A 43,080-nucleotide genomic window follows, 5' to 3' on the forward strand; every position below is an offset into this window, starting at 1 on the left:
TGGGCAGCCTGTTCAAGTGAGGGGCTGCCCCGGCCGCAGCAAGCCTGCCATATTTTTGATCCCGTGTTTTGAGGACTGCGCGTCATGACCACCACCCGCAAATGGCTGCTGAAATCCCGCCCGTCCGGCGCGCTGCAGGACAGTGATTTCGATCTGGTGACCCTTCCCATTCCGATTGTGGGCGATGGCCAGTTTCTGGTGCGGATGACGCATTTCTCCTTTGATCCCACGCAGCGCGGCTGGCTGGGCGGCGATACCTATCTGCCCGCCGTGCCGATCGGCGGCGTGGTGCGTGCTGGCGGCATTGGCGAAGTCATCGCCAGCCACCATCCCGGTTTTGCCGCCGGCGATATGGTGCAGGGCACGTTCGGCTGGCAGGAACATGCGCTGAGTGATGGCACCACCGAAACCGGCCCGGTCACCAAGCTGCGCGCCGGCGTCACGCCCGAGCAAGCGCTGGGCGTGTTCGGCGTCACCGGCCTGACCGCCTGGTTTGGCCTGACCGAAATCGGCAAGCCAAACGCCGGTGACACGGTGCTGGTGTCCGGCGCTGCGGGCGCCACTGGCAGCGTGGTGGTGCAGATTGCCAAGGCGCTGGGCTGCAAAGTGATCGGCATTGCCGGCGGGCCAGAAAAATGCCGCTGGGTGATGGAACAGGCCGGCGCCGATGCCTGCATCGATTACCGCGCCGGCAATGTCGCGCGCCAGATCCGCGAACATGCCCGCAAGGGCGTGCAGGTGGTGTTTGAAAATGTCGGCGGCGAGATCCTGGACGCGGCGCTGGCCAATCTGGCGCTGGGCGCGCGCGTCGTGCTGTGCGGCGGCATTTCCAGCTATAATGATACCGCCGAAGATCGCTCACCGGGCCTGCGCAATTATATGAACCTCACCGTCATGCGCGGGCACATGCAAGGCTTCATCGTGCTCGATTTCGCCAAGCGCTACGGCGAAGGCGTCGCGGCCCTGTCCAAGCTGATGGCGCAAGGCAAGCTGAACACCGCCGAGGATATCCAGCACGGTTTCGAAAACTGCCCGGCCACGCTGCGGCGATTGTTTGAAGGCAAGAATTTCGGCAAGCAGTTGCTGGTGGTTTGATTTCAGGTCTGGCTTATCAAGATTTCACAAGGATAAATGAGCCTCCGGCGGGCAGGGCTGAGCCCTGCACCACTCTCGTTTTTGTTCGGTCCAAAGCTTTGAAACATGGCGGTGAACCAACAATTTGGTGGAGGGGGCACCCCCGTCCGATGCAGGCTGTAACGTCAGGCTGCGTGGACACATTCAAACGTCGAAATCGGTGGCGGCTTCGCGATATCTTTTGCCGAACGCCGCCTTTCCCTGGCGAACAATAGGAGCCCTTGGATGCGTCCCCTGATAGTCCCTTTCGTCTCCATCTGGCTGCTTGCAAGCGCCGCTCTCGCCGCTCAGCCTGCGCGGGACGCCGCAGCGGAGATCGCGCAAATCGTTGAGGCGCGGTACTTCGATCAGGCACGCGGCCGCGTCATTGCTGATAGCCTGCGGGCTTCCGCGTCGCGAGGCGACTTTGACCGGTACGTCCCTCCCAATGAACTCGCGGCAGCCATCACCCGCGTCCTCGAGCCTTTCGACCGTCACTTCCGCGTCAGCTATGCGCCCATACAGCCCGTCGCGGCGGGTGCCGCGCCCGCGCTGTCGCATGACGACGAACAAGCCTTGCTCGACCGTCGCGCCAACTATGGTTTCCGCCACGCCGAAATTCTGCCGGGTAACATCGGCTACCTCGACATGCGCCATTTCGCCCATATCGATTTCGCCGACGAAAACTCTCCCGCCAAGCGCGCCGCCGATGCCGCCTTGCAGATGCTCGCCGGCACCGATGCACTGATCGTTGATCTGCGCAGAAATGGCGGGGGCTCGCCAGCGATGGTCGGATACTTCGCGAGCGCCTTCACCCCGCCCGGGGCCGATATTTACAATGTCTTCCGCTCTCGCGGCGGTACGCAGAGCGAACGACCAGGCCGGCCGCATCCTGCGCCGCGCATCGACTTGCCACTTTACATCCTGGTCAGCGGCCGCACCGCGTCGGCAGCCGAAGCGCTCGCTTACACGCTGCAAGCCGCAAAGCGGGCGACGATCGTCGGCGAAGCCAGCTACGGCGGCGCCAACCCCGGCGGCGAGGAGCAGACGCCGAGCGGCTGGCTGGTGTTCGTGTCGACCGGCTCGCCAATCAACCCGATTACCAAGCAAAACTGGGAAGGGACCGGCGTGCGGCCGGACGCACCCGTCGCGGCAGCCGGGGCGCTTGGGCATGCCCGCCGGCTGGCGCTGGAAAGGCTCGTCGCTGCTCAGCCGTCGGGCATTGCGGCGCTCGACACGCGCTGGGCGTTGGAAAGCCTTATGGCCCCAGTTCAGCGCATCGACGTAACAGCCTATCTCGGGAGCTACAGTGGTGCCGCAGTTGGGGTTGCCGCTGACGGCACGCTCGAATGGCGTCGCGGCCGCCGCCCTGCTCTTGCGCTTCAGGCGCTCGGCGCGGACATCTTCGCTATCCGCGACGATCCCGCGATGCGAGTGACGTTCGAGCGCAACGCCAAGGGGCAGATCGTCACCGCCGAACTCAGCGCTTCCGACGGTTATGTGTCGTCTTGGCGCAAAGAGTAGCGGCGGCTGTATGTGCGGTAAAAGAGTGTCACATCCGAAAGGACTTGAGACATGCCACAAAACAGCTTCCCGTCTTTCTCGTCGAATACCTGCCCGTCCGCTTCCCACCCAATTCCAGTCATTCAGCTTGTTTTGTAAGTCAGCCGATTGCCGACTGTTCCGTAGTTTTTGAATTTGTCTACGCCGCCTGGCTTGCGAACAAAACAGGCCCATCAAAACTTTCGCGTTAAAACAAGCCGGGCATGTCGCGCTGGGCGGCGCTGGGGGTGCTGGCCAGCAGCGGCAGGCGGCCCAGGGATTGTTCGCGGGCATCGGCGCCGGCGCTGGCGATGGCCGAGCAGGCGCCGCCGGTCATGGCGCTGATGGCTGTGCTGATCGAGGTTTCGGTGCGGCCAAAGGGCTGGCTGAATTGATCTGCCGCCGCGCAGGTGCGGCCGCCGCGGCCCGGGAACAGCGGGGCCAGGCCGTTGAAATAATCGCCCTGCCGATTGGCGTTTTCCAGCGCGAAGGCGACAACGCGCAGCCGATCATCGCAGGCTGCCCGGTCAATGCCGATCTGCCCCACCGGCTTGCCGGCGGTGTTGCCGCCGACCAGCAGCGTGTTTTCGCGCAGGTAGGGCAGCATCGAATTGGGCACGGATTCGCTGGCCGACGCCGAGCTTTCGGTGGTGATGAAGGCGATTTTTGTCGGCGAGACGCTTTCGGGCGCGCTGCGGAACAGGCGGGTGGTATTGCTGGCGGATTTTGATGGGCGGAAGGTGGTGAAGCTGTAGACGTCGCTGGCTAGCCGGTTGCCGCCGAGCAGATCGCCCATCAATTCCGATGTGCGCACCAGGCCGCCGCTGTTGTAGCGCACATCGATGATGACCTGGCTGATGCCTTCGGCGCGGAAGCGGGCAAACGCCTCGCGCAGCGGCGCATCTGCACTGCTGATGAAGCTGCGCAGGTTGATATAGCCAAATTTGCCATTGGCACCTTCATCGAACACCAGGCTGCCAAAGCGCGGCGACAGGGCTGGAATGTTGAACTCGGCGCGGGTGATGGTGACGGTGCGCACGTCGCCGGTTCCCCGATTGCGCAATTCCAGGGTGCGGGTGACGCCGGCCGTGGTTGGCCCCAGCGCATCGGAAACGGCAGCGCTGCCGCCCCCTGAAAAAAGCGTTGTCACCGGCACCAGATTGGTGGGCGTGGTGCCGATGGCGAGGATTTCATCGCCGCGATCGATGCCGGCGGCAAAGGCTGGGCCGGTTTCAAAGGCATCGATGATGAAGGTGCGCCGGGCCGCGCTGTCATATTGCAGGCGGATGCCGAAGGCGGCGGTTTGGCCAGACGAGAAGAAGGCATTTTCTTCGGCGATGGACGTGATGTAGGTGAAGCCCTTGTCGCGACTTTTGGCCCGTGCCGTCGCGGTGAGGGCATCGATATAGGCCTGCACCGTGCTGAACGGCGCTGGATCCAGGCTGGCCGGCAAATCCTCGGGAAACAGGTAGTTCTCGCGGATTTGGGCTTCGGCCCACAATTGCCGTTCGCGCAGGCTGCATTGGTTGCTGGCAGTGGGTGTAGGGCTTGGGGTTGGCCCGCCGGCAGTTGGCGTGCTGCCGCCGCCGCCGCCGCAGGCGACAAGCGACAGGCAGAGGGCGCAAATCAGGGCGCGGGACGAAAGATCGGAACACAATTTCATGACGGGAGGGTCGCAGAAAAAGCCACTGCCTGTCCAGCGACGCTTTGCTGCAGGATCAGGCGCGGCGGCTGGGCGCAACGCAAAAAATATGCGGGCGGCTCGCCTTGACGATCCGGACCTGCCGACCCATATGCAGCATCGCTGGTGGCACTCGCGAAGGGTGAGTGCCAGCAGATCATATTCGTTCCAATTTCAAAGCAAAGAGGTAGAGCAATGGCATTTCGTCCGCTGCATGACCGCGTTCTCGTTCGCCGTATCGAGGCAGAAGCAAAGACCGCTGGTGGAATCATCATCCCCGACAGCGCCAAGGAAAAGCCACAGGAAGGCGAAGTCGTCTCTGTGGGCACTGGCACCCGCGCCGATGACGGCACCGTGACCGCCCTGGAAGTGAAGGCCGGCGACAAGATCCTGTTCGGCAAGTGGTCGGGCACCGAGGTCAAGCTGAACGGCGAAGACCTGCTGATCATGAAGGAAAGCGATATCCTGGGGATCATGGGCTAACAGCCTGAAATCCAGTGAATATCGTTTGTTCGGAACATTTTTTGAGGAGTTAGCCACATGGCTGCCAAAGACGTAAAATTCGGCCGCGATGCCCGTGAGCGCATCATCCGCGGCGTGGACATTCTTGCTGACGCCGTGAAGGTGACGCTGGGTCCCAAGGGCCGCAACGTGGTCATCGAAAAGAGCTTCGGCGCACCGCGCATCACCAAGGACGGCGTGACCGTTGCCAAGGAAATCGAACTGAAGGATCGGTTTGAAAACCTCGGCGCCCAGATGGTTCGCGAAGTTGCCAGCAAGACCAACGACGCTGCCGGTGACGGCACCACCACCGCCACCGTGCTGGCCCAGGCCATCGTGCGCGAAGGCATGAAGTCGGTTGCGGCCGGCATGAACCCGATGGACCTGAAGCGCGGCATCGATCTGGCTGTCACCAAGGTTGTTGCTGATCTCAAGGCGCGTTCGAAGCCGGTTGCCGGCTCGTCGGAAATCGCTCAGGTTGGCACCATCTCGGCCAACGGCGAAACCGAAATTGGCGACATGATCGCCAAGGCGATGGAAAAGGTCGGCAAGGAAGGCGTGATTACCGTCGAAGAAGCCAAGGGCATGGACAGCGAGCTGGACGTGGTTGAAGGCATGCAGTTCGACCGTGGCTATCTGAGTCCGTATTTCATCACCAACGCCGAAAAGATGCAGGTGGAACTCGAAAGCCCCTACATCCTGATCCACGAAAAGAAGCTGTCGAGCCTGCAGGCGATGTTGCCGGTGCTCGAAGCCGTGGTGCAGTCGGGCCGTCCGCTGCTGATCATTGCCGAAGACATCGAAGGCGAGGCCTTGGCCACCCTCGTGGTCAACAAGCTGCGCGGCGGCCTGAAGGTTGCTGCTGTCAAGGCCCCGGGCTTTGGCGATCGCCGCAAGGCCATGCTGGAAGATATCGCCACGCTGACCGCGGGTGAGATGATCAGCGAAGACCTGGGCATCAAGCTGGAAAATGTCACGCTGGCGATGCTGGGCCAGGCCAAGCGCGTCACCATCGACAAGGACAACACGATCATCGTTGATGGCGAAGGCTCGGCCGAATCCATCAAGGCGCGTGTGGACCAGATCCGTGCGCAGATCGAAGTGACCACCAGCGATTATGACCGGGAAAAGCTGCAAGAGCGTCTGGCCAAGCTGGCCGGCGGTGTTGCCGTGATCAAGGTTGGTGGCAGCACCGAAGTGGAAGTCAAGGAGCGCAAGGACCGTGTGGACGATGCGCTGCACGCCACCCGCGCTGCTGTCGAAGAAGGCATTGTGCCCGGCGGCGGCACGGCTCTGCTGTATGCCACCAAGGCGCTTGATGGCCTGAAGGGCTATAACGACGACCAGACCCGCGGCATCGACATCGTTCGCCGCGCGTTGCAGGCCCCGCTGCGCCAGATTGCCATCAACGCCGGTTTCGATGGCGGTGTGGTTGCTGGCAAGCTGCTGGAAGGTGAAGACCAGACCATCGGCTTCAATGCCCAGACCGAAGTCTATGAAAATCTCGTCGTGTCCGGCGTGATCGATCCGACCAAGGTTGTGCGCACGGCGCTGCAGGATGCGGCATCGGTGGCATCGCTGCTTATCACCACCGAAGCGGCTGTGACCGACCTGCCGAGCGACGACAAGGGTTCGCCCGGCGGCGGCATGGGCGGCATGGGCGGCATGGGCGGCATGGATTATTGAGATTGAGGCGGCCGCCGGCAGCAACCGCTGCCGGCGGACTCGCCGAAATCCGGCCGACATGAAAAAAGGGCGGGGAGCAATCCCCGCCCTTTTTTGCATGATCGACGACGCGGCTCCGCCGCGCACTTACTTCCTTACCTTCTTGAACACCCCAGCGGACTCGGCGGCTCCGCCGCCGGCCGCGCCCTTAACACCCGCTCACACCCCCCGAGGCCGCGCCGTCCAAACCGCCAGCATATTCACCAGCCCATAAGCCACCGTCCCCGCCGCCGCCGCTGCAAACACGCTGCCCATCGGCGCCGCATGGGCGGCCAGCCACGTCGCCCCGCCAGCCGTGATCGCAAGGCGGATGACCCCTGCCATCAGCGGCCCGCGCATCTGGCCCAGGCCCTGCGCAGCAAAATACAGCATCAGGCCCAGCCCGAAGAAACAGTAGAACGGGCTGGCGATCCGGAACCACAGATTGCCGGCGGCAAACACCTGGGGATCGCTGGTGAAGCGGTCCATCCACAGTTCCGGCACGATCAGCAGGAATGCACTGATCAACGCCGCGCCCAGAAAGCCGAGCAGCCCGGCCAGTTTGGTGACAGCCCAGGCGCGGTGATGCAGGCCGGCGCCGCTGGCCGCGCTGACCATCGTCAACACCCCGGTGCCAACCGCAAACAGCAGCGGGATCATCAGATTGTCGACGCGCGAGGCGATGCCATAGCCGGCCACCGCCTCCACGCCATATTGGCCGACCGATCCGGTGAGGGCGATCAGAGTCAGGCTGGACAGCACGGCGCCAAAGGCGGAAATCAGCCCGACACCCATGATGGCACGCACCGGCGCCGCGCGGGCCGGATGCCAGTGCAGGTGCAGGGGGCCGTCCCCGCGCCGCAGCCAGCGCACATAGATGATCAGCGAGCCGACATAATAAAGCAGCGTCGCAATGCCGGCGCCGGCAATGCCCAGTGCCGGCACCGGGCCCCAACCCAGGATCAGCACCGGTGACAGCGGTATCAGCAAGACAGCGCCGCCAATCGACACCATCGCTGGCAGTTTGACTTCGCCCGACGCGCGCAAGGCCGATCCGATCAGATTGACCATCCAGAAGATCACCGAGCCGCCGAACATCCAGCCTGAAAACGCCAATGCCTGAGACAGCGTGCCGCCGCGCGCGCCCAACGCGGCATAAAATAGCGGCCCACCCAGCAGGGCAGCGGCGGTGAATATGATGCCAAAGCCGACCGCGAGCAGCATGGCATGCCAGAGCAGTTCGTTGGCGAGCGCCTGGTTGCCGGCCCCCTTGGCGCGGGCGATCGACGCTGCCACGCCGCCGCCGATGCCGCCGCCGCTCATGGCGCCCATCAGCAGCACCATCGGCAGCACGAGCGCGACGGCCGCAATCGCTTCAGTGCCAAGCTGGCTGACCCAATAGGCCTCCAGCACCGCGACGAAATTTTGGGCAAGGATCACCACGATCACCGGCAGCGTCAGCCGCGCAAGCGTTGGCAGGATCGGCCCCGACAAGATCGCTGCAAAGCGGGGGTCGACGGCATTGCTGTTCATTATTGGTGCCTTGTGTTCGCGATGTGCACCATGCGGCGGCGCGGCTACTGTGGCAACCAAGTGCAATTGCCAGCCCGGTTCAGGGTTGCAGCCGCCAGTGTCTGGCGGCGTTCAGCGGGCTGGCTGCGGCTGCACTGCGGCTTTCGCTTGAGCTTGCGCTTGCGCCGCCGCGACATCGGCATTCGCCTTGTCGATCACGGTTTGCTCGTTGCCCGCCGGCGCAGCACTCTGTTTTGAGCAGGCTGCCAGCAGCAGGATGAAGAGGGCAGCAGTAGCGCGCATGCGCGTACCATAGCTCAGGTCGGCCGCGCCCGCCACACCGCTGCCATGTTGATCAACCCGAACATCACGCTGCCGGCGGCGGCTGCCAGATAGAGTTGATCGAGCGCTGCCGCCTGGCTAGCGAGCCATGCCGCGCCGCCAGCGGTAACCGCCAGCCGCACGATGCCGGCCAGCAGCGGCCCGCGCATGCGGCCAAAGCCCTGCGAGGCAAAATAGAGCATCAGGCCCAGCCCGAAAAAGCCGTAGCTGGGGCCGACTCGATGGAACCACAGGCTGCCCGCGGCATGCACGGCGGGATCGGCAGTGAACCAATCCATCCACAGGCCGGGCGCCGCCATCAGCACAAGGCCGATCACCATGCTGCCCGCAAAGGCCAGGCCCGCAGCCAGCCACGCCGTGCGCCAGGCGCGTGCATGCTGGCCGGCGCCCGATGCGGCGCCCACCATGGTGACAACACCGGTGCCCAGCCCGAACAGCAACGGCACCAACAGGCTGTCGACGCGCGAAGCCAGGCCATAGCCGGCCAGCGGTGCCGTGCCATACTGGCCGACCGACCCGGTGATGGCCACGATGGTCAGGCTGGCCAGCAAGGTGCCGACCGCCGAAACCAGCCCGACCCGCATGATGGCAGCGAACAAGGCGGGATCCAACGGATGCCGGGCCAGTTTGAGCGGCCCCCGATGGGAATGGGTTCCGGGCCGCAGCCACAGCAGGAAGGCGACCAGCGCGCCGGCATAGAAGATCAAGGTGGCCAGGCCTGCACCGGCCACGCCCATCGCCGGCAGCGGGCCAAAGCCAAAGATCAGCAGCGGCGACAGCGGCACCAGGACCGCCGCGCCAGCCAGGTTGATCTTGGCGGGAAGCTTGACTTCACCAGCCCCGCGCAAGGCCGCGCCGATCAGATTGACCAGCCAGACGATGGTGGCGCCGCCAAACACCCAGGCCGAAAAATCCAGTGCCGCTTGCAGTGTCTCGCCGCGCCCACCGAGAGCGGCATAGAGCATCGGGCCGGCAAGCTCGGCTGCGATGGTGAACAGCAGGCCAAAGCCGATGGCGATGACAATGGCGTGCCACAGCAGCGCATCGGCCCGGGCGTGATCGCCGGCCCCCTTGGCGCGCGCCACCGCCGCTGCCACGCCGCCGCCGATCCCGCCGTTGCTCATGGTGCCCATCAGCACGAACAGCGGCAGCACCAGTGCAACACCGGCCACGGCCTGGGTACCGAGCCGACTGACCCAATAGGCTTCGAGGATGGACACGAACAATTGCGCGGTAATCACCAGCAGCACCGGCGCTGTGAGCTTGGCCAGCGTTGGCAGGATCGGGCCGGACAGGATGGCGGCAAAGCGCGCATCGGGCGTGGGTTTGGCAGAAGCGTTCATTTCGTCATTCCTGCCATTACCTGTTGCATCATGCGCGTGCGCCAGACCCGCGGCAGCAGCAGCAGCGCCGCCTCCAGCCCCTTTGACAGCCAGCCGGGGCGGACGGTGCCGATGCGGCCCAACGCTGCCAATGCGCCGCGTGCCACCACATCGGGCGTTTGTGCCAGCCCCATCGTCATGCCGGCGCGTGCGGCAAAACCGCTGGTGATCGGGCCGGGGGCCACGGCCAGCACATCGATGCCGTGCGGCGCCAGTTCCAGCCGCAGCCCTTCGGCCAGCACCTGCACAAAGCCCTTGGTGGCGGCGTAGGCGGCGGCGCGCGGCACACCCTGAAAGCCGACGAGTGAGCTGAGCAGTATCAGGCCCGAGCGGCGGTTGGCCCGCCGCGCGCGCATCTGCCGGGCCAGCGCATGGGTGATGGCCACCACCGCCCGGCAATTGACATCGATCATCGCGAGTTCGGCCGCGACATCGCCATCGATGAAATTGCCTGATGTGCCAAAGCCCGCCGCCAGCACCGCCAGCCCGACATCATGTGCTGCCGCAATGGCCAGCACAGCCGCAACGCCATCGGGCTGGGCCAGATCGGCGGCGACGACCGCGCACTTGATGGCGTGGCGGTTGGCAAGATCGTCGGCGAGTTCGTTCAGCAGGGCAGCACGGCGGGCGACGAGAATGAGGTTGACGCCGGCTGCCGCCAATTCGACCGCGCAGGCCCGGCCGATGCCATCGGATGCACCGGTGACGAGCGCCCATGGCCCGTAATCACGGGCGACACGGGTGGTGAGACGCGGGGTGAGACGCGGGGTGAGACGCGGGGTAGGGAGCGGGCGGGTCATCATATACCTATCAATGATAGCCTATCGTTGATAGGTTGACAGCAACTGTCAATAGCGATTTTGGCAAGGCCCGTGACCGAAACTATTGTCCAACCCGCCGAACAACTCGCCCAAGAACCCGGGCAGACCCGCCGCGACCAGATTCTGGCGGTGGCCGGCGATCTGTTTTTGCGCCACGGCATCACGCACGTGACGACGCGCCAGATCGCGCAAGCGGTTGGGATCAGCCAGCCATCGCTTTATGCGCATTTCCGCACCCGCGAGAGCATTGCGGTGGAATTTTGCCAGCGGGTGTTCGTGGCGCTGGGCGAACGGCTGGCGGCGGCGGGAGCGGCAGACGGTGATCCACCGGCACGGTTCCGGCGCATGGGGCATGTCTATATCGAGTTCGGCTTGAACCAGGAGGCGGCGTACCGCGTTGCGTTCCTGATGGACATGCCCGAGCATAGTGCGGCCGATCGCGAGGCGGTGGTGGTGGCCGGCGTGGGGGCGTTTGCCGTGCTGCGCGCGTTGATTGCCGAAACGCACCCCGATCCCGACATGGTGGCACAATCTGCGTGGGCGGGGCTGCACGGGCTGGTGGCGCTGCTGCTGGCCCGGCGCGAATTTCCGTGGGCGGCGCGCGCGCAGCTGATTTCCCATCATGTTGAAGGCCAATGCGCTGCCGTTTATGGCCTGCCCGGGCGATAGTCGGGCTTGGCGGCGCGGTGGCGGCGTGCAACGATATTGCCATGGGCCTGTATTCCGAAACCATCTTTCCCTGGCTGCTCGACAAGGCGCTTGGGCATCCGAACATCATGGCGCGGCGCCGTGCACTGGTGAGCGGCGCAGTGGGGGAGGTGCTGGAAATCGGCTTTGGTTCCGGGGCTACCCTGCCGTTTTATGACCGCGCCAAGGTGTCCAGCCTGACCGTGGTGGAGCCATCGCAAGGCATGAATCGGCGCGCAGCGGCAGGGCTGGCGCAGTCGCCGGTGCCGATCAGATCCGTGCCGTGCGCCGGTGAGCAATTGCCGTTTGAAGGCGGCGTGTTTGATACGGTGGTCTGCTGCCTGACCCTGTGTTCGGTGCGCGATGTTGGCCAGGTGCTCGCCGAGGTGCGCCGTGTGCTGAAGGCTGGCGGGAAATTCCTGTTTCTGGAACATGTGCTCTCGGACGATCCGGACCGGCAGCGCTGGCAGCACCGGCTCAATCCGATTCAGAAAATTGTGGGCGTTGGCTGCAATCTGAACCGGCCATCGGCACATCTGGTGCAGGCGGCCGGATTTCAGCTGGAACCGCTGCCGGCGCAGGAGGTGGAATATGCCTTTGGCGCGCTCAAGACGCTGACGCCGCTGGTGATGGGCGCGGCGATCAGAGTTTAGGCGGGGTTGGTTCGGGCGCTGGTTCCGGGGCTGGTTCAGGCTCAGGCTCAGGCTCAGGCTCCCCGAACGGGTCTTCCTCGGCGAGCAATTTGCCATCGAGCAGTTGCAGCCGGCGGCGTTGCAGAAAGGCGGAGCGGGCAAGCGCGTAATCATCAAGGCTGTCAGCCAACAATTTGTCGGCGCCGGCATCGGTCAGGCTGTTGCGGAACGTGACGGTGCGGCCGGCGATCATGGCGATGCGAATGTCCCAACCCGGGCTGAGCCAAGCGTTGCGGGTGATATCAGCGGGATCAACAAAAAAATCCACCGATGTGGCCAGGCCATCGCGCAGGGTGGACGGGCCGAACAGCGGCAGCACCAGATACGGCCCGGATTTCACCCCCCAGCGTGCCAGCGTCTGCCCGAAATCTTCGGTTTCGCGCGGCCGGCCCAGATCCGTGGCGACATCCAATATGCCACCTGCACCCAATGTGGTGTTGAGGAGGAAACGGTCCAGGGTGCGAAAGGCCTGGTCCAGCTTGCCTTGCAGCACGGCATTGGCAAAATTGGCCGGCTCCGCATAATTGCCATAGGCGTTGGTGACGGCGCTGCGCACCGGCGGCGGCACGGCGGCGCGGTAGACATTGGTGGCCGGGCGCAGCGCAAACCGATCAAGGCCATTGTTGAAGCGGTGGATGCGGCGATTGTTACGCTCCCAGGGATCAGCCTGCGCCTGTGCCAGATCGGTGTTGCCGGTGCTGGCGCACCCTGCCAAAAGCAAGGCCATCGAAACAAGAGCAGCGCCGCGAGCCATCGAGCGCAATGTCGCACGGCGCGCCCGCCGCAGCAATCCGCTTGACTGACATAAAGAATTCTTTATGTGATTTTCAAGTGGACGATTTGCTGAACATTTTCCGGGCGCTGGGTGATCCCAGCCGGCTGCGCATCCTGCTGCTGGTGCGCGGCATGGAGCTGGCGGTTGGCGAAATCGCGCTGATTTTGCAGCAGAGCCAGCCGCGTGTCTCGCGCCATCTGCGCATTTTGGCGGAAGCCCGCCTGACCGACCGTGTTCGCGAAGGCGCATGGGTGTTCGTGCGGCTGGGGCCGGCGGCGATCAGTGCGCCGGTGCTGGCCTTGATCGACACGCTGGCAGTTGCGGACGATTTGGGCGCTTCTGATCGAGTGCGCCTGGTTGCGGTGCGCGCCGATCGGGCTGCGTCTGTCGATGCCTGGTTTGCGGCGCATGCCGGCGAATGGGAACAGGAACGATCGCTGCACATCCACGAAGCCGGGGTGGAGCAGGCGATCTTGGCGGCTCTGGATGGCCCGCTGGGTGATCTGGTCGATATTGGCACCGGCACTGGCCGCATGATTGAATTGCTGGGGCCGCGCGCCAGCACCGCGCTGGGGCTGGACCGCAGCCCCGAAATGCTGCGGCTGGCGCGCAATCGCCTTGATGCAGCTGGGCAGGCAAGCGTGCGCATGCAGGAGGGTGACATGTATGATCTGCCGTTGGCGGCGGCGGCCTGTGACACGGTGATGCTGCACCAGGTACTGCATTTTGCCGATGATCCCGCCGCCGTGATTGCCGAGGCTGCCCGCGTGCTGCGGCCCGGCGGCCGGCTGGCGGTGATTGATCTGATGCCGCACGGGCGCGAGGATTTGCGCGTCGAACGCCGGCACCTGCGCCTGGGCTTTGGCAACGACAATGTGCTCGGCTGGATGGCCGATGCCGGCCTGCACGGCGAGGTGGCGGCGCAATTGCACCCGCAGCGCTCCGATGAGCTGGGCGTGGCGCTGTGGCTGGGCCGCAAAGGCTCCGCCCTGCAGGATCAACCGCCGCCCCCGCGGGATCAACTGAAAGTGACGTCATGGCCCTGACCCCCAACCATCTGACGCTGGGCCAGATGGCCGAAGCCGCCCGCGCGCTTAATGGCCCGCTTTATGCGGATTTGCCCGGCGATCTGGCGGTGTCGTTTGAGTTTTTTCCGCCCAAGACCCCTGCCATGCAGGACAGTTTGTGGCAGGCAGTGGAAACGCTGGTGCCGCTGGGCCCGCGTTTCTTTTCGGTTACCTACGGCGCCGGCGGCTCCACCCGGGAGCGCACCCATGCCACCGTGGCGCGCATCGCCAGCCAGACGCCGGTTGCAGCCGCGGCCCATCTGACGTGCGTGAACGCCACCGCCGAAGAGCTTGATGATATTGCCGATGATTATTGGGCGGCCGGGGTGCGCCATATCGTGGCCTTGCGCGGTGATCCGCCCAGTGGGCCTTTGGGAGGCGGTGAGGCGGTTTTCACGCCCGTGGCGGGCGGCCATGCCAGCGCTGCCGCGCTGGTTGCGGCCCTGAAACGCCGCCATGATTTTGAAATCTCGGTCAGCTGCTACCCCGAAGTCCATCCCGAAGCGGCCAGCCCGGCCGCTGATCTTGCGGCGCTGAAGGCCAAATGTGATGCCGGCGCCACCCGCGCCATCAGCCAGTTCTTCTTTGAGCCGGACAGTTTTTTCCGGTTTCGCGACAAGGTGGCAGCGGCGGGCATCGATGTCGAACTGGTGCCCGGCATCTTGCCGGTGACCAATTTTGCCAATTTGAAGCGCATGGCAGCCGGTTGCAACACCAATGTGCCGGTGTGGATGGCGCATCTGTTTGAAGCATTGGATGACAAGCCTGCGGCCCGGCAATTGGTGGCTGCAACGGTGGCGGCCGAGCTGTCGCGGCGGCTTTATGCCGGCGGCGTGCGCCATTTTCACTTTTACACGCTCAACCGGGCTGAGCTGTCCTACGCCATCTGTCACATGCTGGGCAAACGCCCGGTTCAGGAGCTTGCGGCATGACCGACGCTGCCAAATCACTGCGGGAAGCTGCCGCCAGCCGCATCCTGATCAAGGACGGTCCCTATGGCACGGCCATCCAGGGCCTGGGGCTGAGCGCGGCGGATTATGCCGGCGATATCGCCAACAATCATGATCAGAAGGGCAATAATGATCTGCTCAATCTGACGCGTCCCGCTGACATTGCCGGCGTGTGCAACCAATATATTGCCGCCGGCGCCGATCTGCTGGCCACCAACACATTCAACGCCAACCGCATCAGCCAAGCGGATTACGGCATGGAAAGCCGGGTGCGCGAGATCAATCTGGCCGCTGCCAAGGTTATTCGGGATTGCGTGGATGCTGCCACGGCCGCCGACGGCAAGCTGCGCTGGGTGGCTGGCAGCCTGGGGCCGACCAACAAGACGCTGTCGCTGTCGCCGCGCGTGTCCGACCCAGGCTACCGTGAAGTCAATTTTGACGAGGTGAAAGACGTGTACCGCGAGCAGATCGACGCGTTGCTGGATGGCGGCGTCGATTTCATCCTGATCGAAACCGTGTTCGACACGCTGAATGCCAAGGCAGCGGCGTTTGCGGCTGCCGAAGCCGGCGATGCGCGCGGCCATGATGTGCCGGTGATGCTGTCAATGACGCTCACCGATCTGTCGGGCCGCAACCTTTCGGGCCAGACGGTCGAGGCGTTCTGGCATTCGATCCGCCATGTGAAGCCGGTGGCGGTGGGCCTGAATTGTTCGTTTGGCGCCACCGAACTGCGCCCGCATGTGCAGGCGCTGGCCAAGGTGGCCGACACGCTGATCATGACCTATCCCAACGCCGGCCTTCCCAATGATCTGGGCGCTTATGACGAGCAGCCGGAAACCACGGCGGGCCATATTCGCGGCTGGGCCGATGAGGGGCTGGTCAATATTGTGGGCGGCTGCTGCGGCAACACGCCTGCGCATATCGCGGCGATGGCGCGGCGCGTGGCGGGCCTGCCGGCGCGCATGGTGCCAACCGAAGTTCCGGAATTGCGCCTGTCCGGCCTTGAAGCGCACCGGTTTGCGGCATGAGACCGGTTTCCTTCATCAATATCGGCGAACGCACCAACATCACCGGTTCGGCTGCGTTCAAGAAGTTGATTTTGAACGGCGATTACGCCGCCGCCGTCGAAGTTGCGCGCCAGCAGGTCGATAATGGCGCGCAAATCCTTGATGTGAACATGGACGAAGGCCTGCTCGACAGCCAGGTTGCGATGGTCACGTTCCTGAATCTGATCGCGGCCGAGCCCGATATTGCCCGCGTGCCGGTGATGGTGGATTCATCGAAATGGACCGTGATCGAAGCCGGCCTGAAGTGCCTGGCCGGCAAGGGCATCGTCAATTCGATCAGCATGAAGGAAGGCGAAGCGCAATTCCTTGAGCAGGCCAGGAAATGCCTGCGCTACGGCGCTGCTGTGGTGGTGATGGCCTTTGATGAAAAGGGCCAGGCCGACACCGCGCAGCGCAAGATCGAGATTTGCGAGCGCGCCTACAAATTGCTGATCGGCATCGGCTTTCCGCCCGAAGACATCATCTTCGATCCCAATGTCTTTGCCGTAGCCACGGGCATCGAGGAACATGACAATTACGGCGTCGATTTCATCACCGCCTGCGCCGAAATCCGCCGCCGCTGCCCGCACGCCCATATTTCGGGCGGCGTCTCCAATCTGTCCTTCAGCTTTCGCGGCAACGAACCGGTGCGCCGGGCGATGCACAGCGTGTTCCTTTATCATGCCATCCAGGCCGGCATGGACATGGGCATCGTCAACGCCGGCCAGTTGGATGTGTATGACGCCATCGATCCGGAATTGCGCGAACTGGCCGAGGATGTGGTGCTCAACCGCCGCGCTGATTCAACCGATCGGATGCTGGCCGCTGCGGACCGGTTCAAGGGCGGCCTGATCAAGACCGCCGATCCGGCTGCCGAGCTGTGGCGCACTTGGCCGGTGGAGAAACGGCTGGAACATGCGCTGGTCAAGGGCATGGACGCCTTTGTCGAAGCGGACGCCGAAGAGGCAAGGCTGCAGATGGCGCGGCCGATCGAAGTCATTGAAGGCCCGTTGATGGCCGGCATGAACGTCGTTGGCGATCTGTTCGGCACCGGCAAGATGTTTCTGCCGCAGGTGGTGAAATCCGCCCGTGTGATGAAAAAGGCAGTGGCGCATCTGCTGCCCTATATCGAAGCGGAAAAGCAGGCCGGTTCATCGTCCAAGGGCCGCATCATCATGGCGACAGTGAAGGGCGACGTGCACGATATCGGCAAGAATATCGTTGGCGTCGTGCTGCAATGCAACAATTTTGAAGTCGTCGATCTGGGCGTGATGGTGCAGGCGCAGACCATCCTGGACGCGGCGGTGGCCAATGATGCCGACATGATCGGGCTTTCGGGCCTGATCACGCCCAGCCTCGATGAAATGGTGCATGTCGCCGCCGAAATGCAGCGCGCCGGCATGACCATGCCGCTGCTGATCGGCGGCGCCACCACCAGCCGCGTGCACACCGCGCTGCGCATCGCGCCGGCCTATACCGGCCCGGTGGTGCATGTGCTCGATGCCAGCCGCGCCGTCGGTGTGGCCGGCACATTGGTATCAGATACGCTGAAGGACGATTTTGTTACGGCTACGGCAGCGGAGTATGAAAAAATCCGCGTGCAGCGCGCCGGCAACGCGCAATCCGTGCTGGTGCCGATTGAAAAGGCCCGCGAAAACCAGTTTCCCACCGATTTTGCCGCCTTTCCGCCCGTGCAGCCCAGATTCACTGGCGTGCAAACCATAGACGATGTGACGGTGGACATGCTGGTGCCTTACATCGACTGGACGCCGTTTTTCCGCGCCTGGGAACTGCACGGCAATTATCCGGCGATCCTGACCGACGAGGTTGTCGGCGCCAGCGCGACCGGCCTGTTTGCCGATGCGCAGGCCATGCTGAAGCAGATTGCCGATGAGAAGTGGCTCAGCCCCAAGGGCGTGGTGGCGATCTGGCCGGTGCGGCGGGACGGCGACGATGTGCTGCTCTATGCCGATGAGCGGCGCGGTGAGGTGTTGGCGCGGATGCCGTTTCTGCGCCAGCAAGTTGCCAAGCGGGAGGGCCGCGCCAACATGTGCCTGGCGGATTTCATCCACCCTGAGGCCGATTGGCTCGGCTGTTTTGCCGTGCAGGCCGGGCAGGGGATTGATGTGCAACTGGCGCGCTTCAAGGCCGGCCATGATGATTACAACGATATCCTGCTGAAGGCGCTGGCGGATCGGCTGGCCGAAGCCTTTGCCGAATATCTGCATGAGCGCGTGCGCCGCGAGATCTGGGGGCATGAACTTGGCAACCGGATGAGCAATGAGGATCTGATCCGCGAGCGTTATACCGGCATCCGCCCGGCGCCCGGCTATCCGGCCTGCCCTGAACATAGTTTGAAACGCGGCATTTTCGATCTTTGCCAAGTTGAAGACCGCGCCGGCATCACGCTGACCGACAGTTTTGCGATGCTGCCCACCGCGGCGGTATCCGGCTTTTACTTTGCCCACCCGCAAACTGCCTATTTCGGCGTGGCGCGCATCGGGCCGGACCAATTGGCGGATTATGCCGAGCGGCTGGGTGTCAGCCTTGAGCGCGCCGAGCAGTTGCTGCGGCCAAATCTGGACTAGCCGGCAGGGGTTGGCGCAGCCTATTGAGGCGCGTTCCCTTATAGTCTGCTGCTGCATTGACCGCACCCACCGCCTCCTTCCTGACGTCTGGCACTGGCCTCTTGCCGGAGCGCCGGCGTGTGCCCGTGCTTGCCATCGTGCTGGGCCTGCACGTGCTGCTCATCTTGCTGCTGATGCTGCTGGCGCCGCCGGAGCCCAAGGGCAAGCGCGGTGCATCGTCGATGGTGGCGGTGAACATCGCCGCACCCACCCCTGAGCGCGCACAGCCCACGCCGCAAAAGCAGCAGCAGCGCCCGCCATCACCGCGCGCCGCGCCGCAACCCGAAGCCATCGTTACCGTGCCCGATGCGCCGCCGGCCAAATGGAGCTTCGGCGATCCGGCCCTGCGCGGCTTTGATCTGTCAAAGGTGCCGCCGGCGCAAAGCCCGCCCGCGCAAATGGCTGCGGGCGGCCCGCCCGACACGGCGGTGGTGGGGACCGCGCCGGATGGCAGCAAGCTTTATGCCGCCGAATGGCAGCGTGAGCCGACCGATACCGAACTGGCATTCTACATCCGCGGCAAGGGCCGCCCCGGCGCGTGGGGCCTGATCGCCTGCCGCACCGCGCCGCGCTTCCGGGTTGAAGATTGCAAGGCGGTCGGGGAATCGCCCGGTTCCGGCCTGGGTTATGCCGTTCAGGAAGCCGCCTGGCAGTTCCGCGTGAAGCCGCCGCGCATCGACGGCCAATTTCAGGTGGGGACGTGGGTGAGCATCCGGATCGATATTCGGCAGGGGGAATAAAGGCTTACACCATCTTCGCCGCCACCTTGGCCGCATCGATCAGGCTGATCGTGCTCGATGCCTTGGCCAGCACCTTGCCGTCCAGCGTGGTCAGCTTGCCTTCGGCAAACACGGTGCGGCCGCCGGCCTTTTCGATCCAGGCTTCGGCCAGCACGCGCCCCGGATTGGCGGGGGCGAAGTAGCTGACCTTCAGTTCCAGGCTGATCGGCACGCGTTCAAAACCATATTTGGCCATCACGGCATGGGCCATGGCAGCATCGATCCAGCCGGCGACAAAACCGCCCTGGGCAACGCCGCCGGAATGGCAGATGGCGGGCAACACTTCATATTCGATTACCGCATGGCCGGGATCGAAGCGCACGATGCGGCGCTGGGCCAGGCTGTGGCCCAGCGTGCCTTCGGGATGGGTATCGGGCGGTTGGCGAAAAACCGGCTCGCTCATGCCGGCTTGCCGATCTTGTCTTGCGTGCGCGTGTCGAAATCCGATGCGTCGTGGCGTTCGAGCAACTGGCTCGATGGCTCGCCATAGGGGCGGTTGACCATGCGGCCGCGCTTCACCGCCGGGCGCTCGCCGATCTGTTTCGTCCAGCGGATGACGTTGGTGTAGCTGGAAACCTCGAGGAATTCGCCGGCCTCATAGAGCAGGCCCAGGCTCATTGCGCCATACCACGGCCAGATCGCCATATCGGCAATGCTGTATTCGCTGCCGGCCATGTATTCGTTTTGCGCCAGATGCCTATCGAGAACGTCCATCTGCCGCTTCACCTCCATGGCGAAGCGGTTGATCGGATATTCCTGCTTGGTGGGGGCATAGGCATAAAAATGCCCGAAGCCGCCACCCAGCATGGGGGCCGAACCCATTTGCCAGAACAGCCAGCACAGCGCCTGCGTGCGGGCATGATGATCCGCCGGTAGAAACGCGCCGAATTTTTCCGCCAGATACAGCAGCATCGCGCCGCTTTCGAACAGATGTGTGGGCGGCGACGTGCTGTGATCCACCAGCGCTGGTATCTTGCTGTTGGGGTTCACCCCCACAAATCCGCTGCCGAACTGATCGCCGCTGCCGATGTTGATCAGCCAGGCATCATATTCGGCGCCCGCATGGCCGGCAGCGAGCAGCTCTTCGAGCAGCACCGTCACCTTGACGCCATTGGGCGTGCCCAGGCTGTAAAGCTGGATCGGGTGCTTGCCGACCGGCAGCGCCTTGTCCTGCGTGGGGCCGGCGATGGGGCGGTTGATGTTGGCGAAGCGCCCGCCAAACTCCTTGTCCCAGGTCCAGACTTTGGGCGGCACATAATCGGTCATGGTGGCTCTCCTGATCGGCTGATCACTCATGTGGCGCATCGAGGCGGCGTTTGCCAAGCTGTCAGACCGGTGAGAAATCATTGGCCACCGGCAAGGCGAGCACCGTCACCAGTTTTGACACATTTGACGAATCGGGCGGCATACAGCGTTGTTCTTGTGGGGATATTATATTTTTCTGGTTTTTTCCTTCACGGTGCCGCTACACCCCAGCCATCACCAGCCACAATGACAGGCTTTGGCCATGTAGGACAGGGCAGGGCCTCCGGCAGGCAGGGACTCGTCTGTGCACCCAGTTGTCTGGCGCGGCGTTCAACCTCGAATGGTAACTCCGCGTTTGATATGAGGTTTGGCTTCGTTGCGCTGACCGTATCCACACTATTTCGTCGTGCGTCCCGGAATTGTCCGCATGTGATGGATTTGGTTTGCTCAGCCATTCGCTCGCAATAGCTGGCAGCTGCGGCGGGAACACTCGAATTGGTTGCCGCCAGCAGCCCGGCAAAAAAACAGCGAAGCCCGAAACCTCATCGCCTGCTCTCCAACGCTCAAGTGAACTGCTCAATCATCCAGCGCGGCATAGACCATGGTGCGCATCTGTTTGCGCACTGGCCAGGTGGAGGACGGGATCAATTGCGTCATGAAGATGCCGATCAATTCTTCTTCCGGATCCACCCAGAAGAAGGTGCTGGCGGCGCCGCCCCAGAAATAATCGCCGTCGCTGCCGGGCATGAGAGTCTGGCTGGCGCTCATGGTGGTGGCAAAGCCGAGGCCGAAGCCGACGCCGTCATAGGCTGCCTCGCTGAACAGCGATTTCGACATCGATGCGATGCTGCCGCCGCCGGGCAGGTGGTTGGCAGTCATCAGATCGAGTGTCTTGCGGCTGATCAGGCGGTGGCCGTTCAGCGTGCCGCCGTTCAGCAGCATGCGGGCAAATTGCAGATAATCCTGCGCCGTGGACACCAGCCCGCCGCCGCCGGAAATGAAGCTGGGCGGGGTCAGGAAGCTGGAGGTGGTGGCATCATCCTGCAGCTCGATGGTGCCATCACGCTTTGGCTGGTAGCAGCCGGCAAAGCGGTGGGCCTGGCCTTCGCGGACGTGAAAGCCGGTGTCGATCATGCCGAGTGGCTGGAAGATTTCCTCGGCCAGGAACTGTTCGAACGGCTTGCCCGACACGACCTGCACCAGCCAGCCGAGCACATCGGTGGCCACGGAGTAATTCCATGCCTCCCCGGGCGAAAACTCCAGCGGCAGCTTGGCCAGCGTCTTGATCATGTCCTCCAGCGATCCGGCCTTCTCGATCTCCCCGATCTTTTCGGCGCGGTAGGCGGCATCGACATTGGTGCGCAGCTGAAAGCCATAGGTGAGGCCGGCGGTGTGGCGAAACAGATCGACCACCTGCATCGGGCGCGCCGGCGGCCTGGTCTGAAAACCGGTCTTGTGGGTGCCGGCGACGAACACGCCCAAGTTTTTCCACTCAGGGATATATTTGTGCACCGGATCATCCAGCGCAATCAGCCCGCGTTCGACCAGCATCATCAGCGCCACTGATGTGATCGGCTTGGTCATCGAATAGATGCGAAAAATCGTGTCTTCGCGCGCCGGAATGCCGCGTTCGACATCGGCGAGCCCTTGCACGCTCAGATGCGCGATTTCACCGTGCCGGGCGACCAGCGCCAGCGCACAAGGCAGGCGGCGCGTAGCGATATAGTGATCGGCCAGCAGCGCATCCAGCCGCTCCAGCCGGGCTGACGACAGGCCAAGATCAGCTGCCGGATCGGGCACGGGTGCGGTCATGGTCTAGTTCCCCAAATAGTCGTCAAAGCGTCGGCTGATCGAACTTGCGCGGCGCGACGTCCTTGTAGAGCGCAATGATCGCATCCGATCCTGCCGTCTTGTAGAGGCCGGGCACCAGGCCGTGCACAAAGCATTTGAAGCTGGCGGCCAGCAGCCGCCCGCCAACGCCGAACGCCGCGCCCAGATGCTCGGTATAGGTTTCGTTCACGCAGCGGGGGTGATCGAGAAACAGCCGGGCAAACATTGCAGGCACCTCATGAAGGGGGGCAAGGGGATTGTGCGCACATTGGCAGCGGCCGGGCCGGGGTGCAACCTTGCATCCAGGCGGCCGCGCAGCTAGTCGGCAGCGCGTGGGCGGTTAGCTCAGCGGTAGAGCGTCTCCTTTACACGGAGAGGGCCGGGGGTTCGAAACCCTCACCGCCCACCAGCATTGTTGGCCATGCTACGACACAGCCTCGGTGTTGCTGCACCGCAACAGTCAGCCAACAACTTGGCGATGTGTGCGGCGAACTGCAAAAGGGTCATGAACAAGCCATGAGCCTGTAACATAAATGTCATGATTACGCGGCTAGAGGATGCTGATTGCGCGGAATTGCGTCCGGCAACGAATTTCACCGCCACCAGCCCCAGGGGTATTGTCATGCGTCATCTTCGTCTTGGTGTTGCGCTCGCCGCGCTCGCCGTCCCGGCTTTTGTCATCCCGGCTGCGGTGCAGGCCCAGGAAACCACAGCTGCCATTCGCGGCTCCATCGTTGACGAGAAAGGCGCGGCGATTGCCGGTGCCGCCATCACCGTCATCCACACGCCGTCGGGCACGCGCGTTTCGCAAACATCGGGCGGCGGCGGTGAGTTCAATGCCACTGGCCTGCGCCTTGGTGGCCCCTACAGCATCACCGTCGCGGCACCCGGCTTTGACGCTGTCACCGAAACGCTGGACGGCTTGACCGCCGGCACGCCGCAGCGTGTTGAGGTCATGCTGGCCGCCGCTGGCAGGGCCATCACCGTGACCGCCGCACGCACCCGCAGCGCCATCAGCATCGGTACTGGCGCTGCCACCGTGCTGACCGCGCGGGACATTGCCGGCGTGGCCAACGTCAATCGCGATATCCGCAACCTCGCTGCACGCGATCCGATGGTTAACATCGATCCTACCAACGGCGGTGCCATCTCGATTGCCGGCCAGAACAACCGCTTCAACCGCTTCACCGTCGACGGCGTGGCCTTCGGCGACCCGTTCGGCCTGGAAGCCGGCGGCCTGGTGTCGACGCGCGGCCCGGTGCCATTGGATGCCATCGGCGAATTTTCGGTCGAAGTCGCGCCGGTGGACATTCGCCAGGGCTTTTTCCAGGGCGGCGCCATCAACACCCAGCTGAAGTCTGGCAGCAACCGCTTTACGGCGCTGGCTGGTGCATTTTACAACAGCGACAAGCTGCGCGGCGACAATGCCCGCGGCGTGCTGCGCACCGGCGCGTTTGAATCGCAGATCTACACCGCGCAGCTGACTGGCCCGATCATCAAGGATCGCCTGTTCTTTGCCGTCACCTACGAGCGCACGCGTGACGTTGTGCCGGCTGCCATCAGCCCCGGCTCGCTTGGCATCACCGATGCGCAAATCTCGCAGATCAGCCAGATTGCCCAAAGTGCCTACGCGTTCGACACCGGCGGTGTTGCCAGCGACATCCTTGAGAAGGATGACAAGGTCGTCGCGAAGTTCGATTTGAACATCGCTGATGGCCACCGCGCTGCGTTCACCTACATGTACAACGAAGGTTCGGTGCTGGCCGGCCAGACCGGCGTTGGCGAATTGAACGCCACCAACCCGACCTTCGCGTTGCTGTCCAACAACTACAACCAGGGCGCGGTCAACCACTTCGGCATCTTCGAAGTGAACGATCAGTGGAGCGACAATTTCTCGACGCAGGCGCGTGTCTCCTACGCCGATTATGTGCGTTTGCAGGTGCCGTTCAGCGATCGCAACTTCGGTCAGTTCCAGGCCTGCCTGGATGCGGTCAACCCGGCGCCGCCCGCTGTCACCGTGCCGCCACAGCCGGCCAACGGTTCGGCACCATTGACCTGCGCACCCGGCACGCGCCGCCTGCAATTTGGCCCGGATATCAGCCGTCAGGCCAACGAACTCAGCTCGCAGTCGCTGAACTTCGAATTCCAGGCAACACTGAAGATGAACAATCACAGTGTGAAGGCGATTGTTGAGCGCCGCACGCAAGCGGTGAACAATCTGTTTGCCCAGCGCGTGAGCGGTGGTTGGTATTTCGATTCGGTCGCCGATCTGACAGCGCGCCGCGCCAACGAAGTCGATTATGCCGTGCCACTGCGCGGCGGTATCGATACGGTGCGGGCCGAATTTGAAAACAACAGCTGGTCGTTTGGCATTCAGGACACGATCGATCTTGGCAATCTGACGCTGGTTGCCGGCATGCGCTACGATCTGTTCGACACGCCTGACGAGCCGTTTTTCAATGATGCGTTCACGGGCCGTTACGGATTTCGCAACAACAGCACGCTCAACGGTCGCGGCTTGTTCCAGCCTCGGCTTGGCCTGAACTGGCAGCTTAGCGATCGCCTCCAGTTGCGGGGGTCGGCTGGTATCTTCGGCGGCGGCAACCCGAACGTCTGGATTTCGAACAATTATTCCAACCCCGGCCCGACGCTGGGCCGCGTGCAGGTGCGCCGCAACACGGATGGCACCTTCACCATTGCCGGCATCACCGGCTTGACAGCCGACCAGCAGAACACCATTGGCGCGGCGACGTTGAATAACGTCACGGGCGGTACTGGCATTCCGCAGTCGTTGGTTGATGCCATCCGCACCACCGGCACGGCGACGTCGCCGACCAACTCGCTGGATCCGGGCTATCGCATCCCATCGACATGGCGCGTTTCCGGCACGCTGGAATATCTGGCCAACCTCGGCTTCCTTGGTGACGAGTGGAAGCTGGGCCTCGATGTGGTCTGGAGCCGTTCCAACAATCAGGCGACCTGGACCGATCTGCGTTCGGTGCCAAACGGCACGTTGCCAGATGGCCGTCTGCGCTATCAGCAATTCCCCGGTCTGGGTCCGAACGCCACCACACAGGATGTGTTCCTGACCAATGTCGATCAAGGCTACAGCTGGAACATCGTCACCCGCTTTGACAAGCGTTGGTCCAATGGGTTCCGCCTTGGCGGTGCTTACACGTTCCAGCGCGCACGGGACGTGAACAACGGCACGTCGTCGGTGGCGGCATCAAACTACAACAACGCCGCAGCTGGCATCGATCCGAACAATGCCGCCTATGGCATTTCCAGCTATCAGCGTGACGATGCCTTCCGCCTGACCGCCAGCTATGATTTCAATCTGTTTGGTGACAACACGACCCGCGTCGAATTGTTTGCCAACAGCCAGTCCGGCCAGCGTTTCAGCTATACGTTTGCTGATCAGGCATCTGGAAATAACCGTTCGGCGGTGTTCGGCGTGCCCGGCACCAACAACCGGTATTTGCTTTATGTTCCTAACGTAAGCTCGATCACTGCCGACACCCGGGTCGTCTATGCCCCAGGGTTCGATTTTGCCGGCTTCCAGAATTTCGTGCAGAATTCGGAACTTAATCGCTTCCAGGGCGGTATCGCGCCCAAGAACATCGGCAAGACGCCGCGGTACAACCGCATCGATCTGGCGCTGCGCCAGGAAGTGCCGTTTGTGTTTGGCGGCAAGATCGAATTGAGCGCCGACATCGAAAACTTCCTGAACCTCGTCAACAAGGATTGGGGCGTCATCCGCCAAGTCGCGTTCCCGGGCTATGGGACAGTGGCCAACGTGACCTGCGCCACTGTAGCCTGCACCCAGTACCAGTTTGCCAACCGGTCAAACACCGGGGTCTTCCTGCCGCCGACCGAGGGCGTCAATCTGAACGGATCATTGTGGGCCATCCGCTTTGGTGCTCGCGTCAAGTTTTGATCCACACTGCAACTGCAACGAAAGGGGTGGCCGCGAGGCCGCCCTTTTTTGTTGGTGCGTTGCCGTTGCCAGTGGGCTGTGAATATCCCTGTGGATAACAGCCTGCCGTCAAGCAAACGTCACGGCATTGTCATCTGCATCCACTATGGCGTCAGGGCATAGCAAGGCGCGAATTGAGCCCGGGGTACGCTTGGGCTGCAGACTTTGGCGCACTTACAGGGGGCTTTGCATGGCTTCGCTGCCGTTTGATGTTGCCGATGCCGTGCAGTGGCGAGAACAGGTCGGTCGCCCGGTTGCGATCGGTGACCAAGTGCCGCCCGTGCCTCCGGCATGGCTGCTGGACGAAGATGAACGCACGCCATCCGGCAAGCTGCGCCTGCGCACAGTGTGGATTTCCGATATTCATCTGGGCACCCAGGGCTGTAACGCCGATCTTCTGCTGGATTTCCTGAAATCGATCCAACCCGAAACCCTCTATCTCGTCGGCGATATCATCGATGGCTGGAAACTCAAGCGTGGCTGGTATTGGCCGCCGCGCCACAATGACGTCGTGCGCCGGGTGCTCAAGATGGCGGCCAAGGGCTGCCGCGTCGTTTATATTCCCGGCAATCATGATGAAATGTTGCGGCCCTATGCCGGTCTGGGCTTTGGCGGCGTGGAAATCGCACTGGAGGCGATTCACACCACCGCCGATGGCCGGCGCTTCTTGGTCTGCCACGGCGATGAATTCGATGGCATCGTGCTCTATCATCGCTGGTTGGCGTGGGCGGGCGATATTGGCTATGGGCTGCTGCTGCGGCTGAATGTGTATTACAACCGGGCGCGCCGCCAGCTCGGCCTACCTTATTGGTCGATTTCCGCGCACATCAAGAAGAAAGTCAAGAACGCGGTGGCGTTCATCAGCCGCTTTGAAGAAGCAGTGGCTGAAGCGGCACGGCTGCGCGGTGTGGATGGCGTGGTGTGCGGCCATATTCATTCAGCCGAAATCCGTGATTTTGGCGGCGTGGTGTATATGAACGATGGCGATTGGGTCGAAAGCTGCACGGCGCTGGTTGAGCATGGCGATGGCCGCATCGAAATCCTCGATTGGGCCGAAATCACCCGCAGTTCTGCAAATCATTCGGTTTCCGTTCAGGACGCGCCGACCAATGCTTTCGCCTGACAGTGCAGAACAGCAAGAAAGCGCCGCCATGTTCCGTCTCACGCTGGTAACCGACGCCTGGGAACCGCAGGTCAACGGCGTGGTGCGCACGCTGGCCACCACGGTGCGCTTGCTGGCAGAGCGCGGGGTGCGGGTGCAGGTGATTTCGCCCGATCAATTCTGGTCGGTGCCGATGCCGTCTTACCCGGAAATCCGGCTGGCGATGACGTCGCGGCGGCGTGTGTCGCGCATGATTCGCGATTTTGCACCAGACGCCCTGCACATCGCCACCGAAGGCCCGCTGGGTTGGCTGGCGCGCGGCTGGGCGATCGCCAACGACATGAAATTCACCACCAGTTTCCACACCCGCTTTCCGGACTATGTGGCAGCACGCATCGGCAGAGGTTCTGAATCGCTTTGGCCGGAACGCGTGTGGCGCGTGCTGCGCCGCTTTCATGGTGCGGCCAGTGCCATCATGGTAGCGACGCCGCGGTTGGCGGCGGAATTGGCCAGCCACGGCCTGCCAGACACGCGGCCATGGTCGCGCGGAGTGGATACCGCATTGTTTCGTCCCGATCTGGCGCCGCATCCGGTTGCGGCCGGGCTGAAACGCCCGCTGGCGCTGCATGTCGGCCGGGTGGCAATCGAAAAGAACATCGAAGCGTTTCTGACAGCGTCGTGGGCTGGTGACAAATTGGTGGTTGGCGATGGCCCGGCACTGGACAGTTTGCAGAAACGTTTTCCAAATGCGCATTTTCTGGGGTCGCTGCATGGACCGGCGTTGGCCAGCGCCTATGCAGCCGCCGATGTGATGGCGTTTCCCAGCCGCACCGATACATTCGGCCTGGTGATGATTGAGGCGCTGGCCTGCGGGACGCCGGTGGCCGGCTATCCGGTGCCAGGCCCGCTTGATATCATTGGCCAGGATGGGTTTGGCAGCGATGGCCGCGCGCCAGGGCGTATCGGCGCGGTTTCGCATGATCTGTCTGCTGCGATGCACCTGGCATTGAGGGCGCGCCGCGCCGATTGCGTGGCAGCCGGGCGGCGCTTTGGCTGGGATGCCTGTGTCGATCAGTTTTTGGCGGCGCTGGTGATGGGCGATGGCGCACCAGTGCCAATGGTGTCAGCCATGCGCGCGCCGTTGGTAGCCTGACAAACCTGCCTGAACGCGTTGCTTGCGGCATGCGCGGTACAGCCCTATGCCGTGGCGTTGCAGGGGAGAGCAGGTACATGCGGGCACGATTGATGACGGCGGCGCTGTTGATGAGCTCGGTACCGGCAGCGGCAGAAACGGTGGCCATCAGTGCCGCACGCATGTTCGATGTGGCCAGCGGCAAGACGACAGATCGCCCGCTGGTGATAGCTGTCGATGGCCGCATCACTGCAGTGGGCCGCCAGGGTGAGCTTTCGATACCGGCCGATGCGCGCCTGATCGACCTGGGCAATCACACCATCCTGCCCGGCCTGATCGACATGCATGTGCACCTGACCAGCGATCCCACGCTTTCGGGGTTGCAGCGCCTGCGCTATCCCGGCAGCTTCTGGACGGCAATTGGCACTGCGATGGCGAAAAAGACGGTTGATGCCGGCTTTACAACCGTGCGCAATGTGGGATCGGGGGATTATGGCGATATCGGACTGAAAAAGGCGATCGAACGCGGTTCTATTCCGGGGCCGCGCATCGTGCCGGCAACCTATGCCATCGGCGCTACCGGCGGCCACTGCGATTCCAATGCGCTGCCCGCCGAATATACGCGGGACCGCCCCGGCATCGCCGACGGGCCAGATGCCATTCGCCAGAAGGTGCGCGAACTGCACAAATATGGCGCCGAAGTGATCAAGTTTTGCGCCACTGGCGGCGTGCTCAGCTTGGGCACCAGCATCGGTGCGCAGCAATTTTCCCAGGCCGAGATGAACGTGCTGGTGGAAGAAGCCCATATGCTGGGCATGAAAGTTGCCGCCCACGCGCACGGCAACGACGGCATAAAGGCGGCAATCCGCGCCGGAGTGGATACGGTGGAGCATGCCAGCCTCGCCGATGCCGAAACCATCGAAATGGCCCGGAAGGCCGGCACCTGGTTCTCGATGGACATCTACAATGATGATTACATCCTAGCCGAAGGCGAGAAGAATGGCCTTGCGCCGGAAAACCTAGCCAAGGAAAAGGAAGTCGGCCTGAAACAGCGCCAGACCTTCCAGGCCGCGTGGAAAGCTGGGGTGAAGATGGTGTTTGGCACTGATGCTGGCGTCTATCCCCACGGTGACAACGCCCGGCAGTTCGCCAAGATGGTCGAATGGGGAATGACCCCGGCCGACGCGATCCGCGCGGCCACCACCAAGGCTGCCGAAGCATTGGGCCGCGAAGCCGATGTGGGCCAGATCGCCGTTGGTCGTTACGCCGATATCATCGCAGTTGCCGGTGATCCCACGCAGGATGTGAACCTGCTGCGTGATATCAAGGCGGTGGTGAAGGGCGGCATGATCGTGAAGGACACTCGCTGACATGCCGCGCTGGTTTACCGCCTTGTTCTGGACCAGCATTGCCGTGGCGGCGGTGGTAGTCGGCCTTGCGAGCTGGGATGCAATTCTCAGCTCCCCGCCAGCAGCCGATCCCGTGCGCCCGCGCGCCGTGAAGATCACGCGGGATGAATGGGGTGTGCCGCACATCAATGGCAAAACCGATGCCGATGTTGCCTATGGCATTGCCATGGCCCAAGCGCAGGATGATTTCCGAAATCTGGAGGAAACGCTTGCGGCGGTGCGTGGCCGTGCCGGGGCGATATTGGGCGAAGGCGGCGCCAAGCTGGATTTCGCCGGCCATCTGCTGGATGCCACTGAAGTCGGTGAAAAGGGCTATGCCACCCTGTCGCCCGCCACGCGCGCGCTGGTCGAGGCCTATGCGCAGGGGCTGAACGATTATGCCCGACAGAATAGCCAGGAAGTTCGGCTGCAAGGCCTGTTCCCGGTCAACGGCCGCGATATCGTGGTGGGCTTTGCCTTGCGCTCACCGTTCTTCTTTGGGCTGGATCGCCCGTTGTCGGCGCTGATCGATGGCAAATTGCCGCCGCGCGATGCCGGGCCGGCCGATGAGCGCGGCAGCAATGCCTTTGCCGTGGCTGGCCAGCGCAGCGCCGATGGCGTCACCAGGCTGATCGTCAACAGCCACCAGCCCTGGGAGGGCCCGGTGACATGGTGGGAATTGGTGGTGCATTCGGATGAAGGCTGGGATTTCGCCGGCGCCAACTTCCCCGGCGCGCCCTATCCGCTGCTGGGTCACAACAAGCATCTGGGCTGGGCCAACACCGTTAACCGCCCCGATCTGATTGATGTGTATAAACTGGTGCTCGATGAAAGCGGCGATCGTTATCGCTATGACGGGCAGTGGCGCGATCTGGAATCGCGCCGCGTGTGGCTGCGGGTGAAGTTCGGCCCGCTGGTGCTGCCAATCCCGCGCACCATCTATCGCAGTGTGCATGGCCCGGTGATCAAGAATGATTTGGGCGCCTTTGCCATCCGCTATGCCGGCATTGGCGATGTCCGGCAGGTGGAGCAATATTACCGGCTGAACAAGGCGCGGGATTTTGCTGAATGGCAGGCGATCATGGCGATGCAGGCCATCCCCGGCACCAATTTCGTCTATGCCGATGCCAAGGGCCATATCGGCATGTTCTACAACGCGCTCTTTCCGGCGCGGGCGGCAGGCTTTGATTGGAAGGGCGTGCTGCCAGGCGATACGTCGAAGCTCGTGTGGCAAAGCTATTTGCCCTTTGCCGGCAATCCGCATGTGATTGATCCGCCGGCCGGCTGGGTAGCCAACAGCAACAACACGCCATTCCTATCAACCGCGCCCGCCAATCAATTGAAGCGCAGCGATTTCCCAGTGGAAATGGGCATAGAAACCTATGTCACCAACCGGGCGCAGCGCTACCAGGCGCGCTTTGCCGGGCTCGGCAATCAGCAGATCAGCCGCGATCAACTGCTCAGCATCAAGTTCGACAAGGGCTATGATCGCACGGGCTGGGCTGGCCGCTGGTGGACCGAAGTGCTGGCGCTGGACACCAAGGGCCGGCCCGATCTCGGCCAAGCGCAGGATCTGATCCGGCGCTGGGATTTCACGCTGGATTGCAACGGACCGGCCGATGGCCTGGTGGCGCTGGCCTTTGCCCAGCACGCGCGCTTTGCCTATCTTCAAAAGCCCGTGCCCAACGCCCGCGCCGGCCTGGAAGAGGCTGTGGCCTTGTTCAAGACGCACTTTGGCCGGCTGGATGTGCCTTTGGGTGATTTTCAGCGCCTGCGCCGCGGCAAGGTCGATCTGCCGATGTGCGGCGGCCCCGATGCGCTGCGCGCGGTGATTGGTACGCCGGCCGATGATGGCAGGCGGGTGGGCAACAATGGCGATGGCTATATGATGCTGATTGAATGGGCGGCCGATGGCACAGTGCGCACCAATAGCGTGCACCATTTCGGTGCTGCCGCCAGCCGGCCACAATCGCCGCACTATGCCGATCAGGCGCCGCTTTTCGCGCGCGAGGCATGGAAAGAGGTGAAGTTCTGAACGGCTTCGCCCGGCGACCGATCGGCATCTACGCAATGTGACCGATTGCACACGGCAGCTGCCGTGGTATCAATCGCACATGACATCGCGTGTGGGCCAGCGGCTTTCCGACAATTACGACCAGCTCACTGTTTCGGAACGGATGATTGCCGGCTGGCTTAGCGACAATCTCGATCAACTCCCCTTCGAAACCGCCGCGTCGATCGGCAGCCGGGTTGGCGTGTCGGCGATGACCGTGGCGCGGCTGATCAAGCAATTGGGCTATGCCAATCTGGCGGCTCTGAAGGCCGATCTGCGCGGCGATGCCCGCGATGCGCCGTGGCTGCTCACGCGCCCGGCGCCATCGGCCGATGCAAGGCTGCAAGCCGAACTGGCCGCGATCACCGGTGTTTATGCGCTGGCCGAAACCCCGGTGTGGGCCAATATCGTTGCGCTGCTGGTGGCGGCGCCGCGCGTGCACGTCGCCGGTTTCCAGACCGAAGCCGGGCTGGCGGCTGGGTTTGCCCGGCATCTGTCTTATGTGCGCAGCCATGTTGGCACCATCGACGGGGCGGCGGGCATACACGATATCTTGATTGATGCCGGGCCGGCTGATGTGTTCGTGGTCATCGATGTACGGCGCTATTCCCGGCAGTTTCGCGTGTTGGCAGACAAGGTGGCGGCGTCGGGTCGGCCACTGGTGCTGATCACCGATCCCTATTGCCCATGGGCGCGCGATCTCACCCCGCATTTGCTCACCGCCGAAGTCGCGCTGGGTCATTTTTGGGACATGAACACCGCGCTGGCCTCGCTGCTCAATCTGCTGGTGGACGGTGTGGTGCAGCGCATCGGGCCGCAGATTGTTCACGAACGTCTGGCGCTATTGGCGGAAAACTACAGTGATTTCATTGGGTTCCAGGGGCGCGTGCTGGCACGAAACCTGCCGGTCAGGGCTCCGCCGGCTGGGGCAGGGGCGGCCAGTTCGGCGGCATCGGCGCCTGCGCCCGAATAATCCGGCCATCGGGCAAGGCGATTGCCAGCGCGCGGGCGTGCAAACGCATCGGGCCGATACTGTCTCCATAAACCGGATCCCCGGCAATCGGGCAGCCGATGTGGGCGGCATGCACGCGGATCTGATGGGTGCGCCCGGTTTCCGGCCGAAACGCCACCAAGCGGCTGGCCTTGTCGATCACCTGCCAGTGCGTGCGCGCTGGCTTGCCGCCGGCAGCAACCACCATGCGCCAGCCAGCCTCCGCACTTGAAATCTTGGCCAGCGGCGCATCGATCAGCCCCGCTGCCGGCGCTGGCAGCGCCGCAAGCACTGCCAGATAGTGTTTTTCGGCGCCTCCGCCGGCAAATGCCGCCGCCAGCAGCTTCACGCCGCGCCGCGACAGGCCCACCGCCAGACAGCCGGATGTGTCGCGGTCGAGGCGGTGGGCGGCCACCGGGCGAAAGCCGGTCAAGGCCAGGCCGGGCAGGTAATCTTCGAGGCTGCGCGGCGTGCGCGGTCCAGGATGCACGGCCAGCCCGGCCGGTTTTGCGATCACGGCCACATCATTATCCCGGTGCAGGATGGGGAAAGGAAATGCCAAGTGGTTCACAATATTGCCTTTTGTAATCGTGTTTAAGCAATGTTCATTGCGTGCCGTATCAATGGCAGCGCCCCGCAACAGTGCGGCGGCGGGAAGCGGGAGTTACCAGGATGACCGTGATTAACACCAACATCAACGCGCTGACCGCCCAGAATGCGCAGCGTACTGCCAACACTGCCATGGGCACCGCCATGCAGCGTCTGTCCACCGGTATGCGCATCAACAGCGCCAAGGACGACGCCGCCGGCCTCGCCATCAGCCAGAAAATGACGGCCGATGTCCGCGGGCTTGCAGTTGCGATGCGCAATGCCAACGATGGCATCAGCATGGCGCAAACCGCTGAAAGCGCGATGGGCGAAGTCACCAACATGTTGCAGCGTATGCGCGAACTGTCTGTCCAGTCTGCCAACGGCACCTTGACCGGCACCGATCGCACCGCCCTGCAGGCCGAAGTCAAGCAGCTCACCGGTGAAATCGACAACATTGGGGTGCGCACCAACTTCAACGGCCAGAAGTTGCTTGACGGCTCGGCACGCAGCGTCAAGCTGCAAACCGGCAGCCGCGCGGGTGAAACCGTGGCACTCAGCCTCAGCTCGACCCGGGCGCGTGATCTTGGCCTCGGCTCCAGCCCGGCCTTGACCGCCACTGGCGCCTTTGAAGCCACGGCCGCCAACCTGACCACCAACCAGGCCCTGCAAGGCGGTGATCTGATCATCAACGGCGTGCAGATTGGTTCGTCCGCGGCTGATTCAGACAATGTATCGTCGGGCAACAAGGCTGCATCGGCGTTGGCCAAGGCCGCCGCCATCAATGCCGCCACGGCCCAAAGCGGCGTGCGCGCCGTCGTTGGCCAGACGGTGATGACCGGCTCGGCCATGACTGCCAATGCCAACACCGGCTCGGTGTCGATCAACGGTATTACCACGGCGTCGATCACGACCACTGCAAACGCCTCCGACAGCCGCCGCATCGTTCGTGATGCAATCAACGCCATCGCTGGGCAAACCGGCGTTCGCGCCGTCGATACCGGTGACAACAATGCCGGCTTGCGCCTCGAAGCCGATGATGGCCGCAACATTGAAGTTGCGCTCACCACGCTTACAGCAGCAGAAAGCGGCCTGAAGGTTGGCGCGCAATCGGGTTCGTTCAGCCTGGAAAGCCTGAATGGCCAGGCCATCGAAATCGGCAGCAACAACAGCACGACTGCCCGCATCACGCGGTCTGGTCTCGCCGCCGGCAGCTTTGATCGCGGTGTTTCCACCGTGTCATCCGATGCCCGCGCTGTCGCTACCAGTGCCGCCACAGCGCGTACACTGAACAGTGGTGATCTGTCGATCAACGGCGTTGCCATCCGCGCTGCCAACGGAAGTGATGATACCTTCAGCTCCACTGCGGTGGCGTCGTCGGCCAAGGCCGGCAGCGCGATCGCCATTGCCAATGCCATCAACGCGTCCAGCGAACAGACGGGCGTGATTGCCAAGGCCAACAGCCAGACGATCCAATCAACCACGACCACGGTGATCGGAACCACGGCCACGGCAACGCTGGGCATCAACGGCACCTTGTTCGACATCACGCTTGATCAAAACCACACGGCCCAGCAAACCCGTGACAATGTCGCCAAGGAAATCAACAAATACAGCGGCCTGACGGGCGTTGTCGCCAAGGACAACGGCCTTGGTGGTCTTGATCTGACAGCTGAAGACGGCCGCAACGTCTCGGTGTACTTTGACTCCGACGAAGGCGCCGCAGCCAACTTCGGTTTGGCGGGTGCGACGATCAAGGGCACCGGAAGTGCTTACACTGTTGTCGGCGACACTGATCCGACCGCGCCAACGGCCGCCATCCAAACGGCCTACAGCACGGTGCGGCTGGAATCGGCCAAGACCATCGATGTCCGCGCCGGCAGCCTCGCCTTTGGCAGCACGTCCAACTTTGGCAACCTGGGCTTTGAAGAAAACGCCTATGGCACCAACAAGGGCGGCCTGCGCATCTCCGAAGTCGATGTGTCGACTGTCGAAGGGGCCACCGCAGCGCTTGACGCGATCGATGAGGCGCTTACCAGCGTCAACCTCGACCGGGCCAACATCGGTGCCGTGCAGAACCGCCTCGAAGCAGCGGTGAACAACCTGTCGTCGAACAGCACCAACCTGCAGGCATCACGCAGCCGCATCCAGGATACTGATTTTGCCCAGGAATCAACCATGCTGGCCAAAAATCAGGTGCTTGGTCAGGCCGCGCAGGCGATGCTGGCACGGGCCAACCAGTCGGCCAGCCAGGTTACCCAGCTGCTGCAGTAAGCCAAGGCAAGGGAGGGCCAACCCCCGCGCCATCATCTGGCACGGGACATTCGCAGCAGGGGCGGCGCCGCAAGGTGCCGCCCCTTTTTCTTGGCCGCTGCCGATGCAAGGCAGTTTACGCCCCGGCCCGCAGTTGCTATCGGCCACACTTCCACGCTGCGGAGCGGTGGCCGAGTGGTCGAAGGCGCACGCCTGGAAAGTGTGTATGGGTCAAAAGCTCATCGAGGGTTCGAATCCCTCCCGCTCCGCCAATGATTTCAATGACTTAGGCAATTTTCGGAGCCTTACAAATTCCTCCGGCATTTGCGGGGGTTTGCGGCGCGGTTCTGACCAGAGAATCCCCTAAGTCGTCCGTGGAGCCGCCCAAACGGCAGAGAATCTCTGCCGCCTGATTGGCCGGTGGGGATTCTAGCCACGGCAGCGTGTGCATCGGCTGCTCGATGCGGCTCAGGCGGTGCCCAGGAGGCGATGCTGTTCGGCCCAATCGAGGTCGATGAGCTTTACGTCTTTCAGCCGTTCGAGCGTGAGGTTGGCTGGCGCGGTGCCGCTGATGATGGCCTCGATGATCTTGGGCGACAGGAAGGCGAGGCGCAGGATGCGGTCGACATAGGTGGGGCCGACCTTTTCGGCGCGGGCGAGCGCGGCAACGGTCATGTCCGGGTTGGCTTGCAGCTGGCGCCACCAGGCGCGGCCCTTGCTGATGGCAGCCAGAAGTTGGGCATCGGGTGACCTGGGTATAGCTGACCCGCCAGCTTCCAGCACCAGACGCATGGCCATGCCGCTGCGCTTGAGGCGGACCGGAAGGGTGATGCCGATGTCAGTCGCTGGCGTGCTGGCAGGATCAACGGCCGGAACGTCGGAGAGCTTGAGGGCCGCCCGCAGCGCATCGGTAGCGACGGTCAGTTGCACAGCCTCAGGGTGGACGTCGATCCTGCGGACGATTGTCGAGAGCAGCGATTGCTGTGCCGCAGGGCGACTGGTGGCCAAGATGTTGGCAAGCTGCTCTGCGCGCTGCGTAAGCTGCCAGGCGGCATCGGGTCCGCCGAGATCGTAACCCAGTGCCGTCGCCAACCCAATCATGTCGCCGAGTTGCTTGGTGATGGCGGCAATGATCAGCGGCTCGATCTCGAGCGCCGGGATCCGAACACCGTTGGCGCCATCATTCTTCGCACGATCAGTGCCCGTGCAACCATGTTGCAGATGCCGACTGACATAGTAGCGGTAGCGGACTTTGCCCTTGGCACTGTGGTTCGACACTAGCGGGGTCTCATCGGCATCGAACAGCTTGCCTACGAGCAGACCCGGATCGCAGACCGTCGGCGCCTGCTGCTTGCCCTGGGTGTTGCCTGACAACTGTGCCTGTACATTCTCCCACAACGCCATGTCGATGATGGGTGGATGGTTGCCCGGATAGCGCTGCGCGCCGTGGCAGATCAGCCCGATGTAGAGCGGGTTGTTGAGCATCCGATAGAGCTGCGCTCGGTTGAACGGTCCGCCGCCATAGGTTCGGCCGGTCAGGCTAATCCGAACTGGCTGTTCGATCCGCTCGCGCAGCAGATGCGCTTGAAGGTCGCTGACAATGCCCAGTTCCAGATAGAGCGCATACACCCGCCGCACGAGGGCGGCCTCGTCTTCAACAATCGCTAAGCTACGTCCGTCGGGTCGATAGCCGATCGGAGGGGTGCCACCCATCCACATGCCGCGCTGCTTGGAGGCAGCGATCTTGTCCCGGATACGCTCAGCGGTGACCTCTCGCTCGAACTGGGCGAACGACAGCAGCATGTTGAGGGTGAGCCGGCCCATGCTATTGGTGGTGTTGAACGACTGGGTCACCGACACGAAGCTGACCCCAGCCTGGTCGAAGGTCTCGACCAGCTTTGAGAAGTCAAGCAGGCTGCGGGTCAGACGGTCGACCTTGTAGACGACCACAATGTCGATCAGCCCCGATCGGATGTCGTCCAGCAGCCGCATGAGCCCCGGCCGCTGCAGGGTGCCGCCCGAGATGCCGCCATCCTCGTAACGGCTGCCCACGCGCGACCAGCCCTCGCTGGCCTGGCTGGTGATATAGGCCGCACAGGCAGCATGCTGGGCATCCAGGCTGTTGAAGTCTTGTTCCAGCCCCTCTTCGGAGGACTTGCGGGTATAGATGGCGCAGCGGATGGTCTTCATGCCGCGTCTGCCTTGTCGCGCAGCCCGAAGAACCGTGGCCCTGACCAACGGGTCCCGGTGATGGCGCGGGCGACCTCGCTGAGGCTGCGCCAGGTCTTGCCCCGCCACTCGATGTTGCCGGCTTCCGAGACCGTGACGACATGCGCCACCCCGTTCCACACGCGGACCAACCGCATGCCAGGTCGAGGTGCACGCAGGGGCGTGACTCTGTCTCCCGTACGGCCTGCCGCGCCGTGCAGGTTCAGTTGCTTCTCAGCGGCCTTTGAGAGGCCGCCAAGCGCCTTCTCCTGCATGGCATGCGCCAGTCCCAGGCGCAGCAGGCCCGCACTGACCTTGGGCGGTTGGGACCGCATCCGCGTGCACCAGACATGGCGCAGGGCATCGAGGTTCATCGCGGCCAGGGCGGCGATATCCTCAGCAAGGCTCAACCCAGCCATCAGCCGATCACCTCAGGAACAACGATGGCGAAGCGCGTGACACCATCGACCAGCGTCTTCTCAATGGTCAGGCCCTGCTTTCGCAGGCCAGTCATGGCAGCCCGGATACTATGTGGCTGCCAGCCGGTGGCCTCGACGAGCTCAGCAAGGCTGGCACCGCCATTTGCCTCCAGCCGCGCGCGGATCAGGCTTGGCTTGCTCACACGGGGCAACGGGTCGGGTGCGACTGGTGTAACTGGCGTAACCAGGGCGGCCGGGGTCTTTGGTGCATCGCGTTCCGCCACGGACTTGCGGATGGTCAAGACCCGGCGTGTGGTCTTTTGCGTTGTGGTCATTGCTGGCTCCTCGTGCGGAGTAGCGGTATGCTGCTCCCACTGGCCAAAGCCCCGAGGGTGGTGATGCTCAGGGCTAGCGCTTCTGCCGATTGCAGCCTGCCGACACAGCAATGCTTCGTTGTCGGCACATGTCGAGCGGAATGTCGGGTTTTGGGCCGTAAGCGCGCTTGCAGTTTTCGGGCGTGCAGGTACCGAAAGCAGACATCCAAGTATCTAATCTTCACAGGCGTACATCCGCCGCCGAACTGTCGAACATGTCTTCGGCACGCTCAAATCATGGATGGGCAGTACGCACTTCCTCACCAGAACACTGAAAAACGTGAGAACCGAGATGAGCCTCAGCGTTCTCGCCTACAACATGAAGCGGATGATCCAAATGATGGGCCTCCCGGCGCTGCTTGTGGCGATCCGGACCTGACAATCACATCATTACCAGCTCTTCCGTCACTGCCGAGAACTGGCTGCCCCAATCCATCCGGGCGTTTTTACACAGCCTCGACCCAACTGTCGCCGTTCGTTATCGGCTGCATCAGCGTCTGCTTTTGACAGGACCGGTCGTTGAAGTTCGGACAGCGACCCGGTCAGCTGCGCTGCCACCAGAACCCACACTACGTCCCGAGCCATCGAGCTGGGCGATGCTGATGGCCGGCTTTGGCGGTATCGGTGCCATGCTGCGCCGGCGCAATTGCGCACCGCCTGGCCGTATGACACGGCCGGCGGCGTCTTGGGCAGGAGCCGCCGGTTTTGCATTTCCGGGCCGCCACGGACGCGCCCACAGTCGGGTTACATGCTCAAAATGGACATCTTTGGCCCCTGCAAGGCGGCCAGGGCCATGGATCAAGCCAGAACAACATGACACTCGTATGATCTCCGGTAGGGTGAACCGTCCTGCGCTCAAGAGGTCGATTTTGTGGCAAATGATCCTGCTGACAGGCGCATCTGCGGCTCTGGCAAGCACGTCCGGTGATGCGACTAGCCTTGGCTGGCCCGGTCGTGCCCGCGCCTGATCCGGGGCCGCCGCTGCGCAGCATCGGCCGCACTATAGATGCCTGGTTGCTCGATATCGTCAGCGGCTGGTTCCGCTTTTTCGGCGGCGATACGCTCATGGTTGAAATCTACCATTGCGCCATGGTGGCGAACACCCAGCATTTGCTGGGTGATGCAATGCTCGCTGTGCGTTTCAACACCGCCCCTGTGACACCGGTTGATTGCCGCCCGGTGTCGGTCGCCGCGATCGCCGTTCGGCTTGGCATCGATTACACAACAGTACGCCGGAATGTCACGGCGATGCGCGAGGCCGGTCAATGCTTCGGCGATCGTCACGGCGTCATCGTGGATCTGGCCGGCGCTCCAGCCTTCATCGCGACGCCGGGCGGCGTGCCGGCGCAGCTGGCGCTGCTTGCCACCCAGTTGCAAGAGCGCGTTATCGACAATGGCTATGACGTCGCCGCCGTTGCTGAGCTGCGCAACGCCCTCGATCTCGATTTCACCCGGCTTGCCGCGGCCGATACGCTGGTCACCCTGCTTGTCGCCAACTATATTGCGCGCGTGATGCTGCCCAGCACCAGCCTGTTCGGGGCAGACCGCGACAGCGCCGCCATCTTTCTGACCATCTATGTCGAAAACAGCCGCTCGGTGGCGGCCGATCCCGGGCTGTCACACGCCGATGGCTGGATCGATCGCGAATTGCTGGCCGTAGCGCTGCGCCCGATATCCGTGACGGAAATTGCCATCCGGCTGGGCATGAACAACGAAACCGTCCGGCGCAAGACCAACCGGCTGATCGATAAAGGGATGGTCCAACGGGTGGTTGGCGGGGTGGTTGTGATCCGCACCCTCACCCTCGCCCCGGTCCATGCGCCGCTGCTCTATCAGGAACTGCTCACCATGCTGGCGCAGGTCAAGCCGGTCGTTGCTGTCGGCTGACACCAGCCGGCCGCCGCGTGCTGGTTGCGGACCTATCCAGCGTACTTGCTTGGCAATCCAATAACATGCAAATCATGGAGCACAGTCATTTCCACATAATGATCATTGTCCGGCCGAAGCATAGCCGGCACGCAAGGCCGCGCCGCGCTCACAGGGGCTGCGGGCCATTTGGAGACTATGTCTATGTGGAAAATGATCCTGCTGGCGGGCGCTTCGGTGGCGGCGCTGGCGTCCTGCCGCCAAAACCCGCTGCAAAGGTCGCGCAGATGAGCAGCAGCACGCAGGCGGCTCCCGCCCACTGATTTTCCGGCGCGCAACCGACAGGTTTGCGCACACTCGATAGCGTGGACCCACAGTTCCGTACACAAGCCGGGGGCATGAGCAATTACAAATTCATCGCTTCGTCTGCCGCAGCAGTCCTGGCCCGCGCTCCCGCGGTAGCCGACCGCTTTGCGGGAGTTCTGCCGCTCTCTCTCGAAGCCCGGCTCGGCGCGCAACTGTGCCCGCGCCCGGTGCCGCCCGGCGCAATCATCACCCTGGCTGGCGACCAATCGCCGCCTCTGATCGCGCTCCTTGCCGGGTCTGTCAGCTTGACGAGCGGTGCCGGGGCCGCGGATTGCGGTCCCATAGTCATCATTGCCGGGCCAGCCTGGGTTGCCACCGCAAATATTCCCACATTGCTTCCGACCAGCGAAGGATTGATGCCGCTCGCGTCTGGCGTGAACAGTGCCTTAGCAACCGTCACGGCCCGAAAGTCGGTGATCGTGGCAACCATTGGTCCTGCGCAACTCGACCGGCTGCGCGGCAGTGATCCCGAACTGCACATGGTTCTCGTTCATTCGGCACGCGCATTGCTTGCCCGGCTGATGTTGGCGCTTTTCGACAGTCTGTTGCCAAGCGCGGAGCGGCGCTGCGCAGCCGCGCTCCTCCGCCTTGCGGCGGGCCGCACGCACATCCCAGTCACCCAAGCCGAACTTGCCTTTCTCGCCGGCGTGTCGCGCCACACTGTCAGCCGCGCCATGCGGGACTTCGAAGACAAAGGAATCCTCAGCCTGGGCTATGGCAGCATAGAACTTCTCGACAGGGATCGCCTGATGCGTCTGCGAGCGGCTGAAGACCGCAAAGGATGAGTGCCGCCGGCATGGCGCCGGAGGTGCAAAGATGCATTGCCAAGATCCAAACTTGACTTGGCTCGCCTACACAAAGTACCTCACGGTATAGTTAGGTGGAGCATGCAATGCATCTGAATCGCCAGCGGGCCCCTCTTGCGCTGCGCACGAGCAGCACGAACGATCCTGATCAAGCGGTCGCGTTGATCCGGCGCATGCACCCGTCTTGCGAATGGATCCAGCCGAAGGGCCGCGCCGACTTCTGCTATCGTTCAACTACCGTGATGCTGGGCGGCGTCGTTATCAGTCGGCAGGCGACCACGGCCTTTGAATCCAACCTCAACCGGGTTGACACGGCCATTCGCGCAGTCGTCGTCGTCAAAGGAGAGGCGACGGCGGCCTGCGGCGAGCGCCAGTCGCAGATCAATAAGCAGTCTGGGCTCAGCTTCCTGCCTCCCGAGGCGAGCGGCAGCTTCAGCGACGGCTATGCCGGCATGTCACTTGCGGTGCCAGTCGACAGGATGACCAGCCTGCTCCGATCAATGCATTGCTATGACGCCCCGCTGGATTTTGCCAGCCGCCACTGGCAATCGACAGGTTTCTCCGCGCTATAGGCGACACGTGCACTTCGCCAGGCTTTCGCCGAACTCGAGCAGGACGGAGACGCACTGCTCGCGGTGCCGGCCGCTGCCGCCGCCCTCGGCGATCTGCTCGGCTACCATCTCGCGCGGGTCATCGCCTGCAACGTGAGGCCGGACGCGGAGCGCGCGCCTTCGGCCGCTCTGCGCCGCTGCCTGGATTTTCTGGAAGGCCACAGCCGCGGCAGGATCGACCTTGTCGATGTGGCGCACCATGCGAATATCAGCCTGCGCTCGGCACAGGCGCTGTTCGCCCGAGAACTCGGAACCTCGATCACCGCCCATTTGCGCCATATCCGCCTGGAGCGTGTTCGCCGACGTATCGAAGCCGGCACCTGCGTCACCATTGCGGCCACCGCGCTTGAAGAAGGCTTCACCCACCTCGGCGAGGTTGGACAAAGCTACCTCACGCGATTTGGCGAGCGCCCTTTCCGACACACTGCGGCGCAATCGCCACCGCTGATCTTGGACGATGCCAGAGTCGGCTGCGACAGGCTGACGACTGCGCCGGCAAGATTGGTCCGGAAAAATCCGAAGGCGGCGCGCGGCTCAAGTCTGCGGGCCGGGCGCGACTGCGGTCTGCGCGTGCGGTGCGGCATAACGATCGGCTCAAACATCGACATTTCAGGACGGACCCCCCAGCATCCGCGCCAACGTCGGCTCCTG

Annotated in this window: 37 protein-coding genes, 2 tRNA genes and 1 pseudogene; 26 read left to right on the forward strand and 14 right to left on the reverse strand. The window is 63.2% G+C overall.

What is annotated here, in order from left to right; genetic code table 11:
- Positions 1-84 precede the first annotated feature (84 nt).
- Together ABWP50_RS02225 and ABWP50_RS02230 are read left to right on the forward strand one after the other, a co-directional pair.
- Positions 85-1,095: an NADP-dependent oxidoreductase gene (locus tag ABWP50_RS02225; RefSeq protein ID WP_353216356.1), complete on the forward strand. Its 1,011-nt coding sequence runs from the start codon at positions 85-87 to the stop codon at positions 1,093-1,095.
- Between the two features lie 264 nt (positions 1,096-1,359).
- Entirely contained in the window at positions 1,360-2,637 is a 1,278-nt protein-coding gene (locus tag ABWP50_RS02230) for a S41 family peptidase (RefSeq protein WP_353216357.1), read from the forward strand.
- A 226-nt stretch (positions 2,638-2,863) separates the two neighbouring features.
- Here the strand turns inward: ABWP50_RS02230 and ABWP50_RS02235 are convergent, their stop codons facing one another.
- Positions 2,864-4,318: a S41 family peptidase gene (locus tag ABWP50_RS02235; RefSeq protein ID WP_353216358.1), complete on the reverse strand. Its 1,455-nt coding sequence runs from the start codon at positions 4,316-4,318 to the stop codon at positions 2,864-2,866.
- Between the two features lie 213 nt (positions 4,319-4,531).
- Here ABWP50_RS02235 and groES point away from each other — a divergent pair, with 213 nt between their 5' ends.
- Positions 4,532-4,819: a co-chaperone GroES gene (groES, locus tag ABWP50_RS02240; protein WP_353216359.1), complete on the forward strand. Its 288-nt coding sequence runs from the start codon at positions 4,532-4,534 to the stop codon at positions 4,817-4,819.
- A gap of 57 nt (positions 4,820-4,876) precedes the next feature.
- Complete coding sequence (gene groL, locus ABWP50_RS02245) at positions 4,877-6,523, forward strand: chaperonin GroEL (protein WP_353216360.1); 1,647 nt, start codon at positions 4,877-4,879, stop codon at positions 6,521-6,523.
- Between the two features lie 198 nt (positions 6,524-6,721).
- Here groL and ABWP50_RS02250 read toward each other — a convergent pair whose 3' ends face one another.
- The 4 genes from ABWP50_RS02250 to ABWP50_RS02265 all read right to left on the reverse strand — a co-directional run bounded on the left by ABWP50_RS02250 (position 6,722) and on the right by ABWP50_RS02265 (position 10,580).
- The gene (locus tag ABWP50_RS02250) at positions 6,722-8,074 is read right to left on the reverse strand and encodes an MATE family efflux transporter (protein ID WP_353216361.1); all 1,353 of its coding nucleotides are present in this window, start codon (positions 8,072-8,074) and stop codon (positions 6,722-6,724) included.
- Positions 8,075-8,185: 111 nt separating this feature from the next.
- Positions 8,186-8,392: a hypothetical protein gene (locus ABWP50_RS02255; protein ID WP_353216362.1), complete on the reverse strand. Its 207-nt coding sequence runs from the start codon at positions 8,390-8,392 to the stop codon at positions 8,186-8,188.
- Complete coding sequence (locus ABWP50_RS02260) at positions 8,371-9,738, reverse strand: MATE family efflux transporter (protein ID WP_353216363.1); 1,368 nt, start codon at positions 9,736-9,738, stop codon at positions 8,371-8,373. The genes ABWP50_RS02255 and ABWP50_RS02260 overlap by 22 nt, the downstream gene beginning before the upstream one ends.
- On the reverse strand, positions 9,735-10,580 hold the full coding sequence (locus ABWP50_RS02265) for an SDR family NAD(P)-dependent oxidoreductase (RefSeq protein WP_353216364.1): 846 nt from the start codon (positions 10,578-10,580) through the stop codon (positions 9,735-9,737). The genes ABWP50_RS02260 and ABWP50_RS02265 overlap by 4 nt, the downstream gene beginning before the upstream one ends.
- Before the next feature lie 69 nt (positions 10,581-10,649).
- Here ABWP50_RS02265 and ABWP50_RS02270 point away from each other — a divergent pair, with 69 nt between their 5' ends.
- Both ABWP50_RS02270 and ABWP50_RS02275 read left to right on the forward strand, forming a co-directional pair.
- Positions 10,650-11,267 carry a TetR/AcrR family transcriptional regulator gene (locus ABWP50_RS02270; RefSeq protein ID WP_353216365.1) on the forward strand — a complete coding sequence of 206 codons (618 nt, stop codon included), beginning with the start codon at positions 10,650-10,652 and terminating at the stop codon, positions 11,265-11,267.
- 41 nt (positions 11,268-11,308) lie between these two features.
- Positions 11,309-11,938 carry a class I SAM-dependent methyltransferase gene (locus ABWP50_RS02275; protein WP_353216366.1) on the forward strand — a complete coding sequence of 210 codons (630 nt, stop codon included), beginning with the start codon at positions 11,309-11,311 and terminating at the stop codon, positions 11,936-11,938.
- On the opposite strand, the gene ABWP50_RS02280 is transcribed toward ABWP50_RS02275, so the two are convergent.
- Positions 11,928-12,704: an MlaA family lipoprotein gene (locus tag ABWP50_RS02280; protein ID WP_353216367.1), complete on the reverse strand. Its 777-nt coding sequence runs from the start codon at positions 12,702-12,704 to the stop codon at positions 11,928-11,930. The genes ABWP50_RS02275 and ABWP50_RS02280 overlap by 11 nt on opposite strands.
- A gap of 104 nt (positions 12,705-12,808) precedes the next feature.
- Between ABWP50_RS02280 and ABWP50_RS02285 the strand changes: the two genes are divergently transcribed.
- From ABWP50_RS02285 to ABWP50_RS02305, 5 genes are read left to right on the forward strand one after another with little or no spacing between them, the layout of a single operon-like run.
- The gene (locus ABWP50_RS02285) at positions 12,809-13,798 is read left to right on the forward strand and encodes an ArsR/SmtB family transcription factor (protein WP_353216368.1); all 990 of its coding nucleotides are present in this window, start codon (positions 12,809-12,811) and stop codon (positions 13,796-13,798) included.
- The gene (metF, locus tag ABWP50_RS02290) at positions 13,789-14,751 is read left to right on the forward strand and encodes a methylenetetrahydrofolate reductase [NAD(P)H] (RefSeq protein ID WP_502950956.1); all 963 of its coding nucleotides are present in this window, start codon (positions 13,789-13,791) and stop codon (positions 14,749-14,751) included. Before ABWP50_RS02285 ends, metF begins: the two co-directional genes overlap by 10 nt.
- Positions 14,748-15,797, forward strand: coding sequence for a homocysteine S-methyltransferase family protein (locus ABWP50_RS02295; protein WP_353216369.1), 1,050 nt, complete (start codon positions 14,748-14,750; stop codon positions 15,795-15,797). Before metF ends, ABWP50_RS02295 begins: the two co-directional genes overlap by 4 nt.
- Entirely contained in the window at positions 15,794-18,403 is a 2,610-nt protein-coding gene (metH, locus tag ABWP50_RS02300) for a methionine synthase (protein WP_353216370.1), read from the forward strand. The genes ABWP50_RS02295 and metH overlap by 4 nt, the downstream gene beginning before the upstream one ends.
- 56 nt (positions 18,404-18,459) lie before the next feature.
- Complete coding sequence (locus ABWP50_RS02305) at positions 18,460-19,182, forward strand: hypothetical protein (RefSeq protein WP_353216371.1); 723 nt, start codon at positions 18,460-18,462, stop codon at positions 19,180-19,182.
- A 4-nt stretch (positions 19,183-19,186) separates the two neighbouring features.
- On the opposite strand, the gene ABWP50_RS02310 is transcribed toward ABWP50_RS02305, so the two are convergent.
- The 4 genes from ABWP50_RS02310 to ABWP50_RS02325 all read right to left on the reverse strand — a co-directional run bounded on the left by ABWP50_RS02310 (position 19,187) and on the right by ABWP50_RS02325 (position 22,522).
- A complete protein-coding gene (locus ABWP50_RS02310) occupies positions 19,187-19,624 on the reverse strand; it encodes a PaaI family thioesterase (protein WP_353216372.1) in 438 nt (145 codons plus the stop codon).
- Positions 19,621-20,487, reverse strand: coding sequence for a glutathione-dependent disulfide-bond oxidoreductase (yghU, locus tag ABWP50_RS02315; RefSeq protein ID WP_353216394.1), 867 nt, complete (start codon positions 20,485-20,487; stop codon positions 19,621-19,623). Before yghU ends, ABWP50_RS02310 begins: the two co-directional genes overlap by 4 nt.
- A gap of 555 nt (positions 20,488-21,042) precedes the next feature.
- On the reverse strand, positions 21,043-22,278 hold the full coding sequence (locus ABWP50_RS02320; RefSeq protein WP_353216373.1) for a serine hydrolase domain-containing protein: 1,236 nt from the start codon (positions 22,276-22,278) through the stop codon (positions 21,043-21,045).
- Positions 22,279-22,300: 22 nt separating this feature from the next.
- On the reverse strand, positions 22,301-22,522 hold the full coding sequence (locus ABWP50_RS02325; RefSeq protein ID WP_353216374.1) for a DUF6356 family protein: 222 nt from the start codon (positions 22,520-22,522) through the stop codon (positions 22,301-22,303).
- Positions 22,523-22,630: 108 nt separating this feature from the next.
- Here ABWP50_RS02325 and ABWP50_RS02330 point away from each other — a divergent pair.
- From ABWP50_RS02330 to ABWP50_RS02360, 7 genes are all read left to right on the forward strand, one after another.
- Positions 22,631-22,705: transfer RNA gene (locus ABWP50_RS02330), tRNA-Val, on the forward strand.
- A gap of 213 nt (positions 22,706-22,918) precedes the next feature.
- Positions 22,919-26,233: a TonB-dependent receptor gene (locus ABWP50_RS02335; protein ID WP_353216375.1), complete on the forward strand. Its 3,315-nt coding sequence runs from the start codon at positions 22,919-22,921 to the stop codon at positions 26,231-26,233.
- 229 nt (positions 26,234-26,462) lie between these two features.
- On the forward strand, positions 26,463-27,395 hold the full coding sequence (locus ABWP50_RS02340; RefSeq protein ID WP_353216376.1) for a UDP-2,3-diacylglucosamine diphosphatase: 933 nt from the start codon (positions 26,463-26,465) through the stop codon (positions 27,393-27,395).
- Positions 27,396-27,522: 127 nt separating this feature from the next.
- The gene (locus ABWP50_RS02345; protein ID WP_502950957.1) at positions 27,523-28,527 is read left to right on the forward strand and encodes a glycosyltransferase family 4 protein; all 1,005 of its coding nucleotides are present in this window, start codon (positions 27,523-27,525) and stop codon (positions 28,525-28,527) included.
- 77 nt (positions 28,528-28,604) lie between these two features.
- On the forward strand, positions 28,605-29,876 hold the full coding sequence (locus tag ABWP50_RS02350) for a Xaa-Pro dipeptidase (protein ID WP_353216378.1): 1,272 nt from the start codon (positions 28,605-28,607) through the stop codon (positions 29,874-29,876).
- Between the two features lies 1 nt (position 29,877).
- Complete coding sequence (locus ABWP50_RS02355) at positions 29,878-31,929, forward strand: acylase (protein WP_353216379.1); 2,052 nt, start codon at positions 29,878-29,880, stop codon at positions 31,927-31,929.
- A gap of 79 nt (positions 31,930-32,008) precedes the next feature.
- The gene (locus ABWP50_RS02360; RefSeq protein WP_353216380.1) at positions 32,009-32,920 is read left to right on the forward strand and encodes a MurR/RpiR family transcriptional regulator; all 912 of its coding nucleotides are present in this window, start codon (positions 32,009-32,011) and stop codon (positions 32,918-32,920) included.
- Here ABWP50_RS02360 and ABWP50_RS02365 read toward each other — a convergent pair.
- A complete protein-coding gene (locus ABWP50_RS02365; protein ID WP_353216381.1) occupies positions 32,856-33,455 on the reverse strand; it encodes an RluA family pseudouridine synthase in 600 nt (199 codons plus the stop codon). The two genes, ABWP50_RS02360 and ABWP50_RS02365, sit on opposite strands and share 65 nt — an antisense overlap.
- 155 nt (positions 33,456-33,610) lie before the next feature.
- On the opposite strand from ABWP50_RS02365, the gene ABWP50_RS02370 reads away from it, so the two are divergent.
- Positions 33,611-35,800 (forward strand): flagellin N-terminal helical domain-containing protein, encoded by a 2,190-nt coding sequence (locus tag ABWP50_RS02370; protein WP_353216382.1) that lies wholly within the window; start codon positions 33,611-33,613, stop codon positions 35,798-35,800.
- Positions 35,801-35,960: 160 nt separating this feature from the next.
- Positions 35,961-36,051, forward strand: a tRNA-Ser gene (locus ABWP50_RS02375).
- Positions 36,052-36,247: 196 nt separating this feature from the next.
- Here ABWP50_RS02375 and ABWP50_RS02380 read toward each other — a convergent pair.
- Genes ABWP50_RS02380 through ABWP50_RS02390 form a run of 3 tightly spaced genes read right to left on the reverse strand, consistent with a single transcriptional unit; the run spans position 36,248 to position 38,708 of the window.
- Positions 36,248-37,969 (reverse strand): recombinase family protein, encoded by a 1,722-nt coding sequence (locus ABWP50_RS02380; RefSeq protein ID WP_353216383.1) that lies wholly within the window; start codon positions 37,967-37,969, stop codon positions 36,248-36,250.
- A complete protein-coding gene (locus ABWP50_RS02385) occupies positions 37,966-38,406 on the reverse strand; it encodes a DUF2924 domain-containing protein (RefSeq protein ID WP_353216384.1) in 441 nt (146 codons plus the stop codon). Before ABWP50_RS02385 ends, ABWP50_RS02380 begins: the two co-directional genes overlap by 4 nt.
- Positions 38,406-38,708: a DUF3489 domain-containing protein gene (locus ABWP50_RS02390; RefSeq protein WP_353216385.1), complete on the reverse strand. Its 303-nt coding sequence runs from the start codon at positions 38,706-38,708 to the stop codon at positions 38,406-38,408. The genes ABWP50_RS02385 and ABWP50_RS02390 overlap by 1 nt, the downstream gene beginning before the upstream one ends.
- Before the next feature lie 265 nt (positions 38,709-38,973).
- On the opposite strand from ABWP50_RS02390, the pseudogene ABWP50_RS02395 reads away from it, so the two are divergent.
- From ABWP50_RS02395 to ABWP50_RS02420, 6 genes and pseudogenes are all read left to right on the forward strand, one after another.
- Positions 38,974-39,159, forward strand: a pseudogene (locus ABWP50_RS02395) (transposase); the annotation flags it as partial.
- A gap of 124 nt (positions 39,160-39,283) precedes the next feature.
- On the forward strand, positions 39,284-39,748 hold the full coding sequence (locus ABWP50_RS02400; protein ID WP_353216395.1) for a PEPxxWA-CTERM sorting domain-containing protein: 465 nt from the start codon (positions 39,284-39,286) through the stop codon (positions 39,746-39,748).
- Positions 39,708-40,667, forward strand: coding sequence for a DeoR family transcriptional regulator (locus ABWP50_RS02405; protein WP_353216386.1), 960 nt, complete (start codon positions 39,708-39,710; stop codon positions 40,665-40,667). Before ABWP50_RS02400 ends, ABWP50_RS02405 begins: the two co-directional genes overlap by 41 nt.
- Before the next feature lie 377 nt (positions 40,668-41,044).
- Positions 41,045-41,797 carry a Crp/Fnr family transcriptional regulator gene (locus tag ABWP50_RS02410; RefSeq protein WP_353216387.1) on the forward strand — a complete coding sequence of 251 codons (753 nt, stop codon included), beginning with the start codon at positions 41,045-41,047 and terminating at the stop codon, positions 41,795-41,797.
- A gap of 107 nt (positions 41,798-41,904) precedes the next feature.
- The gene (locus tag ABWP50_RS02415) at positions 41,905-42,390 is read left to right on the forward strand and encodes a hypothetical protein (protein WP_353216388.1); all 486 of its coding nucleotides are present in this window, start codon (positions 41,905-41,907) and stop codon (positions 42,388-42,390) included.
- 63 nt (positions 42,391-42,453) lie between these two features.
- The coding region (locus ABWP50_RS02420; protein WP_353216389.1) for a helix-turn-helix domain-containing protein at positions 42,454-43,080 on the forward strand (627 nt) is incomplete at its 3' end.

The sequence above is a fragment of the Sandarakinorhabdus sp. genome, from assembly GCF_040398645.1.
Classification (GTDB): Bacteria; Pseudomonadota; Alphaproteobacteria; order Sphingomonadales; family Sphingomonadaceae; genus Sandarakinorhabdus.

Bases quoted from the DNA above. Each gene is read 5' to 3' on its own strand.
- ABWP50_RS02225 (WP_353216356.1), top strand. From the start codon at position 85: ATGACCACCACCCGCAAATGGCTGCTGAAATCCCGCCCGTCCGGCGCG.
- ABWP50_RS02230 (WP_353216357.1), top strand. From the start codon at position 1,360: ATGCGTCCCCTGATAGTCCCTTTCGTCTCCATCTGGCTGCTTGCAAGC.
- ABWP50_RS02235 (WP_353216358.1), bottom strand. From the start codon at position 4,318: ATGAAATTGTGTTCCGATCTTTCGTCCCGCGCCCTGATTTGCGCCCTC.
- groES (WP_353216359.1), top strand. From the start codon at position 4,532: ATGGCATTTCGTCCGCTGCATGACCGCGTTCTCGTTCGCCGTATCGAG.
- groL (WP_353216360.1), top strand. From the start codon at position 4,877: ATGGCTGCCAAAGACGTAAAATTCGGCCGCGATGCCCGTGAGCGCATC.
- ABWP50_RS02250 (WP_353216361.1), bottom strand. From the start codon at position 8,074: ATGAACAGCAATGCCGTCGACCCCCGCTTTGCAGCGATCTTGTCGGGG.
- ABWP50_RS02260 (WP_353216363.1), bottom strand. From the start codon at position 9,738: ATGAACGCTTCTGCCAAACCCACGCCCGATGCGCGCTTTGCCGCCATC.
- ABWP50_RS02265 (WP_353216364.1), bottom strand. From the start codon at position 10,580: ATGATGACCCGCCCGCTCCCTACCCCGCGTCTCACCCCGCGTCTCACC.
- ABWP50_RS02275 (WP_353216366.1), top strand. From the start codon at position 11,309: ATGGGCCTGTATTCCGAAACCATCTTTCCCTGGCTGCTCGACAAGGCG.
- ABWP50_RS02280 (WP_353216367.1), bottom strand. From the start codon at position 12,704: ATGGCCTTGCTTTTGGCAGGGTGCGCCAGCACCGGCAACACCGATCTG.
- metF (WP_502950956.1), top strand. From the start codon at position 13,789: ATGGCCCTGACCCCCAACCATCTGACGCTGGGCCAGATGGCCGAAGCC.
- ABWP50_RS02295 (WP_353216369.1), top strand. From the start codon at position 14,748: ATGACCGACGCTGCCAAATCACTGCGGGAAGCTGCCGCCAGCCGCATC.
- metH (WP_353216370.1), top strand. From the start codon at position 15,794: ATGAGACCGGTTTCCTTCATCAATATCGGCGAACGCACCAACATCACC.
- ABWP50_RS02310 (WP_353216372.1), bottom strand. From the start codon at position 19,624: ATGAGCGAGCCGGTTTTTCGCCAACCGCCCGATACCCATCCCGAAGGC.
- yghU (WP_353216394.1), bottom strand. From the start codon at position 20,487: ATGACCGATTATGTGCCGCCCAAAGTCTGGACCTGGGACAAGGAGTTT.
- ABWP50_RS02320 (WP_353216373.1), bottom strand. From the start codon at position 22,278: ATGACCGCACCCGTGCCCGATCCGGCAGCTGATCTTGGCCTGTCGTCA.
- ABWP50_RS02325 (WP_353216374.1), bottom strand. From the start codon at position 22,522: ATGTTTGCCCGGCTGTTTCTCGATCACCCCCGCTGCGTGAACGAAACC.
- ABWP50_RS02335 (WP_353216375.1), top strand. From the start codon at position 22,919: ATGCGTCATCTTCGTCTTGGTGTTGCGCTCGCCGCGCTCGCCGTCCCG.
- ABWP50_RS02340 (WP_353216376.1), top strand. From the start codon at position 26,463: ATGGCTTCGCTGCCGTTTGATGTTGCCGATGCCGTGCAGTGGCGAGAA.
- ABWP50_RS02350 (WP_353216378.1), top strand. From the start codon at position 28,605: ATGCGGGCACGATTGATGACGGCGGCGCTGTTGATGAGCTCGGTACCG.
- ABWP50_RS02355 (WP_353216379.1), top strand. From the start codon at position 29,878: ATGCCGCGCTGGTTTACCGCCTTGTTCTGGACCAGCATTGCCGTGGCG.
- ABWP50_RS02360 (WP_353216380.1), top strand. From the start codon at position 32,009: ATGACATCGCGTGTGGGCCAGCGGCTTTCCGACAATTACGACCAGCTC.
- ABWP50_RS02370 (WP_353216382.1), top strand. From the start codon at position 33,611: ATGACCGTGATTAACACCAACATCAACGCGCTGACCGCCCAGAATGCG.
- ABWP50_RS02380 (WP_353216383.1), bottom strand. From the start codon at position 37,969: ATGAAGACCATCCGCTGCGCCATCTATACCCGCAAGTCCTCCGAAGAG.
- ABWP50_RS02385 (WP_353216384.1), bottom strand. From the start codon at position 38,406: ATGGCTGGGTTGAGCCTTGCTGAGGATATCGCCGCCCTGGCCGCGATG.
- ABWP50_RS02405 (WP_353216386.1), top strand. From the start codon at position 39,708: ATGCGACTAGCCTTGGCTGGCCCGGTCGTGCCCGCGCCTGATCCGGGG.
- ABWP50_RS02410 (WP_353216387.1), top strand. From the start codon at position 41,045: ATGAGCAATTACAAATTCATCGCTTCGTCTGCCGCAGCAGTCCTGGCC.
- ABWP50_RS02415 (WP_353216388.1), top strand. From the start codon at position 41,905: ATGCATCTGAATCGCCAGCGGGCCCCTCTTGCGCTGCGCACGAGCAGC.